This window comes from Corynebacterium sp. HMSC29G08, from assembly GCF_001806875.1.
Classification (GTDB): Bacteria; Actinomycetota; Actinomycetes; order Mycobacteriales; family Mycobacteriaceae; genus Corynebacterium.
The window spans coordinates 111,454-153,359 of sequence record NZ_KV786209.1 but is presented as its reverse complement, the minus strand read 5'-3'; the positions used below and the strand labels follow the sequence as shown (position 1 = coordinate 153,359).

Sequence of the window (41,906 nt, the reverse complement as noted above, 5' to 3'; positions counted from 1 at the left end):
CACCATGGCGTTACTAAATCGGTGGTCTGAACAGGAGCAGCGGTTCACCTCGCTAGAGATCTGCGCCGGCGCTGGAGGCCAAGCGCTTGGCTTGGAACGCGCAGGCTTTACCCACCAAGCGATGGCCGAAATTGATGACTGGGCGGTGAAAACGCTCCATGCCAATCGAGAACAATTGGGCGGCAGGGACGTGGAGATTCTCCATGAGGACGTTCACAACTTGGACGGTACAAAGTGGCGCGGTCAGATCGACTTGTTCGCCGGCGGAGTCCCGTGCCCACCATTCTCTATCGCAGGCAAACAACTCGGATCGGATGACGAACGCGACTTGTTCCCTCAGGCATTGCGCTTGATTGACGAGATCCAGCCGAACGCCGTAATGCTTGAAAATGTTAAAGGCTTGTCTCAAAAGCGTTTTGACAACTATCGAACACAGATCATCGACCAGTTAAATGACCTTGGGTACACCACATTTTGGGATCTTTTCCAGGCTGCAGATTTTGGTGTCCCCCAGCTACGCCCCCGTTTCATCCTTGTTGCTTTGCGTAATGAACTCGCCCACCACTTCCATTGGCCAGAGCCTTTAGGTCACCGCGTGAGCGTTGGTGAGGCTTTGGGCGAGATGATGGGTGCAGCAGGTTGGCCGGGTGCTGAAGATTGGGCGAAGCAGGCCACTTCTGTCGCCCCAACACTCGTAGGCGGCTCCAAGAAGCATGGCGGACCAGATGTCGGCCCCACCCGCGCCCGTGAAGCCTGGAAACTGATGGGGGTCCGAGGGTCCTCTATCGCCGACGAAGCGCCAGGTCCAGATTTCCCTGTCGGCGACCCAGACAACATGCCACGCCTGACGGTCCCAATGGGCGGAGTGCTACAGGGGTTCCCACACGATTGGCAATGGCAAGGAGGGAAAACGGCGCAATGGAGGCAAGTTGGCAACGCTTTCCCGCCCCCAGTTGCAGAAGCAATCGGCCAATCAATACGTGCTGCGCTCAGCGAAGGGTTGACAGCTGCACCACAGATTCGGGTCTCGTAGGTTGAGCGATGATCAACGATCCAATCGCACAAGAGTTAGCTGAGTTTTTTCGATCCAGAATTGCTGATGGCGAAGAAATGGGGCGTGTCTTTCGACAAACTTTCGATCAGGCCTACGACGGCCAACACACCGGTCGGTTTCGACCATCAGATTTAAGCAAAACCGAACTCGCCCACATTGGTTCCTTGTTGGAGATCAATATCCGACGTACGTTCGACAGCTTTATATCCGACGGCGATCACATGGATTACAAAATCCTCGGACACGAGGTGGACTGTAAATACTCCAAGGCACCGTACGGTTGGATGATCCCTGATGAAGCAATGGGGACATGTCGCCATGCTCTGCCACGCTAGTGAAGAGGCAGCCCTCTTTAGAGTTGGCTTTCTCCGAATAACGCCTGAAGTGCTCAATGCTGGAGCTAACCGGGACCGTAAGCGCACCCTCAACAAACTTGGTCGAGATTCGATTGCATGGGCTTGGATGGAGCATCATTACCCCAAGAACATTCTCCTCATGCTGGAACCTTCGTCTCTCGAACTCATTATGGGACAGTCGAGTGGGCAGGCTCGCTTGGACAATCTCTTCCGTCTCGTACAGCAGGAGCTCATTCCCCGAGGTGTGGTGTACACCGTCGCACAACAGAAGGACCCCATGAAGCGGATTCGCTATAACGGCGGGTCCCGCTCGAATCTCCAACCTGAAGGAATTCTCATTCTTGGCGATTACAAGCGTCACCAACGGATCGCGCATGCACTTGAACTCCCCGTCTGCCACGAAGGCGACAGTCTCTCGGTGCGTGTATATCCTGCCGAACCAGGATTTTCTGGGCGCACAGTCACAATTGGGAACCATCTGTGGCGAGTTGCAACCCAGAGCGATCCGGTAGTGCCTGCCCCTCGTATCCCCATGGAATGACAAGAACGACATAAAGCAAGCAACGAATGAATGCGACAGCGCGTGCACAGAATTAGCCCTCCCACTGCAGCTTTTTCAACCCGTGATGCTCGGCCCACACCACCTGGACTGCGGTTGTCCTGGAGGCGGTCTGGACAGTGCGGATGTACGGACTCACAAAATCAGACTACTGATTACCCTCGCCACTACCCGCTTAGTGCCGAACTTTCCACCACCATAACCCCATACCCACAGGCCACAATGTCAAGAGTGATTTTCATCACCTGCCATTGAGCCAAGTCAGGACCTGCCGGAACTCGCCGTTGTATACATTGTATATAAAGTATAAATTCCCGGCGGTGTATAACAAATATATTCTCTATATAGAGTATAAAGTCCACGGCAGGCAGACGATCGGAGCTTCATGAACCCCTTCACTCCCACATTCGGTGTCTCTCCGTCAGTGGTGCTCGGAAGAGAGTCCGTGGTCACGCGCTTCTCCCGAAGTTTAGACGGCAGCGTTGGTGATCCGCGGCGCATCCTCTTGATCTCTGGGCCCAGGGGCATCGGCAAGACCATTACTCTGAACGAGTTGGAAGATGCTGCTGCACAACACGGTTGGATGGTCATCCGCGCTCACCCTTACGACTTGATCGGTCCACTCGTGAACACAATCGTTCCCGAAGCCATTCAAAAAGTCAGCCAGCAAGACAATGGTGGCCGACGCATCACAGGAATCAGTGTCGCGGGAATTGGATCCATTTCAACTGAGCAACGGAACACTCCCCAACCAGTACCATCCCTCATTTCTGTCCTTAACCAATTGTGCGATGTTGTCGGCGATCGCTCCGGTGTTTTGATCACGCTGGATGAGGTGCAAAGCGCCGACCCTAACGAACTGTGGGAACTTTCATCGGCCATCCAAGACTTGCGTCGGGATAACCGCCACATCGCCTTTGCAGCAGCCGGATTGCCCGATGGGATCAACTCATTGCTCAAACATCCGGGCACTACTTTTCTGCGGCGAGCTCAGCATGTAAGCCTTGCCCCGATGACCCCGCAAGAAACTATTGAGATCCTGACGTCCACAGCAGGCGAAGTAAATATCACCCTCAACAGCGACACTCTCGACAAGGCTGCTGCTCTAACTCGCGGCTACCCCTTCCTTATTCAGCTTCTAGGATTCCACCTGGTTGAGGAAGTACGCTCCGCCAACCGCAGCATCATCGAGCCATTCGATGTAGATGCAGTGACAGAAACCGTTCTAGATACCCTTGGCCAGCTAGTACACGGACCGGCGCTCCTCGGGGTCCCACGCTCGCAAACCGACTATCTCACCGCCATGGCTGAAATTCAGGAGGACTCCTCGCCAGTTTCAACCGGCCAAATCGCTGAGCTTCTAGGCAAACGACCTCAAGACCTCACCGTCGTGCGCCAGCTACTTATAGAGCGCGAGCTGCTATACAGCCCACGGCGCGGATACCTGAACTTTGTTATTCCGCACATGGCTCATCACCTGCTCAACAGCGGCACCCGAGACACCGGGTGGGACTAAGCGCGAAGGACTAGGCGCGGAGCCACAGCTCCTGGAGTGTGGCGTACTCCCCCACTTCGGCGGCAAATGTTTCGTCGTGGCAGGTCATGATTACGGCTTGGCCGTTGGTCAGGGCCTCGGCGATAAGTGTGTGGGCGACGCTGCGGCAGGTGTTGTCTAAGCCCACGTCGGGCTCATCAAGCAAGACCAATTGCCGATCCTGGCTGAAGACCTGAGAGAGCTGCGCCAGTCGCAGGTGCGCTGCCGGCAGGTCCAGCGGATGCTCCTCCGGATCCAGGGGCACACCCAGATCGGCGAGCCGGGCGAGTGCTTCAGAACTGTTGATAAAGCCCCCAGTGGTGACCTCGGCGATCTGGTCAGCTGCACGCTGTAGCGCCAATGACACGGTTACGCCATGGGTGTTGGCAATGCCGGGGTTGTCATCAAGACCGGCGAGTGCGCGCAGCAGCGTGGTCTTGCCGGCACCATTTGCGCCGCGCAGCCACACAACCTCCCCAGGACGCGGCGCGAGTTCCACAGGGCCCGCGGTGAACACTGGCGTGGTGTCTGCACGAAACTGCCACCACTTGCGGGGACGCTGACCACGGGTCGCGGCCACCTCGCCCAGTTCCAGCGCCGGCAAACCAGCAGGCGCCACTGGCTCTGGGAGCGTTATGGGGGTGGGGGTCGTTGGGGGTTTTAACGTGGCGTCGATAAGCAAAAAATGCCCTTGCCCACGGGAGGTGAGCACGACGACGCGCGAGGACAGACTGTCCAACAGCGACTGGATGCGCGCGGCGGAATCCGGGTCAAGGCCCGCGAACGGATCATCAAGCACCAGGATCTCGGGCTCAATGATGGCAACACACGCAATGGCCAGGCGGCGCGTCTGCCCACCGGAAAGCTTCGCGGGGTTGCGGCTTGCAAGGTCGGTGAGGTCCGCACGCGCGAGCATGTCGTTGACACGGCGGGTCATTTCCTCGCGCTGGACGCCGCGCTGCTCCAGGCCAATGGCTACCTCTTCGGCAACGGTGTCGCGCAGAAACGTCAGGTGAGCGATCGGGTCCTGGCCAACAACGGCGGCGTTAGGCCAGGTGTCATGAATCTGGTTGGCAAGGGTGCTTAAGCCCGAGCCGGACGCGCCGGTAACAACCACCTGCTTCTGCGTGGAAAGGGCGTGTTCAAGTGCGGTTAGATCCAAATCGCCACCCCCAAACACACCACGGGGGCTGCGATGCGGATGATGCGCTGCAGCGTGGAATCATGCACCGGCCTTAAGACCGTGCGGGGACCTGCAATGCCGTAGCCTGCGGTTTCAAGGGCGCGGCCGCGGTGGGCACTGAGTGTGAGCAGCTCTGAAAGCACCGGCATGATCACATGCGGCACCACAGTCTTGATGGTGATGGGCCTTGCTTGAAGACGGTTCGCGTCACGCACCGCACGCACCCGCGCGCTCGCCTGCGGAATGAGTTGGAGTGTGGCGCCCGCGATGTAAGACAGGCGGTTGCCGCCGCGGCGGACCTGCAGCACTTTGGCCAGGTCGGGCACGCGGATGAACACGCCGGCGGACAGGATGCAGGCCATGAGCGCGGAGAAGCGCAACGCAAGCACGCCTGCGACGGCAAGGCCGTCTTTTGTAATTAGCGGGGCGATTCGTTCCTGGCCGTAAGGCGCGTGAATCAGCACCATCGATAACGCCACCGGCACAGCCAAAGCTGCGACGGCGGCGATCAGCGCGAAATTTCGTGTCTTCAGCGTGCCTAGGATCAACGCCAGAGTAAGCACCGCCGCAGAGACGATGGGAAGGTTCAACCCCATGACCAAAATCCATCCGGAAGCGCCTAAGGAAAGCGCGGTCAAGGGGTTCAGCATGGCGTTAGACCTGCGGGGTTGGCTGGGTCTGCTCAGTCTGCTTTGCCACTCCCGGCGCGAACGCGCTTACCGTGCGCTTTGGCAGTGCCTTGACGGTGAAGAAGGCAATCAGCATGACTAGGACCTTATCCACCGGGTCAGAGATAAACGCCTGGGTGGTCACAGAGGCGATCAGGGAGGCACCCATCTCGCGGAAGAGGCTGACCATCGCGCCTGTGCCAACGCCGGCGGTGCCGCCGTAGACAAATGCTGCAACTGGCGCGGCAACCATGCCGCCGATCACGCCGAGTACCAGACCGTAGACCACAACAAGGCCGATGTTCTTGAACGCGTGGAGGTTGTGAATGAACACGCCGGAAAGGTAACCGATCAGCGCAGCACCGGCTGCAAACGGTAGGGCTGCCGGGTTGAGCAGGCCCCACACCACGTTATTCAGCGCACCCGTGGTCATACCCGCAACCGGGCCCGCCAAAGCGGCGACCAGCACAGTGCCGATGGTGTCTAGGTACAGCGGCAGGCCGATCGAACCTACGATCTCCCCCACCACGGAGTTGATGATCATGGCGATTGGGATAAGGCCCAGCGTGCGTGCCGGCAACACCGGGACGGTAGCAATAAGCAGAAGGATCGTACCCACGCCGTAGCCAAGAAGCGTGATGACACCCTGGGTGGAGCCGGTGACGGTGTCCCAGTCGGTGGGGCGCAGTAGAACGAGGTAGAGCCAGGTTGCTGCGATGATGACAGCGCCGGCGATCACAAGCGCGCGTCGCGCTGGCGTCCAGGTGGCAGTTTGTGACATTGATGGGCCTTCCAAAGATGTTGCGAGAGCATAAGAGCGCTCGACAAAACGAGAAACAGGAACCTCCCCTGCTATGCCTATGTCACCTCGGCCGCAGTGGAATCGCTGGGGAAGTTTAGCAGCTTTTTACTTGAGTTCATGCGTGGGCTAATCTTCGGCCTTGCGGTGATAGCCCGCAGCGAGTGTGGGATCACCTACTGCAAACCGGGTGTGCACATGGCAGGATCGCTCGAATTCTGCCCACGCTTTGCCGATGTCACTGCTAGTGAGTAGAGCTGCGTTGGGCGCGTGATCGAATATGCCCTTCAGGTCCGCGGATACTGCCCCGCGCATGAGCTGCGAATCAGCCTCTACTTGCAGGTAAGCGGGTTCGGTGGTGGCAGGGACGCGCTCCAAAGCAACCAGCACGGTGAGCAGGTCATGGATCTGAGCGCCGTAGCCCTCCCCCACGTCCTGGTGGAACTCAAAGTAGAACCGCACGATCTCTTTCAGGTGCTGCGCGATAGGTTGCGCACCGAGTAACTCAACGATATTTTCGAGACGCTCTGGGGTCAGCCACATCTGCTCGGTGACGTTGAGCGGGCACAGCGTGATCGGAGTGTGGGCAACGCGAAACGCCTCATTGGCCGCGTGCGGGTCCACCCAAAAGTTCCACTCCGCATTCGGTGTGGTGTTGCCCGGGTAGTTTACTGCCCCGCCCATCACCGTGATGTGCTTCAGGCGCGAAAAGTGCGCCGGGTACTGGTGGGCGAACACTGCCAGGTTGGTCATCGGGCCTGTCACAATTAAGTGCAGGTCATCCGTGCCACGCTCAATGGCATCGATCCACAGCTCCTGCCAGTCATCCTCAACATGACGCTTCGGCGCTTCGACATAGCCAAGACCAGTCTCACCGTGGGTTTCCGGCGTGGTGGTCAGCGGCCACTGCAGCGGCACCTTACATCCAGCGGCAATCGGAATGGTGCGCAAACCACACTGCGCTAGGACAAATGCGGCGTTTTGGGCGCATTGGGCCGCTGTGGTGTTTCCCGCGGACGTCGTTACGCAATCAAGCTCCACTTGCCCTGCATGGTTTGCTGCGGCCAGGTAGATGAGTGCGAACGTGTCATCAATGCCCGGGTCACAATCTAAAATTACGCGCTGCACGGCTTCGTCTCCTTCCCCAGCACCAGATACACAATCAGCGTGGCGCCAAAGAGTGCTCCACACACACCAAACGCAGCGCTGAATCCGAATACCTGGGCGACAGCACCCAACAACACCGGCGCAAGAATCTGACCAGCATCCTGCGCCATCTGGAACGTGGAAAGCACCTTGCCACCAGAGCGATCATTACCAATCACATCAGCCAACGAAGCCTGGATCGCTGGGCTCATCAACCCACTGCCCACACCTGCGAATACAGAAAGAATCATCAACGGCCAAAAACTTGTTGCAAAGCCAAGCGCCGCAGTAAACACACCAGCTGTGACCATCCCGGCGATGATCATGGGGCGTCTTCCCACCACGTCTGCAAGCCGCCCGGAGAACTGCAAGGTCACCGCCGTGCCAAACGCAAACGCGGTAAGCGCAAGCCCAGAGGCTGCCGCGCCGTTTTTGAACACCGAAGCGGCGAACAGTGGCAGCACCGCCACACGCGCGCCGAAGTTGACAAACCCGTTGCTAAAACCACTGACTAGAAGCGCACGGTACGTCGGGGTGGCCCACGCCGTACCAAGACGCATCGCTGGCTTCGGCTTCGGCAGCACAGCGTTCGTATTCGGCCTATTTGTAAGCACCCACACCAACAGTGCCGCCAAACCCACACCGACGCCATAGACAGCAAACGGGACACGGAAGCCCAAAAACGACAAGGCCGCGCCAATGATGGGTCCGAAAATATTGCCCAACAAAAACGCGGTGGCATACAAGGCATTGGCACGCCCGCGGATCTGCGGATGCGTCACGCGAACAATCAGCGCCTGCGCCGACAGCGTAAACATGGTCGAACCAAAACCAGCGATAAAGCGCAGCGCCATGATCTGCCAGTACGCCTGCGCGAAGGCAACGAAAAATGTCGCGCCCGCCACGATACTCAGCCCCGTGAGATACACCGGGCGCGAGCCAAGCTTGTCCACCAGCACACCAGCGCCAGGAGCGCCGAGAAGGCGCGCAAGAGCGAACACCGAAATCACGGCACCCGCTGCGGCCATGGAGACGCCGAAGCTTGCTGCAAACTGCGGCAGCACCGGGGCAATGAAGCCATAGCCCAAAGCAATAATGAACGCGGCAGCAACCAACACCCAGATTGTTCGCGGGATCTTAGGTGTGGGTTGCGCCGGGTGAGGGATTACTTGTGTCATGTCAGCGACAAGCCTAGCCCGAAATGTTCTTCCACCTCAAAGCGGCAAATTCGAACAGGCATTCTATTTTGCGGATGGAGTGTTGGGAGCAGGTTCTAGTGTGTGAGCCATGTTCAATACCACATTCAATACCAACGCAATTTCCACTGACCTGTCCACCGAGATCCAAACCCGCTTCCCCGCCGCCGTTGAGGCGCTGCAGGCAATCGTGCACCACCCACGCTCACTGTCGCGGCTCACCGCGGCGTGGCGCCCACCGGTGAAAACACTGCCGCGATTTGCTGGAGGAGCACAACTCACTGCAGCCATCACACGGCGGCGGGTGGGACCAAGAGCACGCGCCAGGATCCGCGGCTACGGGCAAACACAGGTGCCCGCTTACCTGATCGAGGTCCGGGTCTCCGACATCGCTGGGGTGCCCGTTGATTCCCGGTTGGCCGAAGCGTGGGTGCGCACCATGGTGGCTCCCGAAAGTGCCGCCGCAATCCATGAGCTGACTAACGGGCGCAGCATCAGCTATGTCTGGCTGGTCGACGGGCAGTTCAACCCAATCGAGTCTCCCTCGTCAATGTTTGCGGGACTCACCGCAGCCTAAGGGCGACTAGTCCTCGTCGAACTCGTCTTCATCGTCGAGGTCGTCCTCATCCTCATCTGGGTGGTCGTGGCCGAAGATGTCGTATACATCGGGCTCCTCGTCCTCGTCCACCGGCAGAAGCTGTGTCTCCCAGTCCTCTGCCTGATCAGCGGCGAGCGAGAGCACATCAAACAGACGATCAAAGTCCGTGAACTGGCCAAGGTCCAACACCTCAGCATCCTCAACACTTTCGTGCTGGATGACTTCAAACAGGCGCAGGCGATCCTCCTCGGTCAGCTCGGCGTCTCCGTCGGACTCCCACAGCTCACCAATGGCGTCATCCACCAAATCATCATGGTCATCAGACAGGACCACGAACTGCACCTCGGCGCTTGGCGTGCCATCTACAACCTGCAGGAGTACGTGCAACTCAGCACTGTCACCAACCTCAGCACGCACCAGATCCGGGTTCACCCCGTCCTGGAAAAACTCCAGATCCCCAATGCGCTCATCGGTGCCCTCAAGCAGGTCCGCAAGCACCGTAACCACCTGGTCCGTTGCCATATGCGTAGCTACGGTGTCCACCGCATCTTCAACCGAAAACACCACAGAGACCAGGATGGCTTCAAACTCATCATCGTCTTCATCCACATCAGCCGCCGCGATATACACATTTGCCGCCGGCAGGTGCGGATCAATCTCAACAAACTGAATCTCCACATCGGCCGTAATTGGCACAAACATGGTTTCATCGTGCACGCGCGACTCAATGCCCTCGCGGTCTAAAGCTGCAGCAATGTCCTCGAAAAAGCTCACGGTAGAACTACCTTTCTGGCAACGGACATCCACGACGCAAAACCGGCGCGGATGCGGACCCGCCCCAGCCTAGCCACGAAACGAAAACGGCGCTGATTAATTCGTGCTGTTTATTTGCCGCCTACTCGTCGTCTTCCACCAGCTCGCTACGGCCAATCCCCCACTCACGCATGTCAAAGCCCTCCCACGCACGACGCTGCCTGGGCTTCGGATCGAACAGCACCGAGAATTCACGGTCAAACACGGCCGTGGCACGCCCCGGGATGTCCTCATCACGGAACCCGTACTCCGGCCACTCCTGGCCCGGTCGCCCATGGTGGAAAAACTCACCCCAGTGGTACTGCATCGTGCGGCTGACCGCCTGGAAATCCTCAACCGGCGCAAAGCGGTCAATCTTGGACGCGCGGGTGGCATGCGGGTCACCAAACACCGGCGCCAAATCAGAGGTATGCACCGCACCAAGGCCGATTCGACGCATCGCCTCGGAGGCATAATCGAAGCGATACATCCACGTATCCGCCACCTGCCGGTGCGCCGTAGCAATCAACACGGACGGCGCCCAAAACACAGCGTCTGCAATCAGCTCCGCAAAATCACCCCTCCCCACCACATCGCCATACACCCGCATGACGTTGGTGACATTGTCCGGGTCATACACGCTAAGCGCCCGGCGCGTCGCACGTTGGCGCTGCTTGATGGTTTGGTACATGGTTTTGGCAAAGCTGGCTTCATCAGCATTTGTGCCAATGATCAGTGGCACCGCTGCTTGATCGCCGGTGTCAAACACATCGATGGGGTGCGCCTTGAGGGTTACCCCGTCCACGGTTGGCATGAACGCGGTATTAAATTGCACCAGTTCTTTGCCGTTGAACAGCATGGATTGGCCGGTTCTCACTAGTTCTGCCGCATCTGCGTTACGCAAGTCTTCGAGGGTGGACAGGCGGGACATCCCCATGCCGTCAATAAGCTCGTGCACCCACATCTCGGCCTGCGCGCGAGAGTGCACGCTGGCAGCCGGCGGGCTTTGGGCAATAGCTGCGTGAAACATGCCGCGCGCTAGTGGGGCGCACATGAGGTGTAGGACTGCGGCACCACCGGCGGATTCGCCCATGATGGTGACACGCTCTGGGTTCCCGCCAAAGTTGGCAATGTTGTCTCGCACCCAGGCTAGGGACAGAATCTGGTCATGGATAGCTGGGTTTGCTTCACAGTCCGAGCCCACGGAGCGAAAATCCAGGTACCCCAGCACGCCGAGGCGGAAGTTCACGGAGACGTAGACAACGTTGGTGGCTTTGGCCAGCACGTGGCCGCGCAGGACTTTCTCGTGGCTTGCGCCGGTGACAAAGGTGCCGCCGTGGAAGTAGACCACCACGGGCAGCTCTTCATCAGTATCCGGGCGGACAATGTCCAACGTCAGGCAGTCCTCTGTGCCTATGACGTGGTCTTTCCACCCAAAGGAGCCTTGGAGTGCGGGTGGGGCAAAACGGGTGGCCTCGCGCACACCTTCCCAGGGGATGACCATCTGTGGGGCTCGGAAACGTCCAGCTCCACCGGTTGGTCCGCCATAGGGCACGCCGCGCCAGGTGCGCACTCCAGTTCGGGGGTGGATGAAGCCGCGCACGGTTCCCGCTGAAGTGGGCACCTCTAGACTTTGCTGTCCATCCATGTCCGCCAGCGTAGCGCTGGGCACCCGTAGACTGTTTTGAGAACAAAAAGGAGGTCACCGAAATGCTTGGGACTAAACAAAACAAAAAGAGCACCAAAAAGAGTACAGACGCACAGATCACGGAAAGCGCAACGAGGGCACTGATTAGAGACATTGAGGCTGAGGATCCCAACCGTTTGGTTGAGGACGCTGGCCCCTTGGGCAAAGCGTTTATTAGCTCTGTCAACGCCGCGGTGAAGCTGCAAACAGGAGTTATCCGCGCGTACGTGAATTGGCTGCGGCGTCAGAACCCGGACGCCACGCCGGATGAGATTCAGGCGCTGATGTCAAAGCAGTTCCGCACCACCGTTGCTACAACCGGTGCGGGTGCTGGTCTTGCGGCGGCGATTCCGGGTGTTGGGTTGCTCACTGGCACTGCAGCAATTGCTGGTGAATCCGTGCTGTTTTTAGATTTAGCTGCGTTTTATACCGTTGCTTCGGCGTATCTGCGCGGTACGGATATCTCGGACCCGGAGCGCCGCCGAGCGGTTGTGCTCACCACGCTGACCGGCGCGAAGGGCGTGGCCATTGTGGATACGATGCTGGGCTCTGACGGCTCTAAACCGCTGAGCAAAAACACGCTGAATAAGTTCTCCGGGCCAACGTTGAAGGAAGCAAACGGCTTGCTGACTCGGTTTGCGCTGCGTTCCATGCGCCGCAAGCTACTCCGTGGCTGGATTGGCAAACTCTTGCCGCTTGGGCTTGGTGCACTTGCCGGCAGGGCTGCGAACCGGAAGCTTGCAGACGCGGTGGTGGATAACGCCGTCGGCGCCCTTGGTGCCACACCCGTAGCATTTGCGGAACCCTTGCCGGAGAAGGCAGAAGCTACCGAAGCGGAGATGAGCATGGATCCCCGTAGCTTTGCTGCCTGGATTTTGAAGATGTTCAAAAACTCCAAGAAGAACCCAACTACGGAAGTAGAAAACGAGACCGACTAGATTTTGTCTTCCCTTACCTCCCATCCCAGCGGCAAAAGCAGCACTCCGCCCAGCGCAAGACGTGCGCTGTTGCGTGCGCTGTCCGCCAACCGCGGCGCTGCCATTGTGGCTTTTTCCGCCGCGGTGCTTTCGGCGGTGTTTCAAACCGCAGTGCCGGCGCTGACGGGTCGTGCAATAGACATTGCCGCGGGCAATACGTCCGGTGATATCCACAAGATCGCCTGGGCGATGGTGGCCATTGCACTTGCCACGTTTGTTGTGAACTTCATCCGTAGGTTCACGTCTGGGCGCTTGGCGTCTAATAGCCAGCACTGGATGCGGGTGCAGCTTCTTCGCACGTTGCATCGGCTGGATGGGCCGGGCCAGGACCGCATTGTTGCGGGCCAAGTGGTGTCGCGCTCTATTACAGACTTGGGTCATTTCCACATGGTGTTGGGTATGTCTCCAATGCTGTTTACCCGCGCGTTGCAGCTTGTGGCCACGCTTGTGGTGATGTTTGCCATGGACGTCTCACTGTCACTGATGGCACTGGCGCTGCTTCCGCTGATGATTTGGGAAGCAAACCGTTCTCGCCGTTTGCTTTACGCCGCAACATGGGTGAATCAGCAAAAGGCCGCCGATCTGACGCAGCAGGTTGAGGAGACGGTCTCAGGCGTTCGTGTGGTACAGGCGTTTGGTCAGGAACAGCGCGAGATTGATGCGCTGGATACCTTGGGCAAGGAGCTTTACGCGGTGAAGATGCGCACCGCAAAGCTCACTGCGCGGTTCCAGCCGTTGTTGGCTCAGTTGCCCAAGGTGGCCCTGGTGATCACGATTGTGCTTGGCGGCATGAGCGCGCTTCGCGGTAACATCACGGTTGGCACGTTTGTGGCGTTCACCGCCTACCTCACTGCGATGACCACGCAGCTTTCCGCTCTGACAAGCCAGTATGTGCGCATCCATATGGGGATGAGCTCGGTTGCACGCTTGGAAGACGTCCTCCACCTCGCCCCCGAAGAACCCGAAGCACCCGAAGAACCCGATACACAACAAGCACAAGCTGCCTCCGGCATCGGCTTCGATCACGTGGATTTTGCGCTGGGCGGCAACCAAGTGCTGGATGATTTCACGCTGCATGTCAATCCCGGCGAGCAGGTGGCTATCGTCGGCCCGCCAGGTTCCGGCAAGACTATGGCTTTGCAGCTTGGCGGCGGTTTCTACACCCCTGATGAAGGGACGGTTGTTCCCACTGATCGCAGCTACGTTACGTGTGTTTTTGATGAGGCCTTCCTCTTTTCCACCTCCGTTTACGACAACATTGCACTGGGCAACCCGGAGGCCACGCAGGCTGAGGTGGAGCAGGCAGCGCGCTTGGCGCTTGCAGATGAGTTCATCGAGCGCCTGCCCGAGGGCTACCAGACCGAAGTCGGTGAGCGCGGGCTGACCCTATCCGGTGGACAGCGTCAGCGCGTAGCCCTCGCCCGTGCTCTGTTGAGCCGCCCAAAGGTGCTTTTGCTTGACGACGCCACGTCTGCCATCGACGCCGTCAACGAAGCCAAAATCCTGGCCAACCTCCGCAGCCACCTCCAAGGGGTGACCGTGATCGCGGTGGCGCACCGTCAATCCACGGTGGACCATGCAGACCGTGTGATTGTCATGGACCACGGCCGCGTGATTATGGACGGCCCACGTGACCAGGTTGTGTGTACCAGTGCGTACCAGGCGTTGATGGGGGCTAATCCGGTTGAGGAGGTTGAGGGCGTTGAGGGGAGCGTCGATAAGCAAAAGCCCTCTGTGGACTCCCTGTGGCCTCAGGTAGCTGAGGATGATGTAGCTGCCTCGGCCACCGAAGCACTCATGGAGCGGGTTGCCCAGCTGCCGCAAGCCACGGAAATGCCGCATCTGCGCCTGGGCGAGGGCGAGTTCCGTGTGCGCGACCTGTTTTCCGCTGTGCGCTGGCTGATTGGGGCAACGGTTGCGCTGCTCGTTGTTGGTGTGGCGGCGGATCTGGCATTTCCAACGCTGACCCGCGCAGCGATTGACGGCGGCATAGAGCAGGGCAACAAGGAGTTTTTGCTGCACGTCGGCGCCCTTGGCTTGGGCGTGGTGCTGATCGCCTGGGCTGCGGAGGTAGCAATGACAGTGCTGTCCTCACGCGCTGGCGAGCGTCTGCTCTACGGGCTTCGGCTACGCAGCTACGCGCACCTGCAGCGGCTGGGGTTGAGCTATTTCGAATCACGGCTCTCCGGCAAGATCATCACGCGCATGACCACGGACATTGACACGCTGTCCTCGTTTTTGCAGACCGGTCTTGCCCAGGCGATTGTGGCCGTCGGCTCGCTGATTGGTGTGTCCGTAATGTTGATTTCCACTGATGGCGCGCTGACGCTGATCGCCATGCTGGCCGTGCCCGTGATCGTGCTTGCCACCATGGTGTTCAGGCATTTTTCCAAGCGCTTCTACCGCGCCGCACGCACACAAGTCAGCCTTGTCAACGGGCAGTTTGCTGAGCTGATCGGCGGCATTCGGGTTACCCAGATGCACCGCGGCGAGGCCCGTGCAGAGGCTGCTTTTGCTGTCGAATCCGATCTGTACCGTCGCCTGCGCATGCGCTCTATTACCGCCATGGGCCTGTACTTTCCCGCCATGCAGGCTATAAGCCAGATCATGACCGCACTGGTGATTGCCATTGGTGCTCAGCGCGTGGCGGACGAAACACTGAGCATCGGTGTGCTTGTCGCCTTCACCATGTATCTCGGCCAGCTCTACGGCCCAATTCAGCAGCTTGGCCAGATTTTTGATTCCTGGCAGCAGGCCACCGTCAGCTTCGAGCGCATCACCCAACTGCTGGGCGAGCGCACCGATGTGCCCGACACTGGCACCTCCCCCGATGCTCGCCAGGCTGCCCGCGGGGAGCTTTTGCTTGATCGCACCACGTTTACCTACCAAAGCGCCGACTCGCCCACCATCGCGAATATGACCCTTGCGCTGCGCCCAGGCGAAAACGTGGCCCTGGTCGGCCCGACCGGTGCGGGTAAATCCACCGTAGTCAAACTCCTGGCGCGCTTTTACGACCCAGTCGAGGGCGCCGTGCGCGCCTCGGGTGTAGATATTCGTCAGTTCCCGCTGCCGCAGTGGCGCCGCAGCCTGGCGCAGGTGCCGCAGGAGTCCTACCTGTTTGCCGGCACCGTTGCCAGCAACATTGCCTACGGAGTCCCGGAGGCCACCGACGCCGACATCGAGGCTGCCGTGGAGCGCATCGGCGCTTTGGGCGTCATCGCATCCATCCCAGGCGGCTTCAACGCGCGCGTGGGTGATCGCGGCAGGCGTCTGAGCTCGGGCCAGCGACAAATCATCGCGCTTGCGCGTGCCGAACTGCTGGAGCCGGACGCGATGCTTCTAGATGAGGCGACTGCCACGCTGGATCCTGCGACCGAACGCGCCGTGCTCAACGCATCAAACCAGGCCACCGTTGGGCGAACTGCCGTTATTGTGGCGCACCGGCTTGCCACCGCCGCGCGGGCGGACCGTATCGTGTTTATTGATTCGGGACGTATTGTGGAAGACGGCACGCACGCTGAATTGCTCGCTATGGGAGGCCGGTATGCACGCATGTGGAAGGCACACCGATAATGGGGGTAGTTCCCGCGGCACACCTGCAAGAATTGCTAAGGGCGATGTCGAAGCGTGACTGTTTCACTAACATCGTTGTGAAGTCGCTAGATTAGACAAACTTAACACCACTGAAGGAAGGCGAACACCTGCCGTGAGCAGCGAAAACACATTCGGCCAGAACAGCTGGCTGGTTGACGAGATGTTCCAGCAGTTCCAGGAGGACCCAAACTCTGTAGATGCGGAGTGGCGTGAGCTTTTTGAAAAGCAGGGCGCTCCGAAGACTGCGAAGGGCACCGCTAACGTCACCCCATCGGCAAAGAGCTCCTCGCAGCCAAAGACCGATCCGAAGGTGTCGCGCTCCACGGCGGCGCCTAGCCAGGACGGCCGTGAAACCAAGGTTGATCAGGCCGCAGCGCAGACCAAGAGGCCACAGTCGGTTCTGCCGAAGCCGAAGAAGTCCCCGCTAGACCGCATCTCTGAGGTTAAGGTTGAGCCGGGCGAGACCCAGCTCAAGGGCGCATTTCGCGCTATTGCCAAGAACATGAACGAGTCGCTTGAGGTTCCCACGGCTACCACCGTGCGTGACATGCCTGTCAAGCTCATGTTTGAGAACCGCGCCTTGGTCAATGATCACTTGAAGCGCACCCGCGGCGGCAAGATCTCCTTTACCCACATCATTGGTTACGCCATCATCCAGGCCACCAAGCTGCACCCGGATATGAACAAGAACTACCGCGAGGAAGAGAAGAAGTCCTTCGCGGTACAGCCGGAGCACATCAACCTGGGTCTGGCTATTGACTTGCCGGGTAAGGACGGCTCCCGCAACCTGGTGGTTGCCGCCATTAAGGAGTGTGAGACGCTCTCCTTCAACCAGTTCGTCGATGCATACGAAGACATCGTGGACCGCGCCCGCGTGGGCAAGCTGACCATGGATGACTTCTCCGGTGTGACCATCCAGCTGACCAACCCGGGCGGCATTGGTACCCGCCACTCCATCCCGCGTCTGACCAAGGGCCAGGGCACCATCGTTGGCGTTGGCGCTATGGATTACCCGGCAGAGTTCGCCGGCGCTTCCGAGGACCGCCTGGCTGAGCTTGGCGTTGGCAAGCTGGTCACCCTGACCTCCACCTATGACCACCGTGTCATTCAGGGTGCTGAGTCCGGTGAGTTCCTGCGTGACATTTCGCAGCTGCTTATCGACGATAAGTTTTGGGACGAAATCTTCGAATCCCTCGAAATCCCCTACTCCCCGCTGCGCTGGGCACAGGACCTGCCGAACACCGGCATTAACAAGGACACCCGTGTCATGCAGCTCATCGAGGCATACCGCTCTCGTGGCCACCTGATCGCGGACACCAACCCGCTGCGCTGGCACCAGCCGGGCCTGCCGAAGCCGGATTCCCGCGACCTGTTGCTGGAATCCCACGGCCTGACCCTGTGGGACCTGGACCGCACCTTCCACGTCGGTGGATTCGGCGGCAAGGAACGCATGACGCTGCGCGAGGTGCTTTCTCGCCTGCGCGCCGCCTACACCCTGCACGTTGGTGCTGAGTATGCACACGTGATGGACCGCGACGAGCGCGAGTGGCTGCGTGACCGCATGGAGGCCGGCATGCCGAAGCCGACCAACGCGGAGCAGAAGTACATCCTGCAGAAGCTCAACGCCGCTGAGGCCTTTGAGAACTTCCTGCAGACCAAGTACCTGGGCCAGAAGCGCTTCTCCCTTGAAGGCGCAGAAACCCTGATCCCGCTTATGGACGCTGCTATTGACACCGCCGCCGGCCAGGGCCTGGACGAGGTTGTCATTGGTATGCCGCACCGTGGCCGTCTGAACGTGCTGTTCAACATTGTTGGCAAGCCGGTTGCAACGATCTTCAACGAGTTTGAGGGCAACTTCAAGGCTGCTCAGCAGGGTGGCTCCGGCGACGTGAAGTACCACCTGGGCTTTGAGGGCGAGCACATCCAGATGTTCGGCGACGGTGAGATCAAGGTCTCCCTGGCCGCCAACCCCTCCCACCTTGAGGCTGTAGACCCAGTGCTGGTGGGTATGGCACGCGCCAAGACCGACCTGCTCAAGGCTGAGGAAGGCCGCGAGGACTTCCCGGTCATGCCGATCATGCTCCACGGTGACGCCTCCTTCGCAGGCCTGGGCGTGGTCCAGGAGACGCTGAACCTGTCCCGCCTGCCGGGCTACTCCGTCGGCGGCACCGTGCACGTGATTGTGAATAACCAGATCGGCTTCACCACCACCCCGGATTCCGGCCGCTCCTCCTACTACGCCACCGACTTAGCGAAGGGCTTCGACTGCCCGGTCTTCCACGTCAACGGCGACGACCCGGAGGCAGCAGCATGGGTTGCCCAGCTGGCCGCCGAGTACCGCCGCGAGTTTGGCAAGGACGTCTTCATTGACCTGATCTGCTACCGCCTGCGCGGCCACAACGAGGCCGATGACCCGACGGTGACCCAGCCGGTCATGTACGACCGCATTGAGTCCCACCCGTCCGTGCGTACCCGCTACACCAATGACCTCATTGGCCGCGGCGACATCTCCCAGGAAGAGGCGGAGATCGCGGCACAGGACTTCCACGATCAGCTCGACGCTGTGTTCTCTGACGTGAAGGCTTCCGAAGGTGCACCGAGCGAGCAGACCGGCATTACGGATTCTCAGGAGCTCACCCGTGGTCTGGACACCAACATCACGGAAGAGACCTTCAAGTCGCTGGCCGAGACGTACGCTGACCTGCCGGAGGACTTCACGCCGAACAAGCGTCTGAAGAACGTGCTGAAGAGCCGTGGCGGCTCCTTCGAAAACGGCAACATCGACTGGGGCTGGGGCGAACTCCTCGCCTTCGGTTCCCTGGCCCAGGAAGGCCGCTTTGTCCGCCTGGCTGGTGAGGACAGCCAGCGTGGTACCTTCACGCAGCGCCACGCAGTGCTGTACAACCCGGAGAACGGCGAGGCGTTCAACCCGATCGACCACTCGGCCGTTGAGGCCGGCAACGGTGGCCGCTTCGAGGTGTACAACTCCGCGCTGACCGAGTTTGCAGGCCTTGGCTTTGAATACGGCTACACCATCGGTGACCACGACGCTGTGGTGGCATGGGAGGCACAGTTCGGTGACTTTGCCAACGGTGCGCAGACCATCATCGATGAGTACATCTCCTCCGGTGAGACCAAGTGGGGCGAACTGTCCAGCCTGATCATGCTCCTGCCGCACGGCTACGAGGGCCAGGGCCCAGACCACTCCTCCGCACGCATCGAGCGCTACCTGCAGCTGGTTGCTGAGGGCTCCATGACCATTGCACAGCCCTCGACCCCGGCGAACCACTTCCACCTGCTGCGCCGCCAGGCGCTGGGTGAAATGAAGCGCCCGCTGGTGGTGTTCACGCCGAAGTCTATGCTGCGCAACAAGGCAGCCGTGTCCCAGCCTTCGGACTTCACCGAGGTCAACCGCTTCCAGTCCGTGATCGATGACCCGACGTTTGTGGAGCGCGGCAACAAGAAGATCGCCGACACCGACAAGGTCACCACCATCCTCCTGTGCTCCGGCAAGATCTACTACGAGCTTGCTAAGCGCAAGGAGAAGGACGGTCGCGATGACGTTGCGATCATCCGCCTTGAGATGCTGCACCCGATCCCGTTCAACCGACTCAAGGATGCGTTTGCGAACTACCCGAACGCCAATCAGATCCGCTTCGTGCAGGATGAGCCGGCTAACCAGGGTCCGTGGCCGTTCTACAACGAGCACCTGCGCAACCTGATCCCGGATATGCCTGAGATGGTTCGCGTCTCCCGCCGTGCGCAGTCCACCACTGCAACCGGTGTTGGCAAGATCCACCAGCAGGAAGAGCAGCAGCTTATCGACGAGGCGTTTGCAAAATAACCGCCCCCAGTAGATAAGTCGAAGGCCCCCACACTTTGGAGTGAGTGTGGGGGCCTTTGCCGTGCGCCCTTTGCCGTGCGCTGTGCGCTTTACTCTTCTGAGACCGTGCCCATGATACCGGCGTACTCCGCGATCCATGCAGACACCGCCTGGTGCACAGGCGCGCCGTTATCCACCTCAGCGGCGATCTCCTGGATCTCATCAGTAGCCATCACACGGGTGATGAAGTTGATACGGGTGATTGTCCTGTGGTCAAACTTGCCATCTAGAAACACTGGCACGATGTTTTGCGGCAGCCGTGGTGACGGTACCTCTTCCGGCATCTCCCCATCCGCAGGCTCTTCCACGGGCTCTTCCACGGGCGCGCAGCCTTCGGCCGGTGAGGGGTTCACGGTGCTCATGTCGAAGGGGAAGGTGGCCACCATGGCGTCATACGTGGCGTCTGAAAGCTCGGGCCCACTAAGGTCGCTTGCTTTCAGTTCTTCAGCCGTATCCGCGTCTTGTGATTCAAGCAGAGTGCCGGTGCAGGTAATCACAAGGTCTACCGGCTGGCTGCGAAGCAGCGTGACCGCGTCTCGTGTCTCACTGGAGCTCAAGCTGGATACGCCGGCTGAATAGCCCAACGAGTCAAAGATCTGGCTGTAGATCTCCCCCAACACCACCTGCTCTGATGAGTGCGGATTAATGCCAATAGCCACCGGGGTTTTCTGCTTAGCCCAGATGGAGTGCAACTCTTTGAGCCCCTGCGTGGATGCACACCCAGAGGTGCCCAGCGCAGTGGCTACCACCGTAGCTACCGCAAGTGCAGCTTTCACGTCCAGTTTGCCCATTTGATTACTGCGTCGGCCCAGGTTGATTCGGAGAGGCGATCATGTCACGTGCCTGGGTTGCGGCATCCGGGTCGCACAGCACGTCGTAGTGGCCGGCGACGATGGTGGTCGCAGAAGAAAAGTCACGCTTGCCACCAGTAAAGGCATACGCGATCGCCGCGAACACTAGGCCGAACACTGCGCCGATGAGCAGGGACCACAGGATGATTGCCCAGCCGGTGCCGGTCTGTGTGAACAGGGACAGAATCAGTCCCATGAAAACACCCATCCACATGCCGGAGAGGGCACCGCCGCCAAGCACTCGACCCCACGTGAGTTTGCCGGTGATGGCCTCCACCTGCATCAGATCCACACCAACGATGGTGAGTTTCTGCACCGGGAAGTTGCGGTCTGCCAGGCTGTCTACTGCGGCCTGGGCCTCGGCGTAGGTTTGGAAGCTGCCGACAGGCCAGCCGGAAGGAACTTGGCGAGGGTCGCGCCCGCGCATCGGGGGCTGTGTCAGAGAAGTCACGCTGCTTACTATAGCCTCCACGCGCGAACGCCTATACTTGCTTGTCACCATGGCTACAACGAATTCGATCACCACTGCACTTGTTACTGAAGCGCTTTCGCGTGTGGACGACCCGGAAATTGGCAAGCCGATCACTGAGCTTGGCATGGTCAAATCCATTGACATCACTGGCAACGACGTTGCGGTAGTTATTTACCTGACTATTGCCGGTTGCCCGATGCGCGACACCATTGAGCGAAACACCCGCGCGGTGCTTGAAGAGCTTGAGGGCGTTGGAACTGTGAGCGTGTCCATGGACACGATGAGCGATGAGCAGCGCCGCGAGCTGGCCACCAAGCTGCGTGGTGAGCAGTCTGGCCCGGCTATCCCATTTGCTGACCCGAATTCGCGCACCCGCGTGTTCGCTGTCGCCTCCGGCAAGGGCGGTGTGGGTAAGTCCTCCATGACGGTGAATTTGGCCACCGCGCTTGCGCAGCAGGGGTTGAGCGTGGGCATTGTGGACGCAGATATTTATGGCCACTCCATCCCCGGCCTCATGGGTTCTGTAGGCCAGAGCCCAACCGTTGTGGATGAGATGCTGATGCCGCCGATTTCCCACGGTGTGCGCCACATTTCCATTGGCCAGTTTGTGGAAGGCAATGCGCCGGTTGTGTGGCGTGGCCCGATGCTCACCCGCGCTATCCAGCAGTTCCTTGGGGATGTGTACTGGGGTGACCTGGATGTGCTGTTTATGGATCTGCCGCCGGGCACGGGTGACGTTGCTATTACCGTTGCCCAGCTCGTGCCGAATGCTGAGTTGATCATTGTGACCACCCCGCAGGCTGCAGCGGCGGAGGTTGCGGAGCGCGCCGGTACCATCGCCCAGCAGACCGATCAAAAGATTGCAGGTGTTGTGGAGAACATGTCGGGGCTTTTGCTTGACGACGGCTCCGTGATCAACATCTTCGGCGAAGGCGGCGGCCAGCACGTGGCTGAGCGCCTGACGCAGCTGACGGATTCCGCAGTGGAGCTTTTGGGCTCTGTGCCGTTGGATCCGAAGCTTCGCCAGCACGGTGACGACGGCAACCCAGTAGTGATCTCTGAAGCGGACTCCCCCGCCGCCAAGGCAATTCATGAGATCGCGAGCAAGCTGAAGATACGTCGCGACTCCCTGGCTGGCAAGAGCCTCAACCCCCAGGTGAAGTAAGCGCTGCGGTGACTGACGTGCTGTCTACAGCACGTCTTCCCAGTTGAACCACGCCTCGCGTTTCGGCGCGTGAGGCGGCTGCGGCGCTTGAGGCGGCTGCGGCGGCTGGGAGGTTTGCGGCGCCTGCTCATCCTCATCATCGAACAGCAGACTGGTGACCGCTCGGCGCGGCCCCATCGCCGCGTACCTGCTCACGGTATCCAACGGTTCTTTGAATTCCGCGAGGCCGTCGAACTCGCCGTTGAGTTCTTTTTTAGCATTCGCGATACCCTTGCGCGCGGCGTAAATGGCCGCGCGTACGTCTTCAATCACGCTGGGGAGACGTTCCGGCCCGATCACAATCAGGCCGATGATCATGATGAAGAGGAACTCTCCCCAACCGAAACTAGAAAACACCTATGTCACTCTACCTTGACGGAAGCGTTGTAGCGCGTCAGCCAGCTTCTCGCGCGGACTGCGCTTGGCTGCGGCCGCATCATGCAGTTCCTGTTCTTCCCGCATGTTGGCTAGCTTCTCGATGAGGGAGGTGGGGGCTTTCACGTGCTCGTCGCCACGCAAAAAGCGCATGCGTTGGGATGCCCCACGCTGCGCCAGTACCTCCTCGTGGCACTCCTGGCACTGCGCAATGTGGTCCTGGGCGCGGCGGGCAGCGGAAGCCGACAACTCCCCGTCTACAAACGCCGCAACAGCCTCAGGGTTGAGATGCTCAGTGGAAGAAAACTGCCTGCTCATCGCGCACGGATCAACTCCTTCGCCGCAGCGTCCACCTCCGCCTGCCGCTCAAGGGATTGACGCAGCTGGGTCCGTCCACGGTGGATGCGCGAGCGCACCGTGCCCATCTTCACACCCAGCGTGTCGGCGATTTCCTCGTAGCTCATACCCACCACGTCACACAACACCACGGCAACCTTGAAATCCGGGCTCAGCTCATCCAACGCCGCCTGCAGCGCCGGGTCCAGCACCGACGCGTTATATGCCTCCTCTGGGGTCATGGTGACAGCAGGGACGCGCTCGTAGTCCTCCGGCAGGGCTTCCATGCGGATCTTCGCGCGGTGACGCACCATGTCCATAAACAAATTGGTGGTGATGCGGTGCAGCCAGCCCTCAAAGGTCCCGGGCTGATACTTGGACACATTACGAAACACGCGCATAAAGGTCTCCTGCGTCAGGTCCTCTGCATCGTGCTTGTCACCCGTTAAGCGATACGCCAAGCGATACACGCTATCCGCGTGCTCGCGCACCAACTCACCCCAAGTCGGCATCTCTCCGGTGCCGGCGTCAAAAGCTGCGGTGCCGCTTAGCTGTTGCGTTGTTTCAGGCGTCTCTGGCGCGTTCATCACGGAGATATTCTTCCAGATTCACCCGCTTGCCACCACTCTGCGCAACACTATGCCCACCACAGCGGGGGCAACCAACTATGCTTCAAGTCGTGACTGCAACAGCGTTTACCCAGATGACCTCTTACATCACCGACCGTCTTGCTGAGGCGCCTGATGCGCTGCATCGCGCCCATGTGGAGGCGGATGAAAATGGGTTGCGTGCGCCGTCGATAGTCGTGGGCTCCCTGCTGCAAACCCTGGCAGGCACGACCGGCACTCAGGGCGCTGTGGCCGTGACCCCAGCCGCTGGTGTGGTTGGCCTACACCTGTTGGCGGGCCTGCCGGAAAAGGCCACGCTGACGTGTATTGAGCCGGATGCGGCACTGCAGGCAAGTGCGAAGGACGCGTTCAAGCTTGCCGGGCACGGTGCCTCGCGCACTCGCTTCCTCACGGCGCGTCCGCTCGATGTCATGGGCCGCCTCGCCGCACAGGCCTACCAGCTGATCTACCTGGATGTTGCCCCGCGCGAGCTGCAGGCAGTCCTCGAGCTTGCCTGGCCGCTGCTGAGCCCAGGCGGGATGATTGTTGTCGCCGATTCGCTTCTAGACGGCACGTTGGCCGACCCCTCCCGCCGCGACCGCGACACCGACGCCGTACGCGCCGCCGACGACTACGTGGAAACGCTTGCCGCCGACCACGACGCTCTGGTTGCCCGCCTGCCGCTTGACGGCGGGCTCACCCTGATTACGAAGTGCTAAACCACTTCGTTTTTACCAACAACCACAACGCCACCGTCAGAGACGGTGTAGCGCTGACGGTCGCGCTCTGCGTCCACGCCGATAATCTCACCGTCAGAGACGTAGACGTTCTTATCCAAAATGCAGTGGCGCACCACAGCGCCCTTGCCAACGCGCACGCCCGGCAGCAGCACCGAGCCCTCCACAGTGGCGCCTTCCTCCACACGCACGTCCGTGGACAGCACAGAGTTTCGCACCGTCGAGCCAGACACAATCGAGCCGGAGGCCACAATAGACTCCTGCGCGATACCGCCCAGCACGAACTTCGCCGGCGGCAAGTTGCCGTCCTCCGTGGAGTGAATCGGCCACGCGCTGTTATACAGGTTGAACACTGGGTGCGAAGAAATCAGATCCATGTGCGCCTCGTAGAACGAGTCAATGGTGCCTACGTCACGCCAGTAGCCCTTGTCACGATCCGTCGCCCCCGGCACATCGTTCGAGGAAAAGTCATACACATTGGCCTGCCCCTTGGACACGAAATACGGGATGATGTTGCCGCCCATGTCGTGCTCCGAGTCTTCGTTCTGCTCGTCTTCAAGGAGAGCCTTGATTAACGCCTCCGTGGAAAAGCAGTAATTACCCATAGACGCATAGGTCATATCCGGATCGTCCGGGGTCCCCGGCGGGTCGGCGGGCTTTTCCAAAAACTCCGTAATCGTGCCGTCTTCATCCGACTGGATGCAGCCAAACGCCGTAGCCTCCTCGCGCGGCACCCGGATACCGGCAACCGTGGCGTCCTTGCCTGAAGCAATGTGATCTTCCACCATCTGCGAGGGATCCATGCGGTACACGTGATCAGCGCCGAAAACCAGCACGTAATCCGGCTTATCGTCATAAATCAGGTTCAGCGACTGCAAAATCGCATCTGCCGAACCATTGTACCAACGCTTACCACGGCGCTGCTGCGCAGGTACCGACGCGATGTACTGCGACGTCGGGCCAGAAACATTCCACGCCGTAGCCACGTGACGGTCCAAGGAGTGCGACTTGTACTGCGTCAACACCGCAATACGCATGTATCCCGCATTCACCAAGTTGGACAAAACGAAATCAATCAAGCGGTAATTACCGCCAAACGGGACAGCAGGTTTCGCGCGATCCGCGGTCAAGGGAAAAAGACGCTTCCCCTCGCCGCCCGCAAGGACAATTGCAAGGACACGTGGCTGGCTCTTCATACCTCTAAGACTAGGGAAAACATGGCCCGCTCGCAGCACAACTAACAACCTTCCTGACACAGTTTGCAAAACGTCACTAGGGTGGCGGACATGAGAGTGGGAATGATGACAAAAGAGTATCCGCCGGAAATCTACGGCGGTGCCGGCGTCCACGTCACAGAACTCACGCGCTTCATGCGCAACATCGACGGCGTGGACGTAGATGTGCACTGCATGGGCGCTCCGCGCGACGAGGCAAACGTGTACGTCCACGGCGTTGATCCGGCGTTGGAAAACGCCAACGGCGCGCTGAAAACGCTCTCCACCGGCCTGCGCATGGCGAACAGCGCGAACAACCTTGATGTGGTCCACTCACACACCTGGTACGCGGGCCTGGGCGGCCATCTGACCGGCTTGATGTATGACATTCCTCACGTGGCCACCGCCCACTCTTTGGAGCCGGACCGCCCCTGGAAGCGTGAGCAGCTCGGCGGCGGCTACAACGTGTCCTCCTGGAGCGAGAAAAATGCCATGGAAAACGCCGACGCGGTCATCGCCGTGTCTTCCGGCATGAAAGACAACATTCTGCGCGCCTACCCCAGCATTGACCCGGACAAGGTGCATGTGGTGCTCAACGGCATTGACACTGAGCTGTGGTACCCCACCAAGGGCACCATCACCGAGGAGCTCGGGGTTGACCCGACGCGGCCCATCGTGTCGTTTGTTGGCCGCATTACCCGCCAGAAGGGTGTCCCCCACTTGCTCAAGGCAGCCCAGCTTTTCGACGATTCCGTGCAACTCATCCTCTGCGCCGGCGCCCCCGATACGCCGGAGATCGCTGCAGAAACCGAAGGGCTTGTGGACAAACTGCGCGCTGAGCGCGACGGTGTTTTCTGGGTTGAAGAGATGCTGCCGGCGGATAAGATCCGTGAGGTCTACGCCGCCTCTGACGTATTTGTCTGCCCCTCCATCTATGAACCGCTGGGCATTGTCAACCTTGAGGCAATGGCGTGCGGCACCGCTGTGGTGGCCTCGCGCGTAGGCGGCATTCCCGAGGTGGTTGTAGACGGCGTGACCGGCACCCTGGTGGATTACAACGAACCGGATCCCGAAACCTTCGAGCGTGACCTGGCCGAAGCCGTAAACGCCATTGTTTCGAACAAGGATACCGCAGCACGCATGGGCCAAGCCGGGCGTGATCGCGCCGTGGCCGATTTTTCCTGGGCCACCATCGCACAACAGACCGTTGATATTTACAAGAAGCTGATCTAAGAGGAACCTTCTCTCTGATGACTACGTTTAGACCCGAACTGCACCTCACCGCTGAGGAAGGCATTCTCGAAGGACCCGCGGGTGTTATCCGCCTCGGCGCGAAAAACGAGCACGTGTGGCACATGTTCTACCAGTACCGCCCGACCCCGGACGGCCAGAGCCGCTGGGGCCACAGCATGAGCGAGGGCGACCCGTTTAGTTGGTACGAGTGTAACGACGCGATCGTCCCCGCCGGTGGGGAGCGGCACCTGCGCGCCGGCGCCGTTGTTGGCGGCGACGTCCAAGACGGCGGCATTGACATCTACTTCACATCCCGCACAGACGCCGGCAGCACCGTCCAGGTGGCCCGCGTTGATGATGTGGACGCGCTGTGCACCGACCTTGATGACGACACGGTGGAAGTCTCTACCGTCGTGCAGCGCCTAGGCAAAGTGGTGGAGAGCACCGACGAGTTTTCCAACTTCCGCTCCCCTTGCGTCATCCCAGGCTGGAACCGTTTAAGCGACCGCAACGCCGGTCACGAAGGCTGGCTCATGCTCGCCGTCACCGGCCATGTCGACAACCCGCAACCGGTGGTGCTGAGCTCCGACGATGGTCGCGACTGGCAGTTCATCGGCCCGCTTGAGTTTGTCGGAGACGCGGGCTTTGAAATGGACGGCTCCCTCGTCGCCCCGCGCTTGGTGCGCCTGCGCGACGAAGTAGACGGCGATATTTACGACGTATTGTTCATCACCACCGAAGTAGACGGCAAAGACATCGCCAGCTACATCATCGGACGTTTGAAGGGCAACCAATTCCACGTGGTCACCCCCAGCCAGCGCTTCGATTTTGGCCATGATTTCACCCGCCCGCGCAACACCAACTACCCGCGCGGCACCGAAAACCAGTTCAAGCTGTACGAACGCGCCTACATCTACGGGTTCATGACCAACGCGGGGCGCACCGGCGACCCCACCGCTGAGCCCAACTGGGAGGCGGAAGGCTGGGCCAACGCGCTGACGTTGCCGAGGCGCATCACGCTGCAGCACGGCCACCTTTACCAGGTGCCAGCCCCAGGGCTTCCGGATGCGGTTGATGAGGCGCAGCGTGCGCTGCTGTGGACGGGCCTGTGCGATATTCCGGCAGGTTCCGAGGTTGTCGTTGAGGTGATTGACGGCAACGGCGAGCCCGCCGCCCGCATCCGCCACACCGGCGAGCACATCGAACTTGATCGTTTTGACGGGGATCCGAAGACCGCCCCGCTTCACGACGATGACGAGGACAACATCACCGTCATCGTCGACGGCTCCACCCTGGAGGTCTATGCCGGCGGCGGCAGCGTAGCCATGAGCTCACGCTTCTGGCCCGAAAACGGCTCCAGCGGCATCAAGGTACGCACAAGCGGCGATGCGGAGATCTACTCCGAATGGCGCCGCGGCCACAGCTCGCTGCTCTAGCACTTGCGAAGGTGAACCAGGTTCGCCTTCGCGGTGACGCGCAGCGTCTCCGGCAGCGCGGCAACGCGGCTCTGGAGCGTTTCCTTATCCAAGTGGCGCGCAGAGGGGCTCATGCCCACCTGGGCGGCGATTGCGGCGCGCTCCAGCTCCATCGGGAACTCAATGAGCTGCGGCTCCCCCACCAACTCCAAGTAGCCTTCTGCCTGCTCCAGCATGCGCTCCAGCTTGCCGCCTTCCACACCCAAAATGCCCAGTGGCTCACGCAGCTCATCCAGGTGCCCTTGGTGGGCGGTGAGGATGACGGCCTCGCCGCCGTCTACAAGCACGCGCGCAAACTCCGCCGGGTTGCGTGGCGCGAAGACGACGGTCAGGGCGTGCACGGAGGCGTCTTGAAGCGGCAGGCCTTCCCACACATCCGCAACCACAGCCCCCACCCGCGGATGCGACTTGGCCAAGTGCTTCGCCGCCGGTACGGAAATATCTAGCCCAACGCCTCGCGCCCCTTCAACGGTGTCCAGCGTGTGTGCCAGGTAGTAGCCAGTACCAGCGCCCACCTCCAGGATCACCGGCTCTTCAACATCAGCAGCACTGACCCCCAGCACGTGTTCAACCGCCTCGGTCACGGCCTCAACAAACGGCGCGAAGTACCCCTGCGACAAAAACGCCTCACGCGACTGCACCATCTCCAGCGAGTCACCCTCATGGTTTAAGCCCTTGCCGCCTGCAAGCGTGACATAGCCCTGACGAGCCACGTCATACGAATGCCCGGACTCCGACACCAACCGGGAACCCTCATCTTCCACGCGCAGCGGAGTGCGATCCACAGGGTCAGCCAGCACGTCAACGATGTCTTTCAGCATGCGTGCATCCTACCGCACAATAAAAAAGCCCCGCTGGGCGGGGCGAAGGGGAATAATCGCGCTACTTCGATGCATCAAGCAGCAGCTGCCCAAGTTCGGCAGCCTCTTCCTTACTCATCTCCACAACCAAACGACCACCGCCGTCGGAGGGGATACGCATTACAATCTTGCGGCTTTCTTCCACTGCTTCCATCGGACCATTACCGGTGCGCGGCTTCATTGCTGCCATGGGTAGGCTCTCCTTCACTGACTAGAAGTTCTTCGCCCAATTGTACGCGCTCCGGCGCGTTTTCGGGGGCGAGCTCCGAAGCCCCCTCCGCGTCTGTCAGCTGGGCAAGCAACGCATCGACCTGGTCCATGCGGTATCCGCGGTGAACAACTTCCAGCTGAATGTCGTCAAAACGGCCTTCCTCAACGGCGGTCCGGTTGGCGTCGATGACGTCGGCGGTGTCCTCCATGGGCGGCAGCGCCTCGCCGCGCCCAAACACGGCGGAGAACAACCACATGCCCATCAGGGCAAAGACCGCCAGAGCCACAATCAGCAAGATCCACGAAAGCATGGGCTACATCATATTCCACGGCGGTCGCTGTTTGAGCGCCGCGGCCCCTTCCGGCAGCACGTCGGCGCGCGAAAGGACCGTACGGGTGACTACGTCGGCCATCGGTCCGAGCTCAGCAAGTGGCCGGTTGCGGTGGGTGCGCTCGCCTAGGTTGACTTGGGTGATGGCGTTGGGGTGGGTGGCGTTGACGTCGATAAGCAACCCGACCTCTACCCCATAACCTGCAACGAAGGGCAACTCCAGGGCGGTTTCGCGGCGGATGGCGTATTCACCCGCCAGCGGCTGATCAAGGGTGGCGAGCTCCGGAAAGTAGGTGCGCAGCAGCGGTTTGGCGGTCAGCTCGGTTACGCGCCCGCCGGCGCCGAGCCGCTCGTAGGTGGCGTTGACCAGGTGAATTGCGGGGTCCGCAAACGGCGTGGCCAGCGTGTCCACCCACCAGGGCTCCACGTTGGTCACGTCCGCATCCACAAACACCACCACGTCCCCGCGCGCGGCTTTCACCCCGCGCCACAGGGCCTCCCCCTTGCCGGGCCAGGGCTTTTGCTTATCGACGCCACGCCAACCCACCACACGCGCCCCCACCCGCGCCGCTTCCGCGGCGGTGTTGTCAGTGGAGGCAGAATCGATCACGAGGACCTCATCAGCGCACGACGCCAAACACGCCTGTGCAACGTGCGCCACCGTGGCTTCCTCGTTGAGCGCCGGGATGACCACGCTGACGGTCAGGTTTCCAATCACGCCAACCCCCGGACGGTGTTCAGCGGCGGAGCCTGGCCGGCAATCGCGGCGGTCATGCGGATCACGTCGACGGTTTCGCGGACCTCGTGCACACGAAACGCCGCCACGCCACGCGCTGCCGCCCACGCTGTCGCCGCCAAGGTGCCGGCCACGCGCTCGCCCACCGGACGATCCACCGTCTCACCCACGAAGTCCTTATTGGACAGCGCCATCAGCACCGGCCAGCCGGTAGCCACTAGTTCATCCACGCGTCGCAAAAGCTCAAGGCCGTGGAAGGTGTTCTTGCCAAAGTCATGCGTCGGGTCAATGAACACCAGGTCTTCCCGCGCCCCTAAAGACACCGCGCGCTCGGCAAGTGCGGTGGTTTCGGCAATCACGTCGGCCACTACGTCGTCGTAACGCACGCGGTGCGGGCGTGTGCGCGGCACCGCGCCACCGGTGTGTGAGCACACGTACCCCACACCGTTTGCGCCTGCGACCTCCACCAGCTGCGGGTCAAACCCCGCCCACGTGTCATTGATCAGGTTCGCGCCTGCGTCCACCGCCGCTTGGGCGACGTCCGCACGCCACGTGTCCGCGCTGATCACCACATCCGGGTGCGCAGCACGCACCGCGGCGATCACCGGCACGATGCGCTCAATTTCCTCTACAGCGTCGACCTCGTCGCCGGGGCCGGCTTTGACCCCGCCAACGTCGATAATGCTCGCCCCGTCCGCCACCGCCTCAGTTGCCCGCGCAACGGCCGCATCAACGGCAAACGTTGCACCCTGGTCATAAAACGAGTCCGGGGTGCGGTTGACAATGGCCATCACCTGGGCCAACGGTTTACCCAAGGATTTAGACATCTGGGCGTTCAATAACGGAGTCCGCGAGAGATTCGCAGCCGGTGAGACGCGCATCCGTCATTACGCGGTGCGCAGAAACAATGTGGTCAATAGCTTCCTCAACGGAGTCGGTCACGATGAACAGCTCATCATCTCCAGGCGAAATCAGCCCACGGCCAAGCAGCTGCTCACGCAGCCACGTAACCAGGCCGGACCAAAACTCTGTGCCCATCAACACGATCGGGAAGTTGGTCACTTTGCCGGTCTGCACCATGCACAGCACCTCAAAGACCTCATCCATCGTGCCAAAACCACCCGGCAAGGAGATGAACGCCTGCGAGTACTTCAAAAACATCGTCTTGCGGGCAAAGAAGTAACGGAAGTTCAGGCCCAGATCCACCCAATCGTTCAGGCCCTGCTCGTGCGGCAGCTCAATGCCCAGGCCCACCGAAATGCCACCCGCCTCGTGCGCGCCGCGGTTCGGGCCTTCCATCAGGCCCGGCCCGCCGCCAGTGATCACCGCGTAGCCAGCCTCCGTCAGCGCCTTGCCAATCTCACGCGCCAGCTCATACTCCGGGGTGCCCTCCCCCAGACGCGCCGAGCCAAACACGGTTACGGCCTTCGGGATTTCCGACAATGCGTCGAAACCAGCCACAAACTCAGACTGAATACGCATCACGCGCCACGGGTCCGCATGCTTCCAGTCATGATCCGTGTGGCCCAGGGACTCCAGCAGACGCTGGTCATACGTCGTTTCCTGCTGCTGTTTGCTGCGCAGCATCAACGGGCCCCGCAGCTTGCGGTCGCGCTCTGGCCGTCGTGGAGTGATGTGGGGTGCCAAGAAAACTCGCCTCCTATTTCGCCGTCAGGTAGTCCATGAGCTGCTCGTACACATGCTCAATCTGGTCAACTGGGCACTGCTCATCGCGCTTGTGCGCAAAACCGGGATCTCCGGGACCGAAGTTGACGGCCGGCACCCCCAGACTAGAGAAGCGTGCCACGTCCGTCCATCCGTATTTGGCCCGCACATTGCCACCAACGGCGCGCACCAACTCCGCGGCCACCGGGTCGTCGAGGCCGGGGAGGGCGGCGGGCGCCACATCGTCGTAAATCAGCTCCAATCCCGGCTCCAAGGCCAGCACTTCCTCCAAGTGGGCTTTTGCACTATCGACGCCACGATCCGGCGCATACCGAAAATTCACCGTCAACCGTGCAAAATCCGGAATCGTATTGGTGGCCACGAACCCTTCCATGCCCACCACGTTGAGACCTTCGCGGTACGTACAGCCCGCGATCGTGACATCGCGCGGCTCATAGGCCGCAATTCGGCCCAGCACCCCAGCCAACTTATGCGCGGCATTATCACCCAGCCACGAGCGGGCAGAATGCGCCCGAGTACCGTGCGCGTCTACAAACACCCGGATCGTGCCCTGGCAGCCGGCCTCGATGATGCCTCCCGAAGGCTCCCCAAGCAGCGCAATATCACCCGCCAACAACTCCGGATGATCACGCTCCAAGTGATAAAGCCCGTTGTACTTCGTGGCAACCTCTTCGCCCTCATAGGCAATAAACGTCAGGTCAAACGCCGAAGCCTCCGGATTGTTCGCCAACGCGGCAAACGCCGACAGGTAACACGCCAACCCGGACTTCATATCCACCGCGCCGCAGCCAAACAGCACACGTCCTTGCGCGGTGTCTTCGAAATGGTGCGGCGTGTTATCTGCAAGCGGCACCGTATCCACATGGCCAGCAAGCACCACGCGCTGCGTCTTAGCAAAATGCGTGCGCGCGACAATCGTGTTGCCAAAACGATCAACACTGACAGCGCCAGCACTGCCAGCACTGCCAGCATCAAGGCCACGTAGCGCAGCCTCAATCACATCGGCAATGTTCGCCTCATGGTGCGAAGGCGACTCGATATCGATGAGTTCGGTGGTCAGGGTCACGGGGGCGTCGATAAGCGAAAGCTCCATTGCGCCGATGCTACTTGGTTATGATGCAACAATGCTGCAAGGAGCCCACGGAATAGGAATTGCCAACATCGCCATGGACGGGACGGTGCTGGACACCTGGTACCCCAGCCCACAACTCGGCGGCGAAAACCTCACCACCGCAACCCGGCGCGTCTCCGCACGCGAATTGTCCGACCGCTTCTTAAACCTCATCGGCATGGACCACGACCGGCTCGTAGAACTCGTGCCCGTACGCACCGAAATCGCCGATCTTTCCGCCCCACCCATCGACGCCCACGACGTCTACCTCCGCCTCCACCTGCTCTCCCACAGGCTCGTCCAACCCATGCAAATCAACATGTTCGACTGCCTCGAACACCTCGCCGAAGTAGTCTGGACTAACAAAGGCCCCTGCCTTGCCGACAACTTCGAATACATCCGCACCAACCTGCGCTCCCGCGGCCAAATTCAAGTCTTAAGCATTGAACAGCTCCCCCGCATGGTGGACTACGTGGTGCCCACCGGCGTTGCCATCGCCGAAGCCGAACGCGTCCGCCTCGGCGCCCACCTCGCACCAGGCACCCAAGTCATCCGCGAAGGCTACGTGTCATACAACGCCGGCACCATCGGCCCGGCGCGCATCGAAGGCCGCCTGTCTTCTTCCGTAACCGTCGGCGAAGGCAGCAAAGTCGCACTCAACGCGCTGGTTGCCGCCGACGAAGGGGTGCGCCGCAACCGCAAACCCCTCACCATCGGCCGAAACTGCAAGCTGCGTCACTCCTCCGGGCTGATCGGCGTAGACCTCGGCAATAACTGTGAGCTCGGCCTCGGCGTCGTCCTAGAGCCGAGCACCACGCTTTTCGACGCCCGCGTCGGCCACCAAGTCCACGCCCGCGACATCAGCGGCGAATCCAACATTGTCATCAGCAACGAACCATTTTCGAACTCCCCAGTACTGCGCCAACGGCCGTAGGCTAACGTCATCCCCATGGCAGACAACACCTCGCTCGGGCGAGGACTTCAAACACGACACCTCACCATGATGGGCCTCGGCTCCGCCATCGGCGCCGGGCTTTTCCTCGGCACCGGCGTAGGCATCGCCGCCGCAGGACCGGCCGTGCTTTTGGCCTACATCATCGCAGGCTTCATCACCGTCTGTGTGATGCAGATGCTGGCTGAAATGGTTGCCGCACGCCCCTCCTCCGGGGCGTTTTCCACCTACGCCGAGCAAGCCTTCGGCCGCTGGGCGGGCTTCGCCATCGGCTGGCTCTACTGGTTCATGATGATCATGATCATGGCGGTAGAAATCACCGGCGCTTCCGCGATCATCGCCTCCTGGTTTTCCATCTCCCCATGGATCCCAGCACTCATCGCCATCGTGGTGTTCACGCTGATCAACTTCGCCGCAGTGAAGAACTACGGCGAATTCGAATTCTGGTTCGCCCTGATCAAAGTGCTAGTCATCGTGGCGTTCCTCGCGCTCGGCGTGGCACTGTGGCTGGGATTGTTGCCAGGCACGTCCTTTGTGGGCTTAAGCCAGATCCGCGACGTCGGCTTTATGCCCAACGGCTTCGGCGGCGTAGCCACCGCACTACTGGCCGTAGCGTTCGCCTTCGGCGGCATCGAACTTGTCACCATCGCGGCCGCCGAATCCGAAGACCCCGAAGTAGCCGTGCACTCCGCCATCAGGACCATCATCTGGCGCATCTCCGTGTTCTACATCGGCTCCGTGCTGCTGATCGTGCTACTTCTGCCGTTTGACCAAATCGGCGGCGCCAACGATGCCTCCGAATCGCCTTTTACCGCCTTGCTGCGCCTCGCCAACATCCCAGGTGCCGTTGGGATTATGGAAGCCGTCATCGCCGTCGCATTGCTCAGCGCCTGCAACACACAGGTCTACGGATCCTCACGCTTCCTCCATTCCCTCGCCGTGCGTGGCGACGCCCCAACCTCCTTCGCCCAAACCGACCCCCGCGGAGTCCCCGTCCGAGCCGTGCTGGTGTCCGTCTTCTTCGGGCTTGTCGCCGTTGGTCTGCAGTACTGGAACCCGCCGGGGCTTTTAGCATTTCTGCTCAATGCCGTCGGCGGCTGCCTGATCGTGATCTGGTTCGCCATCGCGTTTTCCTTCCTGCGCCTCCACCCGCAGCTGGTAACGCGAGGTGAAATCACCCACGTCCGCATGTGGGCACCCAGCTGGCTGCCCTGGGCCACCATCGCCCTAATCGCAGGCCTCGTCCTGCTCATGCTCACCAACCCAGACGGCCGCTTCCAGGTTTTGGCCGTCACCGTCGTCGTCGGCGTCATCTGCCTCGCCGGCGCAATCTGGACCCGAAAGACCCCACAATGACCACCAGCACACCCAGCACCCTAACCACCGACGGTGATCTTGGCACCGGCCTGAAATCACGCCACCTCACCCTCATGGGGCTCGGCACCGCAGTCGGCGCCGGGCTCTTCCTCGGCGTCGGCGTAGGTATCCGCGCCGCCGGCCCCGCCATCATCATCGCCTACATCATCGCCGGCGCCATCGTCATCGCCGTAATGCGCATGCTTGGAGAAATGGCCGCCGCCCGCCCCTCCTCCGGCTCCTTTTCCACCTACGGCCGACAAGCCTTCGGCCACTGGGCAGGCTTCCTCCTCGGCTGGCTCTATTGGTTCCTGCTGATTATGGCGTGCGGCGCCGAAATCACCGGCGCATCCGCCATGATGGCTGGCTGGTTCAACGTCCCACAGTGGGTACCAGCCCTTGTAGTGGTTGCCTTCCTCACCGCCGTCAACCTTGCGCAAGTGCGCGGCTTCGGCGAGTTCGAGTACTGGTTCGCCATGATCAAAGTCGCCGTGATCGTCGGGTTCATCATCATCGGCGCAGCCCTCTGGCTGGGCCTGTTGCCGTCCAACGGCTTCGTCGGCTTTGACAACGTCCGTGAATCCGGATTCGCCCCGCACGGCATAACCGGCATCGCCGCAGGTCTGCTGGCCGTGGCATTCGCTTTCGGCGGTATCGAAGTGGTCACCATCGCCGCCGCGGAATCCGAAAACCCGGCACAAAACGTCAAAACGGCCGTTAACACCATCATCTGGCGTATCGCGCTGTTCTACCTCGGCTCCATCGCCGTCATCGTGCTGCTTCTGCCATACGCCCAGATCGACGGCGCCGACTCCGCCGCCGACTCCCCGTTTACCCAAGTGCTTGAGCTGGCGAATATTCCGGGCGCCGTAGGACTCATGGAGGCCGTGATCGTGCTCGCACTGCTGTCCGCGTTCAACGCCCAGCTCTACGGCACCTCCCGCCTGATCTACCAGCTGGCCCTGGAAGGCGACGCCCCACGCTGGACCGCCAAAACCAACGCCAACGCCGTACCCACCAACGCGGTACTGATCAGTGTTTTCTTCGCATTCGTGGCCGTCGGCCTGCAGTGGTGGAACCCGCCGGGGATGATCGACTTCCTCATGGCAGCAACTGGCGGCTGCCTGATCGTCACCTGGACCATGATCACCCTGAGCTACATCAAACTGCACCCCCAGATCCATGCCACCACCGTGCGTGTGCGCGGCGCGTCCTGGGTGCCCTGGGTCACCCTCGCCGCCCTTGTGGGGCTTACGGTGCTCATGCTTTTCGACGCCTCATCACGCACCCAAATCATCTCCGTCACCATCCTTTCCGCCGTCCTCATCGGTCTGTCGTTCCTGACAAAATCCAGCAAGGGCTCTAGGAAGGGCTAAGGTGTCTGTCATGACTTCTGCATCCGCCCGTGGTTTGGCAACCGTTACGCACGACGGCACTGTTTTGGACGTTTGGTACCCCGCCCCGAAACTCGAGGGCACCGGCGAGACCGGCACCACCCGAGTTGAAAAAGAAGACTCCCGCTTCGCCGACTTGGTGGGCCCGGATGAGGCGCGAGGGGTGGCTCGCGTGGTCGTCGATACGCAAATTGCTGATCTTGATCAGCCAGCTATCGACGCCTACGACGTCTACCTGCGCCTCCACCTGCTCTCCCACCGCCTGATCAAGCCGCACGGCGCCAACATGGACGGCGTGTTCGGCCTGCTGGCAAACGTAGTCTGGACCAACTACGGCCCCTGCGCCGTGGCCGACTTCCAGATGACCCGCGCACGCCTGGCCGCCAAGGGCCCAGTCGTGGTGTTCTCCGTAGACAAGTTCCCGCGCATGGTGGACTACGTCGTCCCCTCCGGCGTGCGTATCGGCGATGCGGACCGCATCCGTCTCGGCGCACACCTCGCCGAAGGCACCACCGTCATGCACGAAGGCTTTGTTAACTTCAACGCCGGCACCCTCGGCGCCTCCATGGTTGAAGGCCGCATCTCCGCAGGTGTTGTGGTTGGCGACGGCACCGACATCGGCGGCGGCGCATCCATCATGGGCACCCTATCCGGCGGCGGCAAGGAAGTTATCTCACTCGGCGAACGCTGCCTGCTCGGCGCCAACGCCGGTGTGGGCATCTCGCTGGGCAATGACTGCATCGTGGAAGCCGGCCTCTACGTCACCGCATCCTCCAAGGTGGAAGTCAACGGCGAAACCGTCAAGGCCGTAGAACTTTCCGGCAAGGACGGGCTCCTGTTCCGCCGCAACTCCCTCTCCGGCGCCATCGAGGTAGTACCCGCTAAGGGCGTCGCACTCAACGACATCCTCCATGCCAACTAACCTCACCTGGCCGCTGCCGGAGGACGTCCTCGTCGACGCCGACTTGGCGCTCATACCGTGGTCACAAGTACGCACCATCGCGGATGTGCGCGAAGATCTGATTGCCGCGTGCAATGACCCGCGCATGGTGCGCTGGACGCAAGTCCCCCACCCCTACACCAAAGACATGGCTGAGGCGTTTTTAGAAAACCCCGGACCAGAGTGCATGCGGTGGGCGCTTGTTATCCACGCCCGCTTCTCCGGCAACATCGAACTGCGTCTGGGCTCCGCCCAACACCGAACAGCCACCTTCGGCTACAACGCCGCCCCCTGGGCACGCGGACGCGGCGCAATGACGCGCGCAGTCCGTCTGGTCAGCGAACACGCCTTTTCCCACGGCTTCCACCGCCTGGTGATTCAGGCAGCGGTAGACAACGCCGCCTCCCGGCACGTAGCCGAGCAGGCTGGCTACACCTTCGAAGGTGTCATCCGCGGCGGCGAATTACTGCACGGGGAGTTCATCGACCACGCGCAGTACTCACGCCTCGCCAGCGATTAGCCAGCAGCTAGTCACGGAGACGTAGCGTCACCGAAAAGTAGGCGCATCGCGCCTGGAGTTCTAGCCGGTACGGCCCGCCCGCTTGGCGACACCCACATCGGCGTCCCACCCCTTAGCTCTATTCGGCCTCGATAGTGGTGCGCGGGATCGTCGTCATTGACACCGTTGTGATAGCGACACAGCGGCGAAAGATTATTCATGTTCGTCATCCCGCCGCGTGCCCAGGACTGCACGTGGTGCATTTCGCAGGCGTCGGAACCGTGGCGGCAGTCAGGCGCCGGACACACCGGCATCAACAACCCCGCCAGGTCACGCTGCTTCGCGTTGGCGAAACGCTGCGTCCGATACAGGTTCACCGCTCCCTCGCGAGGATGGAACAGCGCCACCTCCAGCTCTGCGCCGTAGTGCTTGGCTAGGAACTCCGCACCGGTCATTGACGTGCCGTCCGTCAGGTGCAGGGTCACCTCTGCTGCGGCGGCTGCGTCAGTGCCGGTGGCGCCGGTGGCGGGTGCGTCAGCGCCGGTGGTTGCTGCGGCACCCAAGCGGATCCACTGCGGCAGCGGGATGAGGATCATCGGGCGGGGTGCGGCGTGCGGGATGCGGGTGGGGGCGCTGGGTGGGTTGTCGTAGGCGTCGTTACGCAAAAGGCCCACAAACGCATCTGCAAGCTGGGCTGCGGCGGGACGCTCGTGGTCGATGACCTGGCGCAGCGCGTGCTCCACATCCGCAATGTCGCGCTCGGCATAGGTTAGCGTCATCGTCCGCATACCCGACTTCGAACGGCTAAAGCGCAGCTGCTTCTGCGGCGGCGGCTTCGGGGTGTCAATGAGGGTATCGGCGTGGCGCGAAAGGGCGTCATAGCGCCCAGTGAAGCGCAGCAGTTCCTCGCGCAGGCGCCAGCGCTCGCCGTCGTCGGTAACGCGGCGCAGTTTGCGCTCTATAAGCACAAGCTTGTCCAGGCTCGCCCCTCCCGCCATCTCGCGGGCCTGCGCCTGCCTACGCGTAAAGCGCGTCGGCCCGTAATAGACGCCGTGAACGGCCTGCCATTCACGCACCCTAGACGGCGCGATGCACACCGCCAACGCCGCGTCACGGTCGAAGCCAGCCAGGGTATCCACCCCCGCCGAAAGAAAGTCCCCAAAGTTCATGAGCCACAAGCTAATGCGCGCCAAAATCACACACAAGCGCCGACGCTTGCGCCTGTGGATAAGTTGAAGTTATCCACAGGTGGAGCGTCGCTAAGCAAAAGGCCCAACGCGCTGACCTGCTGGTTTAGGAAGCGGCCTTCGGCTTACCGAATGCCCAGAATTTGTTAATCACGAAATTGACGGGCATGGCCGCAAACGTCGAAATTGCCTGCGCCCAATAGCTCTTGGTGCGAAGCCCCGTAGAGTCATCAAACAAATCCGCCGGCAACGCGAAGGGTGAGTTCGGGTTCATCAAAAACGTCATCACCGTCAGCGACACAACCAGCGCCACCACACCCGTGGCCAGAAACGGCACATACCCGCGCAGCCACGAACGCCCGCCCTCCCCGCGGAACGTCCAGGAACGGTTCAACTGATAGTTCCACGTATTCGCCACCACAAACGCCACTGTGGACAACACGTGGTACCAGCGCACGTTAAAGCGCGTGCCGAGGAGGTTGAAAAACACCTCGGACTCGTGGACGCCAAAGCCGGAGTCCAACAGCTTCTTGAACACATAAAACGCGGCCAAGTTGACCAGCACGCCGGAGCCGCCGACGATGCCGAACTTCAGAAACTGTGTGACACCAGCCGCAAACCGTTGCGGGGTCATTCCTAGCTTGCGCCTAGGCGCTGCGCTGCTTCGGCAGCGTGTGCATCCGTTGTGGTCATAGCCACGCGCACGTGGTCTCCACCCGCCGGGCCGTAGAAATCACCCGGGGCGGCAAGGATGCCACGCTCAGCCAGCCACGCGAGCGCCTCGCGCGAGCTCAAGCCGTCCTTCCTCGCCCACAGGTACAAACCAGCCTCAGAGTTATCCACCTCAAAGCCCGCGGCAACCAAGCCCTTCAGCAACACGGCGCGACGCGCGGCGTACGTGGTGCGCTGCAGCTCCTCGTGTGTGTCGTCCGCAAACGCGGCGACCATCGCCGCCTGGATCGGCCCCGGCACCATGAGACCCGCGTGCTTGCGCGCCTCCAGCAGCTCCTGGACCAACGCCCGGTCGCCGGAAATGGTGCCCGCGCGGTACGACGCCATATTCGACGTCTTCGACAACGAATGCAACGCCAGAAGACCCGTGTTGTCCCCGCCAGTCACGCTCGGATGCAGGATGGACACCGCCTCAGCGGACCAGCCGAGGTAGAGATAGCACTCATCAGAGGCCACAATTGCACCGGTATCGCGGCTGAACTCCACCCAGGACTTCAGCTGGTCAACGCCCATAACCGCCCCCGTCGGGTTGGATGGGGAGTTGATGAAGGCCAACGACGCGCCGTCGATAGGCAGATCAGAGCGCACCACCTTGCAACCCGCAATCAGGGCGGCGACCTCATAGGTGGGGTACGCAACCTCGGGGATGATGACCGTCTCGCCGCGCATGCCCAGAAGCGTGGGCAGCCAGGCGATAGCCTCCTTCAGGCCAATCGTCGGCAGCACCGACTGCTCATCCAAGCCCGTAATGCCGAAGCGGCGCGAAAGCGCCTCCACAATCGTGCGACGCAACTCAGGCGTGCCCGCCGTCTGCGGGTAGCCAGGGATCGCGGCGTGCTCCGTCAACGCAAGCTGGATCGCAGGCGCGACCGGGTCCACCGGCCCGCCAACGGAAAGGTCAATCAGCCCGTCCGGGTGCGACGCGGCTTTCGCCTTCACGTCTGCAATCGTGTCCCAGGGGAAATCGGGCAACACCAAGGCCAAAGGGGTACGCATAAAATCTAGTCCTGGTTCTGCGGCGGCAACGCAGCCACAAACGGGTGGTCAAAATCAAGCGCGCCCGTCTTCGCGGCGCCACCTGGGGAACCGAGTTCATCAAAGAAGCCAACATTGGCGTCGTAGTACTCACTCCACTCTTCCGGAGTGTCATCCTCGTAGAAGATGGCTTCCACCGGGCAGGCAGGCTCACAAGCACCGCAGTCCACGCACTCATCCGGGTGGATGTAGAGCATGCGCTTGCCTTCGTAGATGCAGTCGACCGGGCATTCTTCCACGCAGCCGCGGTCCTTGACATCAACACACGGCTGAGCAATTACATAAGTCATGCGCTCTAGTATGTCACTTCGCCCTGGCGAGGGGCCAAACGCCGCCGACCAAACCG

The 41,906-nt window shown here is 60.9% G+C and carries 42 protein-coding genes (1 of these 42 running past the window's edge); 17 read left to right on the top strand and 25 right to left on the bottom strand.

The window, feature by feature from the left end; all coding sequences use genetic code 11:
- Positions 1-4: 4 nt before the first annotated feature.
- The 4 genes from HMPREF3101_RS01095 (at position 5) to HMPREF3101_RS01085 (ending at position 3,485) form a co-directional block, all read left to right on the top strand.
- A complete protein-coding gene (locus HMPREF3101_RS01095; protein ID WP_070462079.1) occupies positions 5-1,033 on the top strand; it encodes a DNA cytosine methyltransferase in 1,029 nt (342 codons plus the stop codon).
- Between the two features lie 8 nt (positions 1,034-1,041).
- Positions 1,042-1,389: a NaeI family type II restriction endonuclease gene (locus HMPREF3101_RS12340; RefSeq protein ID WP_246816591.1), complete on the top strand. Its 348-nt coding sequence runs from the start codon at positions 1,042-1,044 to the stop codon at positions 1,387-1,389.
- Positions 1,349-1,951 carry a NaeI family type II restriction endonuclease gene (locus HMPREF3101_RS01090; RefSeq protein WP_246816590.1) on the top strand — a complete coding sequence of 201 codons (603 nt, stop codon included), beginning with the start codon at positions 1,349-1,351 and terminating at the stop codon, positions 1,949-1,951. The genes HMPREF3101_RS12340 and HMPREF3101_RS01090 overlap by 41 nt, the downstream gene beginning before the upstream one ends.
- Positions 1,952-2,354: 403 nt before the next feature.
- A complete protein-coding gene (locus tag HMPREF3101_RS01085; protein ID WP_070462078.1) occupies positions 2,355-3,485 on the top strand; it encodes an AAA family ATPase in 1,131 nt (376 codons plus the stop codon).
- A 10-nt stretch (positions 3,486-3,495) separates the two neighbouring features.
- On the opposite strand, the gene HMPREF3101_RS01080 is transcribed toward HMPREF3101_RS01085, so the two are convergent.
- The 5 genes from HMPREF3101_RS01080 to HMPREF3101_RS01060 form a co-directional block, all read right to left on the bottom strand.
- Positions 3,496-4,665, bottom strand: a complete 1,170-nt coding sequence (locus HMPREF3101_RS01080) for an ABC transporter ATP-binding protein (protein WP_070462077.1) — start codon at positions 4,663-4,665, stop codon at positions 3,496-3,498.
- A complete protein-coding gene (locus tag HMPREF3101_RS01075; RefSeq protein WP_070462076.1) occupies positions 4,656-5,336 on the bottom strand; it encodes an energy-coupling factor transporter transmembrane component T family protein in 681 nt (226 codons plus the stop codon). The genes HMPREF3101_RS01080 and HMPREF3101_RS01075 overlap by 10 nt, the downstream gene beginning before the upstream one ends.
- Positions 5,337-5,340: 4 nt before the next feature.
- On the bottom strand, positions 5,341-6,135 hold the full coding sequence (locus HMPREF3101_RS01070) for a glycosyl transferase family 9 (protein ID WP_070462075.1): 795 nt from the start codon (positions 6,133-6,135) through the stop codon (positions 5,341-5,343).
- A 147-nt stretch (positions 6,136-6,282) separates the two neighbouring features.
- Complete coding sequence (locus HMPREF3101_RS01065; protein ID WP_070462074.1) at positions 6,283-7,281, bottom strand: nucleoside hydrolase; 999 nt, start codon at positions 7,279-7,281, stop codon at positions 6,283-6,285.
- Complete coding sequence (locus HMPREF3101_RS01060) at positions 7,269-8,477, bottom strand: MFS transporter (protein ID WP_070462073.1); 1,209 nt, start codon at positions 8,475-8,477, stop codon at positions 7,269-7,271. Before HMPREF3101_RS01060 ends, HMPREF3101_RS01065 begins: the two co-directional genes overlap by 13 nt.
- Before the next feature lie 109 nt (positions 8,478-8,586).
- Between HMPREF3101_RS01060 and HMPREF3101_RS01055 the strand changes: the two genes are divergently transcribed.
- Complete coding sequence (locus HMPREF3101_RS01055; RefSeq protein ID WP_070462072.1) at positions 8,587-9,072, top strand: hypothetical protein; 486 nt, start codon at positions 8,587-8,589, stop codon at positions 9,070-9,072.
- A 6-nt stretch (positions 9,073-9,078) separates the two neighbouring features.
- Here HMPREF3101_RS01055 and HMPREF3101_RS01050 read toward each other — a convergent pair whose 3' ends face one another.
- Both HMPREF3101_RS01050 and HMPREF3101_RS01045 read right to left on the bottom strand, forming a co-directional pair.
- The gene (locus HMPREF3101_RS01050) at positions 9,079-9,867 is read right to left on the bottom strand and encodes a hypothetical protein (RefSeq protein WP_070462071.1); all 789 of its coding nucleotides are present in this window, start codon (positions 9,865-9,867) and stop codon (positions 9,079-9,081) included.
- A gap of 121 nt (positions 9,868-9,988) precedes the next feature.
- Positions 9,989-11,533, bottom strand: a complete 1,545-nt coding sequence (locus HMPREF3101_RS01045) for a carboxylesterase/lipase family protein (protein WP_070462096.1) — start codon at positions 11,531-11,533, stop codon at positions 9,989-9,991.
- A 62-nt stretch (positions 11,534-11,595) separates the two neighbouring features.
- On the opposite strand from HMPREF3101_RS01045, the gene HMPREF3101_RS01040 reads away from it, so the two are divergent.
- The 3 genes from HMPREF3101_RS01040 to HMPREF3101_RS01030 all read left to right on the top strand — a co-directional run bounded on the left by HMPREF3101_RS01040 (position 11,596) and on the right by HMPREF3101_RS01030 (position 19,987).
- Positions 11,596-12,510 (top strand): hypothetical protein, encoded by a 915-nt coding sequence (locus HMPREF3101_RS01040; RefSeq protein ID WP_070462070.1) that lies wholly within the window; start codon positions 11,596-11,598, stop codon positions 12,508-12,510.
- 69 nt (positions 12,511-12,579) lie between these two features.
- Complete coding sequence (locus tag HMPREF3101_RS01035; protein ID WP_246816589.1) at positions 12,580-16,122, top strand: ABC transporter ATP-binding protein; 3,543 nt, start codon at positions 12,580-12,582, stop codon at positions 16,120-16,122.
- A 133-nt stretch (positions 16,123-16,255) separates the two neighbouring features.
- Positions 16,256-19,987 (top strand): multifunctional oxoglutarate decarboxylase/oxoglutarate dehydrogenase thiamine pyrophosphate-binding subunit/dihydrolipoyllysine-residue succinyltransferase subunit, encoded by a 3,732-nt coding sequence (locus tag HMPREF3101_RS01030; RefSeq protein ID WP_070462069.1) that lies wholly within the window; start codon positions 16,256-16,258, stop codon positions 19,985-19,987.
- An 89-nt stretch (positions 19,988-20,076) separates the two neighbouring features.
- Here the strand turns inward: HMPREF3101_RS01030 and HMPREF3101_RS01025 are convergent, their stop codons facing one another.
- Both HMPREF3101_RS01025 and HMPREF3101_RS01020 read right to left on the bottom strand, forming a co-directional pair.
- On the bottom strand, positions 20,077-20,817 hold the full coding sequence (locus HMPREF3101_RS01025) for a hypothetical protein (RefSeq protein ID WP_070462068.1): 741 nt from the start codon (positions 20,815-20,817) through the stop codon (positions 20,077-20,079).
- Positions 20,818-20,821: 4 nt separating this feature from the next.
- Entirely contained in the window at positions 20,822-21,304 is a 483-nt protein-coding gene (locus HMPREF3101_RS01020; protein ID WP_070462067.1) for a YflT domain-containing protein, read from the bottom strand.
- Between the two features lie 73 nt (positions 21,305-21,377).
- On the opposite strand from HMPREF3101_RS01020, the gene HMPREF3101_RS01015 reads away from it, so the two are divergent.
- Positions 21,378-22,514, top strand: a complete 1,137-nt coding sequence (locus tag HMPREF3101_RS01015; RefSeq protein ID WP_070462066.1) for an Mrp/NBP35 family ATP-binding protein — start codon at positions 21,378-21,380, stop codon at positions 22,512-22,514.
- A 24-nt stretch (positions 22,515-22,538) separates the two neighbouring features.
- Here HMPREF3101_RS01015 and HMPREF3101_RS01010 read toward each other — a convergent pair whose 3' ends face one another.
- The 3 genes from HMPREF3101_RS01010 to sigE are packed head-to-tail and all read right to left on the bottom strand — an operon-like array spanning position 22,539 to position 23,851.
- Entirely contained in the window at positions 22,539-22,910 is a 372-nt protein-coding gene (locus tag HMPREF3101_RS01010) for a twin-arginine translocase TatA/TatE family subunit (protein WP_070462065.1), read from the bottom strand.
- Positions 22,911-23,246: an anti-sigma factor family protein gene (locus HMPREF3101_RS12515; RefSeq protein ID WP_070462064.1), complete on the bottom strand. Its 336-nt coding sequence runs from the start codon at positions 23,244-23,246 to the stop codon at positions 22,911-22,913.
- Positions 23,243-23,851, bottom strand: a complete 609-nt coding sequence (sigE, locus tag HMPREF3101_RS01000) for an RNA polymerase sigma factor SigE (RefSeq protein WP_070462063.1) — start codon at positions 23,849-23,851, stop codon at positions 23,243-23,245. Before sigE ends, HMPREF3101_RS12515 begins: the two co-directional genes overlap by 4 nt.
- 116 nt (positions 23,852-23,967) lie before the next feature.
- On the opposite strand from sigE, the gene HMPREF3101_RS00995 reads away from it, so the two are divergent.
- Positions 23,968-24,591 carry an O-methyltransferase gene (locus HMPREF3101_RS00995; protein WP_371327054.1) on the top strand — a complete coding sequence of 208 codons (624 nt, stop codon included), beginning with the start codon at positions 23,968-23,970 and terminating at the stop codon, positions 24,589-24,591.
- Here HMPREF3101_RS00995 and glgC read toward each other — a convergent pair.
- Complete coding sequence (glgC, locus tag HMPREF3101_RS00990) at positions 24,588-25,805, bottom strand: glucose-1-phosphate adenylyltransferase (protein WP_070462061.1); 1,218 nt, start codon at positions 25,803-25,805, stop codon at positions 24,588-24,590. The genes HMPREF3101_RS00995 and glgC overlap by 4 nt on opposite strands.
- A 90-nt stretch (positions 25,806-25,895) precedes the next feature.
- Here glgC and glgA point away from each other — a divergent pair, with 90 nt between their 5' ends.
- A complete protein-coding gene (gene glgA, locus HMPREF3101_RS00985; RefSeq protein ID WP_141737302.1) occupies positions 25,896-27,056 on the top strand; it encodes a glycogen synthase in 1,161 nt (386 codons plus the stop codon).
- A 17-nt stretch (positions 27,057-27,073) separates the two neighbouring features.
- A complete protein-coding gene (locus tag HMPREF3101_RS00980) occupies positions 27,074-28,492 on the top strand; it encodes a GH32 C-terminal domain-containing protein (RefSeq protein ID WP_070462059.1) in 1,419 nt (472 codons plus the stop codon).
- On the opposite strand, the gene HMPREF3101_RS00975 is transcribed toward HMPREF3101_RS00980, so the two are convergent.
- From HMPREF3101_RS00975 to dapE, 7 genes are all read right to left on the bottom strand, one after another.
- Positions 28,489-29,352 carry a methyltransferase domain-containing protein gene (locus HMPREF3101_RS00975; protein ID WP_070462058.1) on the bottom strand — a complete coding sequence of 288 codons (864 nt, stop codon included), beginning with the start codon at positions 29,350-29,352 and terminating at the stop codon, positions 28,489-28,491. The two genes, HMPREF3101_RS00980 and HMPREF3101_RS00975, sit on opposite strands and share 4 nt — an antisense overlap.
- A gap of 61 nt (positions 29,353-29,413) precedes the next feature.
- Positions 29,414-29,581: a DUF3117 domain-containing protein gene (locus HMPREF3101_RS00970; RefSeq protein ID WP_070462057.1), complete on the bottom strand. Its 168-nt coding sequence runs from the start codon at positions 29,579-29,581 to the stop codon at positions 29,414-29,416.
- Entirely contained in the window at positions 29,553-29,912 is a 360-nt protein-coding gene (locus tag HMPREF3101_RS00965) for a hypothetical protein (RefSeq protein WP_070462056.1), read from the bottom strand. The genes HMPREF3101_RS00970 and HMPREF3101_RS00965 overlap by 29 nt, the downstream gene beginning before the upstream one ends.
- 3 nt (positions 29,913-29,915) lie before the next feature.
- Positions 29,916-30,638, bottom strand: a complete 723-nt coding sequence (locus tag HMPREF3101_RS00960; protein ID WP_070462094.1) for a glucosyl-3-phosphoglycerate synthase — start codon at positions 30,636-30,638, stop codon at positions 29,916-29,918.
- A gap of 8 nt (positions 30,639-30,646) precedes the next feature.
- Positions 30,647-31,495, bottom strand: a complete 849-nt coding sequence (gene folP / locus HMPREF3101_RS00955) for a dihydropteroate synthase (RefSeq protein ID WP_246816587.1) — start codon at positions 31,493-31,495, stop codon at positions 30,647-30,649.
- On the bottom strand, positions 31,488-32,315 hold the full coding sequence (locus HMPREF3101_RS00950) for an LOG family protein (protein WP_246816586.1): 828 nt from the start codon (positions 32,313-32,315) through the stop codon (positions 31,488-31,490). Before HMPREF3101_RS00950 ends, folP begins: the two co-directional genes overlap by 8 nt.
- A gap of 13 nt (positions 32,316-32,328) precedes the next feature.
- A complete protein-coding gene (gene dapE / locus HMPREF3101_RS00945) occupies positions 32,329-33,447 on the bottom strand; it encodes a succinyl-diaminopimelate desuccinylase (protein WP_070462054.1) in 1,119 nt (372 codons plus the stop codon).
- A gap of 31 nt (positions 33,448-33,478) precedes the next feature.
- Between dapE and HMPREF3101_RS00940 the strand changes: the two genes are divergently transcribed.
- From HMPREF3101_RS00940 to HMPREF3101_RS00920, 5 genes are read left to right on the top strand one after another with little or no spacing between them, the layout of a single operon-like run.
- Positions 33,479-34,399, top strand: coding sequence for a 2,3,4,5-tetrahydropyridine-2,6-dicarboxylate N-succinyltransferase (locus HMPREF3101_RS00940; RefSeq protein WP_070462053.1), 921 nt, complete (start codon positions 33,479-33,481; stop codon positions 34,397-34,399).
- Between the two features lie 15 nt (positions 34,400-34,414).
- Entirely contained in the window at positions 34,415-35,773 is a 1,359-nt protein-coding gene (locus HMPREF3101_RS00935) for an amino acid permease (protein ID WP_070462052.1), read from the top strand.
- On the top strand, positions 35,770-37,149 hold the full coding sequence (locus HMPREF3101_RS00930) for an amino acid permease (RefSeq protein ID WP_070462051.1): 1,380 nt from the start codon (positions 35,770-35,772) through the stop codon (positions 37,147-37,149). The genes HMPREF3101_RS00935 and HMPREF3101_RS00930 overlap by 4 nt, the downstream gene beginning before the upstream one ends.
- A 10-nt stretch (positions 37,150-37,159) precedes the next feature.
- A complete protein-coding gene (dapD, locus tag HMPREF3101_RS00925) occupies positions 37,160-38,089 on the top strand; it encodes a 2,3,4,5-tetrahydropyridine-2,6-dicarboxylate N-succinyltransferase (protein ID WP_070462092.1) in 930 nt (309 codons plus the stop codon).
- Positions 38,079-38,627: a GNAT family N-acetyltransferase gene (locus tag HMPREF3101_RS00920; protein WP_070462050.1), complete on the top strand. Its 549-nt coding sequence runs from the start codon at positions 38,079-38,081 to the stop codon at positions 38,625-38,627. The genes dapD and HMPREF3101_RS00920 overlap by 11 nt, the downstream gene beginning before the upstream one ends.
- Before the next feature lie 11 nt (positions 38,628-38,638).
- Here HMPREF3101_RS00920 and HMPREF3101_RS00915 read toward each other — a convergent pair whose 3' ends face one another.
- The 5 genes from HMPREF3101_RS00915 to HMPREF3101_RS00895 all read right to left on the bottom strand — a co-directional run.
- Complete coding sequence (locus tag HMPREF3101_RS00915) at positions 38,639-39,775, bottom strand: HNH endonuclease signature motif containing protein (RefSeq protein WP_083280012.1); 1,137 nt, start codon at positions 39,773-39,775, stop codon at positions 38,639-38,641.
- Positions 39,776-39,899: 124 nt separating this feature from the next.
- Positions 39,900-40,427, bottom strand: a complete 528-nt coding sequence (locus HMPREF3101_RS00910; RefSeq protein WP_070462048.1) for a GtrA family protein — start codon at positions 40,425-40,427, stop codon at positions 39,900-39,902.
- Positions 40,428-40,429: 2 nt separating this feature from the next.
- Positions 40,430-41,521 (bottom strand): succinyldiaminopimelate transaminase, encoded by a 1,092-nt coding sequence (gene dapC / locus HMPREF3101_RS00905; RefSeq protein WP_070462047.1) that lies wholly within the window; start codon positions 41,519-41,521, stop codon positions 40,430-40,432.
- Positions 41,522-41,526: 5 nt separating this feature from the next.
- On the bottom strand, positions 41,527-41,850 hold the full coding sequence (gene fdxA, locus HMPREF3101_RS00900) for a ferredoxin (RefSeq protein WP_070462046.1): 324 nt from the start codon (positions 41,848-41,850) through the stop codon (positions 41,527-41,529).
- 13 nt (positions 41,851-41,863) lie between these two features.
- Positions 41,864-41,906, bottom strand: partial view of a hypothetical protein gene (locus tag HMPREF3101_RS00895; RefSeq protein ID WP_070462045.1) — the 3' portion only. It continues 272 nt past the right edge of the window; the window shows 43 of its 315 coding nt (coding positions 273-315); the start codon falls outside the window, past its right edge — the gene reads right to left on this strand; its stop codon occupies positions 41,864-41,866.

Coding starts and splice junctions, on each gene's coding strand:
- HMPREF3101_RS00935 (WP_070462052.1), top strand. CDS start 34,415: ATGGCAGACAACACCTCGCTCGGGCGAGGACTTCAAACACGACACCTC.
- glgA (WP_141737302.1), top strand. CDS start 25,896: ATGAGAGTGGGAATGATGACAAAAGAGTATCCGCCGGAAATCTACGGC.
- HMPREF3101_RS01095 (WP_070462079.1), top strand. CDS start 5: ATGGCGTTACTAAATCGGTGGTCTGAACAGGAGCAGCGGTTCACCTCG.
- HMPREF3101_RS12340 (WP_246816591.1), top strand. CDS start 1,042: ATGATCAACGATCCAATCGCACAAGAGTTAGCTGAGTTTTTTCGATCC.
- HMPREF3101_RS00965 (WP_070462056.1), bottom strand. CDS start 29,912: ATGCTTTCGTGGATCTTGCTGATTGTGGCTCTGGCGGTCTTTGCCCTG.
- HMPREF3101_RS12515 (WP_070462064.1), bottom strand. CDS start 23,246: ATGAGCAGGCAGTTTTCTTCCACTGAGCATCTCAACCCTGAGGCTGTT.
- glgC (WP_070462061.1), bottom strand. CDS start 25,805: ATGAAGAGCCAGCCACGTGTCCTTGCAATTGTCCTTGCGGGCGGCGAG.
- dapD (WP_070462092.1), top strand. CDS start 37,160: ATGACTTCTGCATCCGCCCGTGGTTTGGCAACCGTTACGCACGACGGC.
- HMPREF3101_RS01075 (WP_070462076.1), bottom strand. CDS start 5,336: ATGCTGAACCCCTTGACCGCGCTTTCCTTAGGCGCTTCCGGATGGATT.
- HMPREF3101_RS00920 (WP_070462050.1), top strand. CDS start 38,079: ATGCCAACTAACCTCACCTGGCCGCTGCCGGAGGACGTCCTCGTCGAC.
- folP (WP_246816587.1), bottom strand. CDS start 31,495: ATGTCTAAATCCTTGGGTAAACCGTTGGCCCAGGTGATGGCCATTGTC.
- HMPREF3101_RS00980 (WP_070462059.1), top strand. CDS start 27,074: ATGACTACGTTTAGACCCGAACTGCACCTCACCGCTGAGGAAGGCATT.
- HMPREF3101_RS01015 (WP_070462066.1), top strand. CDS start 21,378: ATGGCTACAACGAATTCGATCACCACTGCACTTGTTACTGAAGCGCTT.
- HMPREF3101_RS01025 (WP_070462068.1), bottom strand. CDS start 20,817: ATGGGCAAACTGGACGTGAAAGCTGCACTTGCGGTAGCTACGGTGGTA.
- HMPREF3101_RS01090 (WP_246816590.1), top strand. CDS start 1,349: ATGAAGCAATGGGGACATGTCGCCATGCTCTGCCACGCTAGTGAAGAG.
- dapC (WP_070462047.1), bottom strand. CDS start 41,521: ATGCGTACCCCTTTGGCCTTGGTGTTGCCCGATTTCCCCTGGGACACG.
- HMPREF3101_RS00975 (WP_070462058.1), bottom strand. CDS start 29,352: ATGCTGAAAGACATCGTTGACGTGCTGGCTGACCCTGTGGATCGCACT.
- HMPREF3101_RS00940 (WP_070462053.1), top strand. CDS start 33,479: ATGCTGCAAGGAGCCCACGGAATAGGAATTGCCAACATCGCCATGGAC.
- HMPREF3101_RS01045 (WP_070462096.1), bottom strand. CDS start 11,533: ATGGATGGACAGCAAAGTCTAGAGGTGCCCACTTCAGCGGGAACCGTG.
- dapE (WP_070462054.1), bottom strand. CDS start 33,447: ATGGAGCTTTCGCTTATCGACGCCCCCGTGACCCTGACCACCGAACTC.
- HMPREF3101_RS01040 (WP_070462070.1), top strand. CDS start 11,596: ATGCTTGGGACTAAACAAAACAAAAAGAGCACCAAAAAGAGTACAGAC.
- HMPREF3101_RS01085 (WP_070462078.1), top strand. CDS start 2,355: ATGAACCCCTTCACTCCCACATTCGGTGTCTCTCCGTCAGTGGTGCTC.
- HMPREF3101_RS01020 (WP_070462067.1), bottom strand. CDS start 21,304: ATGCGCGGGCGCGACCCTCGCCAAGTTCCTTCCGGCTGGCCTGTCGGC.
- HMPREF3101_RS01060 (WP_070462073.1), bottom strand. CDS start 8,477: ATGACACAAGTAATCCCTCACCCGGCGCAACCCACACCTAAGATCCCG.
- HMPREF3101_RS01055 (WP_070462072.1), top strand. CDS start 8,587: ATGTTCAATACCACATTCAATACCAACGCAATTTCCACTGACCTGTCC.
- HMPREF3101_RS00910 (WP_070462048.1), bottom strand. CDS start 40,427: ATGACCCCGCAACGGTTTGCGGCTGGTGTCACACAGTTTCTGAAGTTC.
- HMPREF3101_RS00995 (WP_371327054.1), top strand. CDS start 23,968: ATGACCTCTTACATCACCGACCGTCTTGCTGAGGCGCCTGATGCGCTG.
- HMPREF3101_RS00930 (WP_070462051.1), top strand. CDS start 35,770: ATGACCACCAGCACACCCAGCACCCTAACCACCGACGGTGATCTTGGC.
- fdxA (WP_070462046.1), bottom strand. CDS start 41,850: ATGACTTATGTAATTGCTCAGCCGTGTGTTGATGTCAAGGACCGCGGC.
- HMPREF3101_RS00915 (WP_083280012.1), bottom strand. CDS start 39,775: ATGAACTTTGGGGACTTTCTTTCGGCGGGGGTGGATACCCTGGCTGGC.
- HMPREF3101_RS00970 (WP_070462057.1), bottom strand. CDS start 29,581: ATGGCAGCAATGAAGCCGCGCACCGGTAATGGTCCGATGGAAGCAGTG.
- sigE (WP_070462063.1), bottom strand. CDS start 23,851: ATGAACGCGCCAGAGACGCCTGAAACAACGCAACAGCTAAGCGGCACC.
- HMPREF3101_RS01070 (WP_070462075.1), bottom strand. CDS start 6,135: ATGTCACAAACTGCCACCTGGACGCCAGCGCGACGCGCGCTTGTGATC.